Raw genomic sequence first — 56,212 nt, forward strand, 5'->3', positions numbered from 1 at the left:
GGGCCGAACGGCACCGCACTGCGATCGCTCACGCACAGGACGTATACGATCGCGCAAATCAGTAATTGGCCGATCTCGGAGCGCAACCTTGGTTACCGTGCGACCTGTGGTGCGCCAGGGAGTTCTGCTCGGAGCCGTCTTAGTCGTGCTCGCGGTCGCGGGCGGCTGCGGCGGCGATCCGAAGAACGTCGGCACCGGGGAGCAGACCAGCGCCGCGCCGACGCCCACCGAGACTCCGGCCAAGGCGTTCGATCCGCCGAGCAAGTTCGTCTCCGACGGCCAGACGCTCACCGACGCGCCCCGCGCGAAGAACAGCCTGGCCGCGCCCCCGGTGGGAGCCGTCCTGGTCGGCCGCCTGGTCGTCTACGCCGACGAGACCGAGCTGGCCGCCGCCGACGCGGTCACCGGCGACGACGGCTGGGTCATCACGATGCCCGGCGTCACCTACGCGAACTCGACCGAGACCGCCCCGCCGGTGGTGTTCGACGGCCAGGTCTACGCGGCCGCCTCGATCACCGTGCCCGGTACCTCCCGGGTGACCGACCACCGGGCGATCGCGCTGGTCGCCGTCGATCCGGAGGCCGGCAGCGAGTCCTGGACCGCGACGATCGACGCGCTGCCGGGCGACCCGGTGCAGCAGGTCCGGCTGGTCGGCGTCACCGCGAACTCCATCGTGCTCGACACCTCGACCACCACGTACGTGGTCGACGCCCAGACCCGGCGCACCCGCTGGACCGTCCAGTACTTCGATCCGACGGTCGTCGACGGCACGGTGGTGGCCGGGCAGCTCGCCGAGGACACCACCCAGACCAAGACCCACACCGTGGGCCTGCGCCTCACCGACGGCGTCCAGCTCTGGCGATCGGAGACCGCGCTGCAGCAGGGGCGTTCTTTCCCGCTCGGGCCGGGGCTGATGGGCGTGCAGGGCCGGAAGTTCACCAGCACCGACCCGTACTTCGACTTCCTCGATCCGATCACCGGCACGCGCCGCTACAGCGGGTCCCGCGACGACCTCGCCGAGCTGCAGAACTGCTGGTTCGACGCCCGCACGATCGTCGTGTGTGGAGCGTCCGGCACCCGGAACGTCGCGGTCGGGTACGACGCGCGGACGCTGCAGGAGATCTGGGAGCTCCCGGCCGGCGACCGGGACGCGCCGCGGATCACGACGGCCTGGCACGGCGCGGTCTACGGGGTGCTGAACGGTAAAGCGGTCACTCTGGACGGTCATACCGGAGCGATTCGTTCCCCGGCCGCCGGGGCGGCTCCGTCGGTGGTGAACGAATACGCCGGCCTTTCCGCCGACTCGGGATCATTGACGCTGTTTTCGGCCGTCGGCTGAACGCAGAACACCCCGGGCGCCTCTCTATCGGGCACCCGGGGTGTTTCCGGTGATCGTCAGCCGCGGACGTTCAGCGTCCAGACGCCCCGGCAGCGCCAGTCGTTGTCGCCGTACTTGTCCCAGCTCTTGTGCCAGCCCTTGTAGCCGCGCTTGGTGAAGTCGCAGTCGTACGAGTCCCACCAGCCCTTGCGCACGCCCTGGATACCGGCCTTCTTGCAGTCCTTGTAGCTCTTGTGGAAGCCCTTGACCCGGTCCTTCTTCCACTTGTTGTCGTGGTCGTGGCCCTTGTCGTGGTCCCAGTCCCGATCGCGGTCCCGGTCACGGTCACGGTCGTGGTCCTTGTTGTCCCAGTCCTTGTCGTGGTCCTTGGAGCCGCACTTGTCGCAGCCCTTGGGGTCGTGGTCGTGACCCTTCGGGTCGTGCCCGCTCTGCTGGCCCTTCTCGTAGTAGCCCTCGTTCTGGCCGGCCGCCCGCTCCTTCTTCTTGTCCGCTGCTGCCCAGTTCACCACGGTCGTTTCGACCTTCTTGTACGTGCCGGAGACGGCGGCGGACTGCTCGTGGTCCACCCCGTAACCGTTCTGGTAGCCGCCGGTCTCGTAGCCGTAGGCGGACCCGTAACCCGGGTCGTCACCGGCGGGCGTCGACGCGGATGCCGGCGCGGCGAGAGCGAGCGAGGCGCTGCCGGCAATAGCCAGCCCTGCGACCGAAAAAGCCGTCCGTCGTGCCTTGCTTCCCATTCCAAGCCTCCTCAGATGTTTCAGGCGGGATGGAGCAAAGCAGACGCATCGGCGTTAATTCTGTCCCGATCAGGCCCTGACGCCATTCACTATTTGTGTGAATAGGGAGGTTTGCCCGCCAGAGTGAATCGGCGGGATCCGTTCGGGAGAATCTCGTCGGCCGTTCGGGCGGTTTGCTCTAGATGCCCGTTACCTATCGCGCCCTCCCTCAATGGGGGCATGGCGCAAGAGGTGTTCATTCGGTCATTTGGGCATGAAAAAGGCGGACCGAATACATTCTTGGCCCGCCTCGATGGAGCTGGGTGATCAATCCATGGGTTCGACGACGTGAATCGTGCCGCCGGCCGACGTCGCGTTGTGGCAGAGCGCGCGACGCAGCACGTCGTTGGGCGCCAGATGCCCCCACGTCGGGACGATGATCGCGGACGCCTCGCGCAGGTACAGGTGCCGCAGACAGGCCGAGAAGCCCGGCCGCCGGGCGTCGTCGTCCGAGACGTCGTCGCGATGGACGCGCAGCAGTCGCAGGCCGCGCTCGCGGGCATAGCGCGCGATCGCGTCGACCAGCGGGGCGTTCGCGTCCCCGTCGGCGTCGGTGCCGTGGACGAGCGCGGCGATCGGGTTCGGCGCCGTCGGCGCGGCCCGCAGGTACCCGACGACGATCCGGGAGACGTCGCCGAACGGCAGCTCCGGTTCGCCCAGGGGCGGCAGCGGGTTCTCGATCGGAGCCGGCAGCAGGCGGATGGCCGGCCGGTCCACCGGGGCGCCGAGCACCGACGGCGGCCAGGCGATCGGGATCGTCGGCTCGGCCGGCAGCGTCACGGTGTCGACCGCGTTCATGTCCGGGTCCGCGCGGGCTCGTCGGCGACGAACAGTTGCCCGCCGGCGTCTTCGACCAGATAGGTCATCGAGTCGCGGATGTCCGGGTGCCAGGAGAGGTGCCCGACGTCCAGCAGCAGGACGCCGTCGGCGCGACGCTCGCGGACGTCGGCGAGTGCGGCCGCGAAACCGGTGCGTACCCCGCGTGGTCCGCGGGTCGCATTCGGACCGCTGGCGTCCGCGTAGACGTGTCGCAACTCCAATGCGCGGTCCTCGGCGTAGCGTCGTAGGGCCTCGTGATCGGCTGCCGCGTGCGGTCGTAGGTAGCCGACAACGGTCGTTGCCATCTGAAGTCTCTCCGGGTCTCGGGCTGCTGGGCACGCGTCATCGCAACGGACGGCATTGCGATGACACCTCGGCGATCCCGGTAGACGCCGCGGGTCACATGCTGACGACCTCTGTCTCGATAGTGCATCTGTGACCCTTGCAATGCAACTCCCACTTCGGCGTGGTGCGAGATCGAGGCTGGTGTGAGGCAGCGGGTGGTGCGAAACTCGCGCGGTGTCAGGAAGCCCCACGGTTCGTCGCCGTCGCATCGCCCGAGAGCTGCGCAACCTCCGCGAAAACGCGGGGATGACGCTCGAGCAGGCCGCCCGCCAGCTCGACATGTCACGCAGCAACCTGTCCCGGATCGAGACCGCCCAGATCGGAATCAAGCCCCGGGACGTCCGCGCCGCCCTGGCCCTGTACGGGGTCACCGGCGAGGACTCCGAGCCGCTCATCGAGATCGCCCGCGGTGCCCAGCAGCGCGGCTGGTGGCAGAACTACGCCGACGTGCTGCCGTCGTGGTTCGAGTTCTACGTCGGCCTGGAGGCCGAGGCGGTCCAGGTGAGTACCTACGAGGCGGAGACCGTGCCCGGTCTGCTGCAGACCGAGGCCTACGCCCGTGCGGTCTACCGGCTCACGGCCGGCGACGACGACGTCGACCGGAAAGTGGCGGCCCGCCTACGCCGTCAGGACCTGTTGAGGGGAGAGTCCCCGGCCCAATTTTCAGCAGTTCTTAATGAAGCAGTTCTGTTGCGGGCGTTTGGTGGCGTAACGGTTATGCGTGAGCAGCTTGAGTACATAGCCGAGCTAGCGGCGCTACCGAATGTGACCATCCAAGTGTTGCCGTTCTCTGTCGGTGGGCACCCCGCGATGACGACACCCTATGTCATCCTTAGTTTCCCGGATCCGGACGACAATTCTGTCGTCTACCTAGATAACCTCACTGTGGGTATCGCTCTGGAGGAGCCGGATCAAGTGGAGGGTTACGAGACCGTCCACGAGAAGCTGTGCGGCATTGCACTTGATCCAGCACAATCCGTGCTCCGGATCCGCGAAGCCGCTGGTGACATGTCGTAGTCGTGGCAGGAAAGCTGAGGCAGGTATGACAAACATCGATCTCACTTACGCTCCGTGGCACAAGAGCTCGGCGAGCTCGGGCAACGGCAACTGCGTCGAGGTAGCTCTGATGAACGCCGTCGTCGCTGTCCGTGACACCAAGGACCGTGGCGGCCCGGCGCTGGTGCTCCCGGCGTCCGAGTGGCGGTCCTTCCTGGACGGTGCCAAGGCCGGGGAATTCGACCTGGTCTGAAACACGATTCCCCCGCCGCGTCCGAAATTCGCGGCGGGGTGGTGGTGTGCACGAGGAGCTGGTCGACCAGTTGGGTAGCACTGGTCGGTCCGGCCGGTTCAGCCACGAGCCGGTCGGTCAGCTCGCCGGGCGAATCGTGAGGTTGCGCAGTACCGCGTCCTCGCCCCAGGAGCCGAATCGCACCGCGCCGCAGTCGCCGGTGATCGGCACGGCGTCGTCGGTGAGTTGCTGCCCGTCGAACCACACGGACGCTTTGGTGCCGTGGACCTCGACCCGGACCACCGGGTCCGTGGCCGTGCTGGTCAGGCTGGCCAGCGTCGACCCGCTCGCGTCCAGGACGCGAACTTCCTGTTCGGACGGCACGTACTCGACCGAGAGCGCGGCCGGGGCGTCCGGATCGTCGGTCGCCCGCAGGCCCAGCGTCAGACCCGCCGTCGCCGGCGCTCCGGTGGTGTTGTCGGCCGCTGCGATCGCGTCCGTCGTGCCGCTGGTGTCCAGGTGGACGCCGGCCTCCAGCCGGCCGTCGCAGAACTTCGCGTCGGGCAGGTAGGCGCCGCCGGTCGTCCCGTCGGCGGGCGGATGCACGGTGAGCCCCGACTGCGGGTCGCCGTCGAGAGTCGCGTCGCCATAGGCCGACGTCTCGGTGGGGTGCAGCGGTGGCAGGGTCTGGGCGTCGTCGGAGCGCGGGTTCGTCAGGTCGTTGGCCCGCATGCCGACCGCCAGCGTCAGAATCACCGCGATACCGGCGACGATCGCCCCGATCCGCGCCGGGGCGCCCGGCCTGGTGCCGCGGAGGCTCAGCGCGACGACGAGGCAGACGACGACGGTGGCCGCCGCTAAGACCGCCTGGTCGGATCTGCTCAGGGTTTCCACTGGTTCGCCTCCCGGGTGCGCTGTGTCCATGCCCACCGGGAGTGGGGTGTTAACCCCTCACCAGACGGTCGGGCGCAGGTGCCCCGGCCGGGCGACCCGCCGGAGGTCGGCCACTATCGCACTCACCCGCCTCTGGCCGAGCACGTCGACCCAGCCGCTGATCGCCTCGGTCGCCGCCTCGTCGGCGGCGCGCGTGCAGGTCCACCCCCGCTCGGTCAGGACGACGAGCTTCGCGCGCGCGTCGGCCGGGTGGTCCTGACGTTCCACCAGGCCCCGATCTACCATCTCGTCGACCAGCTGGCTGGCCGCCTGTTTGGTGACGCCGAGGTGCTCGGCGATCGCGCCGTTGGTCGCACCGGCCGGGGCGCAGCGGGCGAGCACGTACCCGTGGATCGGCCGGAGGTCGAGGTAGCCGCGCTGGACCATCCCCCGGTGGATCTGATCGACCAGCGTGCCTGCGGCGCTCAGCAGGAGCGCGGAGAGCGCGAGTTCGTCGGCCATGGGACGAGGATAATTGGTTGACGGATTGGTCAAGCTGCTTGACTATTTGGTCAAGTAAATTGACTAAATCAGGGAGAGGCCATGCCAGTTCTGTCGGAAGCGGTGGTTCACGAGATCCATGGCAGCCGGTTCAGCTCCTACGTCCGCCCGGGGTCGGGAAGTGTCGAGCTCTGCGCCTGGCGGCTCGACGTCCCGGCCGGTACGACAGGCGTGCCGCACCGGCCGAGCCGCGAGGAAGTGCTGGTCGTGCTGGGTGGGGCCGCCCGGGTGACGATCGACGGAGTGGCCCAGATCGCCGGCGTCGGCGACGTCGTACTGGTGCCGGCCGGAGCCGACTTCCAGATCGACGTCGACGGCGAGGAGCCGCTCCGGGCCTGGGTCACGACGTCCGTAGGCCTCACGGCCGAACTCCCGGACGGCACCACGATGACGCCGCCCTGGGCGAGTTAGCGCCGACGGACGATCAACTGACCTCGGGTGTTGCCCCAGGCGGTGCGCCAGGCGTAAGCCAGGCGCGCGCGGTCGGCCTGATCGACCTTGATGCAGCCGAGGGTCCGGTAATGACGAAACGGCGTCCCGGGGACGCCGCTGGAGTGGATGAACAGGTCGTTGCGGACCGTCTTGCGGTTCCGGCACACCTGGGTGGAGAGCGCCCAGACGTCACCGCGGACGACCGGGTTGCCGGCCTTGAAATTTCGTAGGAATCGGACCGTGTACCGCCCGACCGGCAGCACCCCCCGGCCCTTCGCGCACTCGTCCAGCGAACCTTGTCCGCTGCCGGCCCGTACCGAAACGAACCGCCGGACGTTGTCCAGGCGGGTCGAGTAGTAGAGCGTCAGTTTGCTGTTCTGGGGAGAGCGGACGTTGATGTCGTAGTAGAAGCGGGGAGCGGACCGCTGGTAGTGCCGGTCGTATACGCCGGTGACCTGGGCGCCGGCCTGAGCGGGCGACGCCGTGAGTCCGACCGTGGCGATCGCGCAGGCTGCGCCGATCGTTGCGGTCACGAGCGTACGAATCTTGGTCAACCTGGTCTCCTCTCGAGTCCGCGCACGCGTAGCGCGGAGGAGAAAAGGACACAACAGGCGAAAACAACCCTCAGGTGCGGGTTGGTGTTTCTCGACTTGTCGACCGAGGCCGGGCGCCAGTAGTTCGCACGCGTCCGGGTACGTTTCCGGTGACACGTCCTACGCGATTTGGGAGACGGACATGGCGCTTACCAGCACCGCGACCGCGCACTGGGAGGGGAGCCTCTTCGAGGGCAAGGGGTCGGTCAACCTCGACTCCTCCGGGCTCGGGTCGTTCGACATCAACTGGAAGGCCCGCTCCGAGGGCGCGGCCTCGACCACCACGCCCGAGGAGCTCCTCGGCGCGGCCCACGCGGCCTGCTTCTCGATGGCGTTCTCCAACGGCCTGGCCAAGGCCGGCACGCCGGCGACCGCGCTGAACACGACCGCCGACGTGACGTTCGTGCCCGGCACCGGCATCACCGGCATCAAGCTCACCGTCCGCGGTGACGTCCCCGGCATCGACGCGGACGCGTTCGCCGCCGCGGCCGAGGACGCCAAGGTCAACTGCCCGGTCAGCCAGGCGCTGGCCGGCGTCGACATCACGCTCGACGCCGCACTCGCCTGAGATTCACAGCACGGAGAGGATGGCCTCGATCGCGTCGTCGATCTCCGCAGCCGCCTCTTTGAAGTCTTGCTCGTTGCCGCCGATCGGGTCCTTCACGTCGAACTCGGTCGGCGGCGGCGGGCGCAGATATCCTCGTCGCAGACCGGCCGCCCGGGGCAGGTTACGCACCCGGTCGGTGAGGTGGTCACCCCGGACGATCGTGTTGCCGAGCCCCTCGACCAGCCAGGCCAGCTCCCGCCAGGTGAACACCCGGCCGAGCAGGTTCGGGTTGCCGGCGATGATGCGGTCGCGGTGCCGCCGGGTCGCGGTCAGCACCACGTCGGCGCGCTCGGCGGCCTCCGGGTCGAGCAGGCGGGCCCGGAACCCGGCCGTGTCGATCCCGCGTTTGGCCAGCTCAGCGGCGGCCAGCGGGTGGATCGGCAGCCCGGCCGGGGCCGAGGTGCCAGCGCTGCTCACCACGACGGTCTCGGCGACGCCCTGGTAGCGGGACTGCAGGCCGGCGACCATCAGCCGCTCGGCGATCGGTGACCGGCACAGGTTGCCGGTGCACACGTGCAGGATCCCACCCATGCATTCGATGGTTACCGACGAACGTGTCGGCGTCCACGGCATACATGTTTCGGAACCGCTAGCAAGCCCCAAAAATGGGTGAACTGGGCGTGAGTCGGGAGCGTTTACCGGGTAGCCCTTCCAGTGCCACCTGGTGAGGAGGGTAGCCATGGACCGGCCGCCTACGCGCTTCGACGTCAGCTCCATCGAGGGGAGCACCGTCATCCGTGTCGTCGGCGACCTCGATTCGGACTCCGCGCCCACGCTGCGCACGATGCTGTCCAAGGAATTCGACGGCGGGCGCTCGGTGATCGTCGATCTGGCCGACTGCCCTTTTCTGGACTCGGTCGGGATCGGGACGCTGGTCTACGGCTGGAAGGCGGCCGACACCGCGGGCGGGCAGTTCCACCTGCGCAACATCGGCCGGTACGCGCAACGCGTCCTCGACCTGGTCGGCCTGTCCGACCTGATCCCGGTCGCCTGACACAGAAAACCGGCGCTGCCCTCGGGCAGCGCCGGTCGTCCGGACCGGTCAGTTGGTGAAGAACGACGGCCGGTACTCCGGCGAGTGCCGGCTCGGGTGCTGTTCGAACGCAATGACGACGTCGGCCGCTGCCGCCTGCAGCTCGGCGATCTCGTCGGCGCTGAACACGTGTGGGACCTGCTCGATCACGCAGTGCGCCCCGAGCACCTGCCCGGACGGCGTGATCAGCGGGGCGCCGGCGTAGGCCCGGACCCCGTCGAGCTCCACCGCCGGGTTCGTGCACTGCATCGGGTCGCTGGTGGCGTCCGAGACGATGTACGGCTCGCCGGTCAGCACGGTCTGCGCGCAGAACGCCCACTCGGCCGGCGCGCCGCCGGATCGCATCCACCCCTCGACGCCGTGGGCGCCCGCGATCATCGCCGCGTTGTCGAGCATCAGCGTGGTCATCGCGGTCGGCATGTGCAGGTGCATCGCGGTGCGCATGGCGATCGCGTCCAGCTGCTGCCGCAGGTGCGGGTCGTCGAGGTCATAGTTGGCCAGTGCGGTCAGGCGGGTCCGGTCGGCCAGCCGGTGGTGCAGCAGGGTGCTCATGCCGGGCTCCCGATCAGCTCGCGGTCGGTGGCGATCGCGTCGAAGGCCGCGACCCGGATCTCCAGCGAACGGCCGCAGAGCGCGGTGATCGGATCGCTGGCCTTCATCGCCTCGATCACCCGGTCCAGCGCGTCCGGGTCGGTCTCGCGCCCGGTCAGTTCGGTGTCGCTGAGCAGCTGGTGCCAGATGCGGTCGGTGATCTCGGCGTAAACCTCGGCCAGCGCCATGTGCGCCTCGTCGAGGTCCGGCCGGGGCAGGCCGTACGGCCCGGACGTCGCGCCGGGCGGGGGGTGCGGGAGATCGATCATGGTCGTCCGTCCTCACGTTCCGCCACCGTGAAACTACAGGCGGTTACGACAATGATCGCCCATAAAGTCCGTTTCGGCAAAGGCCGTGCTTCGCGGAGCGCGGTCGACGACCGACTGGCCGTCGACCAGGCGCTCGAGCGAGCACCGGTCGACGGCCAGCGAAGAGACGTCAGAAGTTGATCATGTGGCCGGCCAGGCCGTGGATCGCTTCCTTCACGGCCTCCGACAGCGTCGGGTGGGCGTGCACGTTTCGGCCCACCTCGTGCACCGTCAGGTCCCACTGCTGCGCCAGCGTCAACTCGGGCAGCAGCTCCGTGACGTCCGGCCCGATCATGTGCGCGCCGAGGAGCTCGCCGTACTTCGCGTCCGAGAGGATCTTCACGAAGCCCCCCGGATCACCCAGCCCATGCGCCTTGGCGTTCGCCGTGAACGGGAACTTCGCAACCTGAACGTCGTACCCCTTCTCGCGCGCCTGGGCCTCGGTGTATCCGAACGACGCGATCTGGGGCTGGCAGTACGTCGCCCGCGGGATCATCACGTAATCGACCGACTGGGTCTCGGCCCCGGCGATCGTCTCGGCCGCGATGATGCCCATCGCCTCGGCCGCGTGCGCCAGCATCAGCTTCGCGGTGCCGTCGCCGATCGCGAAGATGTGCGGGACGCTCGTCCGGCAGAACTCGTCGATGTCGATCGCCCCGCGCTCGGTGAGAGCGACCCCGGTCTTGTCCAGACCGAAGCCCTCCGTCCGCGGCGCGAACCCGATCGCCTGCAGCACCTTGTCAGTCTCCAGGACCTGCTGGGCCCCGTCCTTGGAAACCGTCACCCGCACCGACGGGCCGGAGTCGTCGATCGATTCCACCCGCGTCGACGTGAGCACCTTGATGCCGAGCTTCTTGTACCGCTTCGCGAGCTCCGTCGACACCTCGACGTCCTCCAGCGGCACCAGCCGGTCGAGGAACTCGACGATCGTCACGTCGACGCCGTAGTTGCGCATCACGTACGCGAACTCAACACCGATCGCGCCGGCCCCGGCGATGACGATGCTCTTCGGCAGGTTGTCGGTGAGGATCTGCTCCTCGTACGTCACGACCCGGTCCGAGAGCGTCGTGCCCGGCAGCAGGCGGGTGGTGGCACCCGACGCGACGATCGCGTTGTCGAACGTGATCGTCTCGGAGCCGCCGTCGTTGAGCGCGACCTCGATCGTGTTCGGGTCGGTGAACGTTCCCCAGCCGTGGAACTGCTGGATCTTGTTCTTCTTCATCAAGAAGTGGACGCCCTTGACGCGGCCGTCGGCGACCTTCCGGCTGCGGTCGAACGCGGCCTTGTAGTCGAACGAGACCGTGCCGTCGACGGTGATGCCGAACTGCTTGGCCTCGTTCTGGAAGATGTAGGCGAGTTCGGCGTTCCGGAGCAGCGCCTTGGACGGGATGCAGCCCACGTTGAGGCACACCCCACCCCAGTACTGCTTCTCGATGATCGCCGTCTTCTTGCCGAGCTGCGCGGCTCGGATCGCGGCGACGTACCCACCCGGGCCGGCGCCCACTACCACGACATCGAAGTGTGTGCTCACGGTATCCACCCTATGCCGGAACGCGTCCTGACCATTAAGCGGTACGTTCTGTAGCCGCACCTGCCCGCGGGCGACCTCTTTATCGTCGGAGTCCCTGGTCAGGACCACCAACCAGAGCTGCTGCGTCCGTCCCTGCTGGATCGGTGTTGCGACCAGGCTCACCCTCCCGGCGGTCATCGACCGCAGAAAATCGGTGCCGTTGTGCAGGCCGACGGCGAACTGCCCCGCTCCTGCACGGCGTGCAACCGTTTTGCACCCTCGCTCTATTCGCCCGCTAACAGACGGCACCGATCAAGTCGGCATGACCGAGACTTCGTACGCCGAGCAGGCCGCCGACGGCACGCTCCGGCTCGTACCGCGCCCCGGCTCGATCGCCGCGCAGGCCCGCTCCGGCGCGGTCGGCGCCGTCCGGCCCGGCCGTGCCGACCGGGCGAGCTCTCGGTTCCCGACGATCGACAGCGTCATCGACGCCCGGGCGATCTTCCCGGTGTTCCAGCCGCTGGTCCGCGCCCACGACCGGGCGCTGATCGGGTACGAGGCGCTCAGCCGCGGCCCGGTCGGCACGCCCTGGGAGTCGCCGATCGCGCTGTTCGAAGCGGCCGGCGAGGTCGGCCGCCTGGCCGAGCTCGACTGGGCCTGCCGGGCCCGCATCGGCCGCGCGGCGATCGCCGCCGGTCTCGACCGCTCGACCGCCCTGTTCGTGAACGCCGAGCCGCCGGCCGCCGCGACGCCGTGCCCGGACGACCTGCTGCCCGCGGTCCGCGAGGCCGAGCGCCGGCTGCACCTCGTCGTCGAGATGACCGAGCGCTCGATCGCCGACGACCCGGCCGGCCTGCTCACCGCGGCGGCCGCGCTGCGGGCGGCCGGCTGCGGCATCGCGCTGGACGACGTCGGTGCGATCCCGGCGTCGCTGGCGCTGATGCCGCTGCTCGACCCGGACGTCATCAAGCTCGACATGCAGTTGGTCCGGCATCCGCACGACCTCACGACGGCCCGGGTCGTGAACAGCGTCATCGCCCAGGCCGAGCGCTCCGGCGCGGCGATCCTGGCCGAGGGCATCGAGACGCCCCAGCACCTGGCCACCGCCCGCACGATGGGCGCGTCGATCGTCCAGGGATTCCTCACCGGCCGGCCGGCCCCGCTGCCGGTCGAGGGCGCCCCGTCGCTACCGCCCGAGCGGCTCTACCGCCGGGTCGTCGAGGAGCCCACCGGGACGCCGTTCGAACTGCTGTCGCAGGCCCGCCCGGCCCAGCGCGCGACCAAGGAAGCCCTGCTCACGATCAGCAAATACCTCGAGACGAAGGGCCTCGACAGCGAGGAGCCGCCGGTCGTCCTCGGCTGCTTCCAGCACGACCGGCACCTCACGCCGGTGACGCGCGCCCGCTTCGCGAACCTGGCCATGTCGGCCGGGCTGGTCGCGGCGATCGGCGAGGGCGTCTCGCCCGAACCGGTGCCGGGCGTCCGCGGCGCCGGCCTCGACCCGGGCGACCCGCTCTGCGCCGAGTGGAACGTCGTCGTGGTCGGTCCGCACTTCGCCGGCGCGCTGGTGGCCCGGGACGTCGGCGACGACGGCCCGGAGGGGCAGCGTCGCTTCGACTACGTGCTCACCTACGAGCGTTCGCTGGTGCTGCGCGCGGCGCGCTCGCTCCTGCGCTGGCTCGCCCCCGTTCCCTACAACCAATGATTCCGACGGAACACCAGGTACAACGCGCTGGACACGGCCAGCATCAGCAGCACGGCCAGCGGATACCCGACTAGCCAGTGCAGTTCGGGCATGTGCTCGAAGTTCATGCCCCAGATCCCGGCCAGCAGCGTCGGACCGGCGATGATCGCCGCGTAGGCCGAGATCTTGCGCATGTCCTCGTTCTGCCAGGCCCCGGTGCGGGCCAGCTGGGCGTTCAGGATCGACGTGATCAGGTCGTCGAAGCCCCGGACCTGCGTGTTCACCTGCAGGACGTGGTCGGCGACGTCCCGGAAGTGCGGGGTGTTGCCGCCGGGCAGCACCGTGTCGCCGCGCATGATCGCCCTGGCCACCGGCTCCAGCGGCTCGACCGCCTCGCGGAACTCCAGCACCTCGCGCTTGAGCTCGTAGATCCGCTGGGTGACGTCCTGGCGCTCGGGCGCGAACACGGCCAGTTCGAGCTGGGTGACGTCGGTGCGCACCTCGCCGGCGATGGCCATGTACGAGTCGACGACCGCGTCCGCCAGTTCGTACACGACGGCGCCTGCGCCGTGCTCGAAGACCTTCCGGGAGGAGTCCAACCGGCGACGGGCCTCGCGGATCGGATCACCCTGATCGCCGTGGCTGACCGTCACCACCGCGTTGGCCAGCAGGAACAGCTCGATCTCGCCGGTCTCGATGGCCGAGGTCGCGTCGGTGTAGGTCAACGTCTTCAGTACGACGAACGTCTGGTCGCCGTAGCGCTCGACCTTGGCCCGCTGGTGCGCCTGCAGGGCGTCCTCGACGGCCAGCGGCGGCAGGTTCAGCTTGCTCGCTACCCGGCCCAGCACGTCGGCTTCCGGCGTCCACAGCGACAGCCAGCCGAAATCCGAACCGGTCAGGCCGTCGAGGGCGGCCAGCATCGCCTCCAGGTCACCCTCGATCGGCTTGACCGCGCCGTCGACATAGATCACGCAGTGCATACGACTGTGATACTCCGTTTCCGTGCATACCCGCTGAGCCCATCGGGTAGGGGAGAGGATTACGCCGTTTCTGGGTTAATGTCCGCGGGATGGCGCAGCGCGACATTTCCCCGGCCAAGCCTTCCAAACACCCCTTCCCCGCCGACCTCCCGCAGCAGTACCTCCGCGCGCTGATCGAGAACCTCGACAGTGCGGTGGTTCTCTGTGATCCGAAGGGTCGCATCCTGCTCTTCAATCGCGCGATGGCCGTCGCCTGCGCCAGCGGCACCACCGCGAGCTGGGAGCGGACCGAGGACGACCCGGAGTCCGGTGACCTGCGGGTCGGCGTCGACGTCAGCCGGATCTCGGGTTGCCTGCGCAACCCGGACGGCTCCCGCCTGGTGCAGGGCGAGCTGCCGCTGTCGAAGGCCCTGCGCGGCGAGCGGATCCGCGACCACGAGATCCACCTCGGCCCGGACGGCCGCCGACCGCGCACCTATCGGGTCCACGGCGAGGCGGTGTGCAACGAGACCGGCCGGACGGTCGGTGCGCTGCTGACCCTGCAGGACATCACCGAGCGACGCCTCGCCGCCCGGTTCGGCGACTGCGAGCTGGCCGTCTCCGAGGCGCTCACGGTCTCGGCTCCGGTCGACGAGGCCGGCACCGCCGTGCTGGCCGCGGTCGGGACCCGGCTGTCCTGGCCCTACGGGGAGCTCTGGCTGGCCGACGAGGTCGAGGAGATGCTGTACCCGGCGGCCCGCTGGGTCGCGCCCGGCCATCAGCCGTCCGATCCGATGCCCGATCGGCTGCCCCGCGGCGAGGGTCTGCCCGGCGAGGTCTGGGCGATGTCCGCCCCGCGCTGGTACGCCGACGTCGCCGCCCCCGGCGTCCACCCGAGCCTGGCCGCGACCGCGAGCCGGTTCGGGCTGCGCTCGGCCGTCGCGGTCCCGATCCGGACGCCCGAGCAGTTCATCGGCGTCCTGACGTTCTTCGGCGCGACGGTCGAGGAGCCGGAGAGCTCGCTGCTCGCGCTCCTCTCCGGCGTGGCCGCGCACGTCGGGCAGTTCCTCTCCAGACGCCGGGCCGACGACCTGGCCCTCGAGCTGACCCGCACCAGGGACGACTTCCTCGCGCTCGTCGGACACGAGCTCCGGACCCCGCTGACCTCGATCGTCTCGCACACCGAGCTGCTGCTGACCGACGGCGAGCTCAGCGGCGAGAACCGCCTGCTGCTCGAGTCGGTCGACCGCAACGCGAACGCGCTGCGCGCGATCGTCACCGACCTGCTCGACCTGGCCGGACTCGAGTCCGGCGACATCTCCCTCGACCTCGGTCCGGTCGATCTCTCCGAGATCGTCTCCGCGTCCACCGCGGCTCTCGCCCCGGTGGCCGAGGCCAACGACGTCAAGATCCAGGTGGACGCTCCGCGGGTGCTGTCGCTGCGCGGGGATCCGGTGCGGCTGCGCCAGCTCGCCGACGAGCTGATCGCCAACGCGGTGAAGTACTCGCCCGACGGCGGCGACGTCGGGGTCCGCCTCGAGCGCGAGGGTGACCTGGCCGCGCTGACCGTGACCGACGGCGGCCTGGGTATTCCGGAGGACGAGCGGCCACGGGTGTTCCAGCGCTTCTTCCGGTCGTCGGCGGGCACCGCCCGGGGAATCTCCGGAACCGGTCTGGGCTTGCCCCTGGCCCGGGCGATCGTCGAACGACACGGCGGGACGATCCAGGTCCAGCACGCGAATCCGGGCACGTCAATGACGGTGTCGCTGCCCCTGGACGGCCCCGGATCGAGCCCGGGCAAGTAGGCCCGCCCGCTATATCGCCAGCGGTGACGGAACCGTACGATTGGCGCCGGTCTCCCGTCGAGCAGCGTGCGCGGGGATCCGTACCCGTCTGCACGGTAGGAGGCCCCCATGATGATGCAGCTGTCCCCGCCGACGCCCTTCGAAGTCCTGATCGTGGACGACGACGCCGGCGACGTCCTGATCATCGAGGAAGCGCTCAGCACCCACGGTCTGGGCAGCACGCTGCACGTCGTCGCCGACGGCGTCGGAGCCATGGAGTTCCTCCGCCGCGAGGGTGAGCACAGGAACGCGCCCCGGCCGCACCTGGTGCTGCTCGATTTGAACATGCCCCGCAAGAGCGGCCGAGAGGTGCTCGAGGAACTGAAGCGGGACGACGACCTGGCGAGCATCCCGGTCGTCGTGCTCACGACGTCGTCGGCGGACGAGGACATCCTGCGGTCGTACGACCTGCACGCGAACGCGTACGTGACGAAGCCGGTCGACTTCGCGGAGTTCGAGGGCGTGGTCGTGCAGATCGAGCAGTTCTACGGTCAGACGGCCCAGCTGCCCGGCCGCCGCCGAGACCTCTGAGCCACCCTCCGTCGTCCGCGGCCACCCACCGCGGAGGACGGACCGCCAGGATCGAGGCGCCGCTCTCCCCGCCGGTTACCGCGCCCCTGTCGTTGGGATGATCCGGGGGGGTGTTGTGACCAGACCGGGTGGCGTCGACGGACCGCTGATAGGGACACGGCCGACCGCGTTCTTGGTAGGTCTCTTCGTAACGTGGCTGCCGGCTGTCGATGCCAGACCTGCGACCCATTCCTGTTCTCGGGGGCGCGGGAAGTGAGGCGGACATGAGCTCGAACAGACCGGACTACCAGGTGTTTTGCGGGTTGAACGTCGGCAAGGACGGCCACCACGCCACCGCGATTAGCCCGGCCGGCAAACGGCTGCACGACGCGCCGCTGCCTAACGATGAGGCCAGGTTGGTCGCCCGCGCGCAGGGCCACGACGTGGCCTACCTGCCCGGTCTGGCGATGCGCCGGATCGCTGACCTGCACCTCGGCTAGGCCAAGACCGACGCCCGCGACGCGCACGTCATCGCCGACGCGACCCGCACCCTGCCGCACACGCTGCGCCGTGTCGACGTCGGAGACGAAGCCCCCGCGGATTTGGAGGTGCTGGTCGGGCTCGACGACGACATGGCCGGCGAGGCGACCCGGGTCAGCAACCGCATCCGCGGGCTACTCACCCAGATCCATCCCGCCGCCGAACGCGTTCTCGATCCTCGCGTCGCGCACCTGGCTGTCCCTCGAGCTGTTGTCCCGATAATGGCGGACCGACCGCTTGCGGCAAGCCGGCCGCCGCCGCTGGTCGCCACCGCGGTCAAGAACGGCCCACGCATCGGTCAGCAACTCGTCACCGATCTGCTGACCGCTCTGAACCAGCAGACCGCCACCGTTCCAGGATCCGCCGCAGCCGAGACAGTGCTTCCGAAACTGGCCGAGTCCCTGCGCACCGCCCTCCGGCAGTGCGCCGACCTGGCGATTCAGGTCGAGGAACTGCCCCGATCCGCAGCGCGGCCCGGGGGTGCTGGCCGACCGTGGGGTTCTGCGGATTGGTCAACTTTCCTGACTACATGGTCAGGTAAGTTGACCAATCCGGAAAAGCACCAGGCGAACTCGCGAGCGCGCGCCAGCCGCAGAGGTGCCGTTGCCACGAGCCGGAATCGCGGGACGGCCGCCCGTTCGGGGGCCTCCGGAATCACTCATCTGGATGATGATTCCCCAGGCGTGGCGACGCGTCCGGGCCGGTGACATGCGACGGAGGGTGCTGTTGGTCTGCCAGACGCCGAACTGCTCACCGTCGCAGTGGCCCAGGCGCTTCTGCAGGTCCGCTCCGAACGCCGTGGGCTGCGGCTGGTCACTCCACTGCCTCAGGAATCAACCATCTAGTCCCGCCGTCGCCGGACGACGTCCTCCGGCGGCACGGTCGGTGGCTCGTTCGACAGGTCCGGCGCGATCACGATCGACTGGTCTCCCGAATCCGGCAACCCGAACAACGGATCCCGCTCCGTTCCCGCCAACACCAGATCCGACGTCCCCTTCACCAGCGTCCGACCCCGGAAGAACGCCGGCGCCACCACCGCATAACCGATCATCAGCACCGCCCCGAACACGAGCGTTCCGATGCCGATGATGAACACCCCGCCCACACCGCCGAGTGTCGTGCTGCCCGCGTCCGGCTTCGAGTAGTCGTAGGCCGACTTCAGGAACGCGGCCAGCAGCATCAGCCCGCCCAGGCCCGGCAACACGCCCTGCATCCAGAACGACCTCGCGCTCTTCAGGAGCTGCCTCCGGTAGAACCACACGCAGGCGAAACCGGTGATCCCGTAGTAGAACGCGATCATCAGGCCGACCGACGAGATCGAGTCACCCAGCACGTTCTCGCTCACTAGCGTGAGACCGACATAGAAGACGATCGACAGGATGCCCATCCAGATCGTCGCCACGGTCGGGGTCAGGTACTTCGGGTGGATCTTCGCGAAGCTCCGCGGAATGGCCCGGTACGCGCCCATCGACAGCGCGGTCCTCGCGGTCGGGATGATCGTCGTCTGGGTCGACGCCGACGCCGAGGTCAGCACCGAGATCAGCAGCAGCACCTCGAAGGCCTGGCCGACGAACGAGTGCCCGAACACCGCCGGCCCGAGCGCGTTGAAGATGTCGTCGCCGTTGTCGGGGTTGCCCAGGCCGATGCCCGACGTCCCCACCCCGGCGAACGCCACCGCGGCCAGCGCCACCAGCGCGTACGTGACCAGCAGCAGCACCGTCGACAAGATGGCGGCCCGGCCGGGGGTCTTCTCCGGGTCGGCGGTCTCCTCGTTGCAGGCGACGGCGGTGTCCCAGCCCCAGTAGATGAAGACCGCCAGCAGGGTGGCCTCCACCAGGTCGCTGACGCCCAGGCCACCGGGCCAGAACCAGCTCAGCGCGGGGTGGATCGAGCTGTCGGCCCCGTTGCCCGACCACACCTTGGCCAGCGCGATCACCGCGAACGCGATCAGCAGCACGAGCTCGATGCCCAGCAGCGCGTACTGCAGGCGGGCCGAGACCTCGACCCCGCGGTAACAGATGTAGGTCATGATCACGATCCACAGCACGCCGGCGACCGTGCTCCAGAACGTCGAGTCGGCCAACCCGTCGGCCCCGACCAGCTTGTAACTGTACGAACCGGCGATCTGGGCCAGGTTCGCCATCACGATGATGTCGGCGGCGATGATGCCCCAGCCGCCGAGCCACCCGACCCAGGGGCCGAACGCCCGGCTCGCCCACGTGAACGTCGTCCCGCAGTCCGGCTCGGCCTTGTTGAGCTCCTGGTAGGCCAGCGCGATCAGGTACATCGGCACGAACGCCAGCAGGATCACGGCGGGCGCCTTCACGCCGACCGCGACGACGATGAAGCCGAGGGTCGCGGCCAGGCTGTAGGCCGGCGCGGTCGACGACATCCCGATCACGACGCTGGCGACCAGCCCGAGCGCCCCGCCTTTGAGACCTTTGTCGCCGGCGCCCGCAGCCACGGCCTGCGTGTCCTGAGTCATCGCGCCCTCCCCAGCCACCCGGTCTTCCGGTTATCGCACCCGGAAGCGGCGCCCCGGCATCCACCGCACGGAGGACGTCCCGGAGACAATCTCCGTTTACCGGCTGTTTTCGGTGAGTGGAACAACCGAGTTTTCCCGAGCGGTCGCCGAGGCAAGCGCAGACAACGCTCACCTGGAGGCCGCCGTGACCGCGTTACCGCAGAGCCGGCTCGACCGCGTCGGCCGGACCGTCCTCGCCCTCTGTTTCGTCGTCGTCCTGCTCGAAGGCTTCGACCTGTTCGTCTACAGCACGGTCATCCCCGACCTGATCGACGACCCGGACTGGCACCTCACCGCCTCGCAGGCCGGCCGCATCGGCTCGTACGCCACGTTCGGCATGTTGCTCGGGTCGCTGGCGATCGGCACGGTCACCGACTGGATCGGCCGCCGCAAGACGGTCATGGCCTGCGCGACCTGGTTCTCGCTGCTGATGGCGTTCTGCGCCGTCGCCCCGAACCCGACGGTCTTCGGACTCGGCCGCTTCCTGGCCGGCCTCGCGCTCGGCGGGCTCATCCCGACCGCGATGCCGCTGGTCATGGAGTACATCGGGGAGAACCGCCGGGGCCGGGGCGCGACCTGGATGATGGCCGGCTACCACGTGGGGGGCCTCGTCGTGGCCGCGCTCGCGATCGCGGTGCTGCCCGCGTTCGGCTGGCGCGCGATGTTCTGGGCCGGAGCGATCCCGATCGTCGTGATGCTCCCGCTGCTCTGGCGGTACCTGCCCGAGTCGGTCGGCTTCCTGCTCTCGCACGGCCGGAGGGCCGAAGCCGAGGCGGTCGCCTCCCGTCACCACATTCCTCTGGACGACGTCCAGCCGGACGAAAATCCGCGCGCCGACCGCTCGGCCGGGCTGCGCACGATCTTCGGCCCCGGATACCTGGTCGCGACGCTGCTGTTCTTCGTCGCCTCGTTCTGCGGACTACTGCTCGTCTACGGGTTCGGGACGTGGCTGCCCGAGCTCATGCGCAAGTCCGGTTACGGGCTCGGTTCGGCGCTGACGTTCCTGGTCGTGACGAACGTCGGGGCGATCGCCGGGATGCTGCTCACCGGCCCGATCGCCGACCGCGCCGGCACGAAGCGGACCGCCGCGATCTGGTTCCTCACCGGCGCGGTGTTCGTCGGGATCCTCAGCATCCACCTGCCCGCGGTGCTGATGTACCTGGCGGCCGCGCTGGCCGGGTTCTTCCTGTTCACGGCCCAGACCGTGCTGTACGGGCACGTCGGGTACCACTACCCGTCGTCGGCGCACGCGACCGCGCTGGGTTGGATCGCCGGGATCGGGCGGATCGGGTCGGTGGTCGGGCCGACGCTCGGTGGGGTGTTGCTGGATGCGGACGCCGGGGTGTGGAGCTTCTACGTGTTCGCGTTGGCCGGGTTGGTCGGAGCGGCCGCGATGGCGCTGGCGCCGGGCGCCTCCCGCTCGCGCTGGCCACTCTTCGGTCGCGCTGGTTCGCCGGCCACCTCTTGACCTCTAGTCCGGTTGAGGTTGGAGGCTGCTTCCCATGCGCGCGATACAGCTCACCGCCTTCGGCGATCCCTCCGTTCTGGTGCCGGTCGACGTCCCCGATCCGGTTCCCGCCTCCGATCAGGTTCTGGTGGACGTCGAACGAGTGAGCATTTCGTTCGTCGAGACCCAGATCCGGGCCGGACGGCCGCCGCGAGCGTTTCCGCTGCCCGAGCCGCCGTTCATTCCGGGGAACGGGGTCGGCGGGGTGGTCAGCGCGGTCGGCCCGGGCGTCGACCCGGGACTGGTCGGGCGGCGCGTGTTCGCGACGACGGGCGGCCACGGCGGGTACGCGTCGAAGGCGGTCGCCGCGGTGAGCGACCTGGTCGAGATACCGGCCGGGATTTCGACGGCGGACGGCGTGGCGCTGGCCACCGACGGGCGGACCGCGCTGGGGCTGTTCCGGCTCGCCGCTCCGGGTGCGGGGGAGATCGTGCTGGTCGAGTCGGCGGCCGGCGGGGTCGGCACGCTGCTCGTTCAGCTCTCCCTCCGCGCCGGTGCCCGGGTCATCGGAGTGTCGAGCGGTGGCAAGCTGAATATCGTCAAAAAGAGGACGGAAGCGATCGACTACGGGCAGCCGGAGTGGGCGGACCGGGTCCGCGAGCTGACCGCGGGCGCGGCCGTCGACGTGGTGTTCGACGGGGTCGGCGGCGCGGTGGGCACGGCGGCGGCCGGGCTCGTGAGCACGGCGGGGCGGTTCGTGATCCACGGGGCGGCCAGCGGGTCGATGACGGATCCGGCGACGGTGAACGCGCGGATCCTGACGCTGCGGGACATCCGCGAGACGGTCGCGGAGCTGTCGCGGGACGCGCTGACCTCGGGCCTTTCGCCGCTGGTCGGGCAGGTGCTCCCGTTGGAGCGGGCGGCCGACGCGCACGCTCGGATCGAGGCGCGGACCGCGGTCGGTAAGACGCTGCTCGCCGTGTGAGCGAAGATGGGGGCGTGATCCCGAACGTTCTCGCCGCCCGCTATGCCTCTCCCGAGCTGACCAGGCTGTGGTCGCCGGAGCACAAGATCGTGCTCGAGCGCCGGCTGTGGATCGCGGTGCTGCGTGCGCAGCGTGAGCTCGGCGTTCCGGTTCCGGACGGCGTCGTCGAGGCCTACGAGGCGGTCGTGAACGACGTCGATCTGGAGTCGATCGCGGCGCGGGAGCGGGTGACCAGGCACGACGTGAAGGCGCGGATCGAGGAGTTCTCGGCGCTGGCCGGGCACGAGCACATCCACAAGGGGATGACGTCCCGGGACCTCACCGAGAACGTCGAGCAGCTGCAGGTCCGGGCGTCGCTCGAGCTGATCCGGGACCGGGTCGTGTCGTCGCTGGTGCGGCTGGCCGCGCGGGCGGTCGAGTTCGACGCGCTGGTGCTGACCGGGCGGTCGCACAACGTGCCGGCCCAGGCCACGCTGCTCGGCAAGCGGTTCGCGTCCGCGGCCGAGGAGCAGATGCTGGCCTATTCGCGCATCTCTTCGCTCTTGGAGGGGTATCCGCTGCGGGGGATCAAGGGACCTGTCGGCACCTCGGCCGACCAGCTGGATCTGCTCGGCGGGGATCCGATCCGGCTGGCCGCTCTGGAGCAGGCGGTGGCCCGGCACCTGGGGTTCTCGCAGGTGTTCACGAGCGTCGGCCAGGTGTATCCGCGGTCACTCGACTTCGACGCGGTGTCCGCGCTGGTCGTGGCCGCCGCGGGGCCGTCGAGCCTGGCCACGACGATCCGGCTGATGGCCGGGCAGGAGCTGGTCACCGAGGGGTTCAAGGCCGGTCAGGTCGGTTCGTCGGCGATGCCGCACAAGATGAACACGCGGTCCTGCGAGCGGGTGAACGGGCTGGCCGTGATCATCCGCGGGTACGCGTCGATGACCGGTGAGCTGGCCGGTAACCAGTGGAACGAGGGGGACGTGTTCTGCAGCGTCGTCCGTCGGGTCGCGCTGCCGGATGCGTTCTTCGCGGCGGACGGGCTGTTCCAGACGTTCTTGACGGTGCTGACCGAGTTCGGTGCGTACCCGGCGGTGGTGCAGCGCGAGCTCGACCGCTACCTGCCGTTCCTGGCGACGACGAAGGTGCTGGTAGCGGCCGTGCAGCGCGGGGTGGGCCGGGAGGTCGCGCACGAGGCGATCAAGGAGCACGCGGTGGCGGTGGCGCTGGAGATGCGCGAGAAGGGCGTCGAGCGCAACGATCTGCTGGAGCGGTTGGCGGCGGACGAGCGGTTGCGGCTGGACGCGCCGACGGTGCGGGCACTGGTGGCCGATCCGTCGGCGTTCACCGGGGCGGCGTCGACGCAGGTGGCGACCGTGGCTCAGCGGGTGTCGGAGATCGCCGCCCGGCACCCGGGGGCGGCGACGTACACGCCGGGAGAGATCTTGTAGCGATGTGTGGGCGTGCGGGCTAGGCCGCGGCGGCGGCTTCGAGGGCCCAGCGCATGCGCGGGACCGCGGTCTCCGGGTGGTCGCCGAACTCGGCGGCCAGCCGCTGGGCGCAGCCGGACTCGCCACCGAAGCGCTCGAGGCTGGTCTCGATCGCGGCCTCGACCTGCGCCGAGCTGCAGGCGTCGGACGGCTGCAGCGCGCTGACGAACAGCGCTTCGGCCTTCATCGTGAGCGTCATGGTTCCCCCTGCCGGTGGTGCCTCCCCCGAGGCGATGACGCAACCATCCGGGCCCGCAGGAGCACCCCCGGTCGCAGCTCGGGAGCGGCTCGGGTGCCCGTCACCCTGTGGTCGCGGAGGCCCTCCGGCGCTGGAAGACTGACCCCATGTCATGGGTCCGGAACGGCGCGGCCGCGTTCCTCGTCGTCGTCGGTCTCTCGGTGATCGTCTTCGTGCTGTTCGCGCCGCCGAAGGACCCGCCTCCGTACACGAGCCCGCCCGGGTTCGACGACGCGGCGACCGCGTCGCCCTCGGCTCAGCCGGCCGCGCTCTTCGTCGGCGACGACTACGCCGCCGGCACCAGGAACGACGGCCCCTCCGGCTCGGACGACGAGGCGACGTTCGCCCGCCTGACCGCCGACGCGCTCGGCTGGGCGGCCAACGTCGATGCGCAGAACGGCACCGGCTATCTCGTCAAGGCCGGCACCGGCACGGCGCCGTTCGCTGGGCGTCTGGCGTCGGACAAGAAGGCGTTCACCGCCGACTACGTGATCATCTCGGGCGGACGCCACGACCTCGACCAGTCGACCGGCGAATTACCCGACGGCTACGAGAACGCCGTCCGCGCCTACCTCCGTGACGTCCGGATCGCCTACCCGAAGGCCAAAGTCGTCGCGCTGGCGCCGTTCTGGCCGGGCACCGACCCGCCCGAGGCGCTCGTCGACGCGCGGCTCGTCGTCAAGGAGGCGGCCGCCGCGACCGGCGTCGTCTACGTGAACACCCAGGGCTGGGTGTCCGAATCCGGGATCGGACCGGACGGGTCGCACCCGACCGCCGCGGGGCAGAAGGCCATCGCGCAGCGTCTGGAGGAGGCGCTGCAGCGGTTCACCAGGTCCGTGGCCTCGCCCTCGCCGTCGGTGTCACCCAGTTCCTGACCGGTCGCCGAGCGGCGGAGGCGGGACGTCGGTCGCACGGCGCATCATCTCGAGACCGGTCAGGTACGGGACGCACTCCCAGTTCGTGTGGCAGATCGGGCACTCGGGTGAATCGCCGTCCGGCAGGTGCGCGGTGCGTAACTCGTAGCCGGCGAGCCAGAGCTCCGCGTCGGTCGGCGACTCCGGCCGGCTCACCCCGTGGAGGTGGGGCTCGGCGGCCGGGGCCCGGCCGGACGGGGACGGCCCGGTCTCGGGCGCGTGGTGCTGGCGCCGTGCGGACGTGACTGGGTGCCCTCGCGGGAGACGGCCGACATTCATCCTCCGATCGCCCTCATTCGGGACGGAGCGGGGGAGCCGTGCGACGTCGTCGGCGCCCGGCCCCCTACACCGAGGATGCCGGTTTACCGTGTTCGACTTCAAGAAATTGCGAGAAATACACTTCAGTAGCCCGGGATGGGGTTGGGATTTTCTCCGCCTTTAGCAACCATCTGACTCTCCAGCGCAATACCGGGCGGTGCTGGGTCGTTCAGTGTGGACCTGGGGGGAATCGTGAAGCTCACTTTCCGTGGTACGAACAGCTCGAGCGGCTCGTGTCCATCCGTCTACGAGACCGATCGCGGAACCCTGGTCGTCCAGGGTTGGCGCGTCACCGACCGGGAAGCCATAGCTGCGCTGGCCGCGCGGGGACTCCCGGCGCACGAGACCGCAGTCGAGATCCCCTTGGAGCTGTTGGGTTACTTCCCCGGCTCTTTGGGGTCTTTTCCGCCTGACCCGTGAGATCGCCGAGCCCTCTCGAGGCAGTGGGAGACCACTGAGGACGGAGGGGCAGGCAAAGGCGGTGGTCGGTGTCCGGACGGGCGGACCCCGACCGTTACCCTTCGGCGAGGAGGGATCACCGGTTCCGTGGCCAAGCCCCATGACGCTCTGCGCGTGTTCGGATTGCAACTGCGCCAAGTGCGCGAAGATGCCGGTCTCACCGGGCGAGCGGTTGCCGATCGCACCGGTTGGCCGCATTCCAAGGTGTCCAAACTCGAGCGCGGTCAGCAGACCGCCACGAGATCCGATGTGGACGCCTGGGTGGCCGCCACCGGCGCCGGCTCGGACGACGCCGAGCGGCTGCAGGTCGCGCTGCAGCAGGCTCGGATGGAGTACACCGAGTGGCGGCAGCGGCTCTCCACCGGCACTCGGGCCCGCCAGCTCCAGCGCCGTGAGGCCGAGGCCGAGGCGACGCTGATCCGCGTCTTCGAGCCCGGCGTCCTGCCTGGCCTCCTGCAGACCGCGGACTACGCCCGCGCGGTCTTCCAAGGTCTGGTGAGCACCTACCAGATCGCGGACGACGTCGAGGACGGCGTGCGGGCCCGGTTGAGTCGCCAGGAGTTGCTGCACCAGCCGGGGCGGCGATACCACTTCGTCCTGGCCGAGACCGCGCTCTACTGCCGGATGGCCGAGCCGGTGGTCATGCACGCCCAGTTGGACCGGTTACTGACGGTCGCCCGCCAGCCGAACGTCGATCTGGCCGTGGTGCCGTTCGGGGCGCGCTGGCCGGTCGGGCCGCTGAACGGGTTCTGGCTCTTCGACCGCGACTACGCGCTGGTCGAGACGCTCGGCGCGGAGCTCACGCTCCGTGAGCCGGCCGAGATCGTCGTGTACGAGCGGATCTTCGACGCGTTCTCGCGGCTGGCGGTGCGTGGGACGGCGGCGGCCGATCTGATTCTCGGGGCCACCAGGCGGTACGCCGGGTAGTCCACGGTGCGCCGGTGGCGGGTGGTCCGTATGGTGGCTGGTTCGGGGGGTACCAGAGCTTCCGAGTGACGCCAGTGTGACCACGGGGAACGGTGATGACCCAGTATCCGGCCGGCGGTGGCCAACCGCGCGACGGCGAGAACCCGAACGAGCCGTCGTGGACTCTGCCGCCCGAGCAGGCGCCGAACGGGCCGCCGGCTCCGGGGCAGTCTTCGGGGCCGCCGCAGCCGGGCTTACCGCAGTACGGAGAGTATGCGCCGGGCGGCGGGCCGGAATCGGGCCAGGGCCAGCCGCCGCAGTACGGGCAGTCTCCGCCGTTCGGACAGTCTCCGCCGTTCGGGCAGTCTCCGCCGTTCGGGCCGGATGGTGGGTACGGGCAGCAGCCGCCTTCGCCGGGGCCGTACGGGCCGCCGCCGCAGTACGGGCAGCCGGCTCAGTACGGGCAACCGCAGCACGGCCAGGCGCCTGAGTACGGCCAGGCGCCTGAGTACGGCCAGGCGCCTGAGTACGGGCAACCGGCTCAGTACGGGCAACCGCAGTACGAGCAGCCGCCCCACTATGAGCAGCCCCAGTACGGGCAGCCGCCGCAGTACGGCCAGACGCCTGAGTACGGGCAGCCGGCCGGGTACGACCAGCCGGCTCAGTATGAGCAGCCGCCGCAGTACGGGCAGGCGCCTGAGTACGGGCAGCCGCCGCAGTACGGGCAGGAGCAGGCGTACGGGCAGCAGCCGGCGCCTTACGCGGGTTACGACGCTTCCGGCTACCCGCAACAGCCTTACGCCGATCAGGCTGCCTACGCCCAGTACCCGAACCAGGAGTACGCCGCCGCCCCGCCCCCCGACGTCCCCAAGCGCAAGAAATCGCTGCTGGGCGTCGTCGTCATTGTGGTCGTTGCCCTTGTTCTGATCGGTGGGGGCGGCACCGCGGCCTGGTTCGCGCTGCGGGGCGACAAGGGGGACGCGGACGTCGCGAAGGCCAAGACGCCGGTCGCGGCGAAGTGCGCGAGCGGAACGCTCGCGGTCGTCGGCGACACCGGCGGGGACGCCGACAGCATCGGCGAGGCGGTGGTGGCGGTCGCGAACCTCGCCGCCGAGGAGTACCACACCGCGCATCCGGACTGCACGGTCGCGATCCGGGAGTTCGACAGCGGGGGAGAGGTCGAGAAAGCCGAGCTGCTGGCGAAGCAGATCAGCGCGGACAAGTCGATCCTCGGGGTGATCGGCCCGCTGTTCTCGAAGGAGGCCGACGCGGCCTCGCCGATCCTCGATGCGGCCGGCGTGCCGATGGTGAACCCGACCGTCTCGACGGTCTCGCTCGCCGAGAAGAACCTGAAGCGCTTCCATCGGACGGTCGGGACCGACGGCGACACCGGCCGGGCGATGGCGAAGTACATCAAGGGAGCTGGGTCCCCGAAGGTCTTCGTGGTCGACGACGGGTCGACGTACCCGAAGGCGACGGCGGCGGCGGCCAAGGAGGCGCTGGGCACCGCGGTGGTGGACTCGGCGACGATCAAGCAGGGGCAGACGGACTTCACGCTGCTCGCCGGGACGATCGTGGATTCCGGGGCGACCGTGATCGCGTTCGCCGGGTTCTCCGAGGAGGCGGCCGCGCTCCGGCTGGCGGTCAACGCGAAGGGCGGCGAGAAGATCGAGTTCGTCGCCGGGCCGGGGCTGCTGGACACCGTCTACGTCACCAACGCGGGCGAGGGCGGCAAGGACACGATCGTGATCTGCGCGTGCGTGCCCGGGACCGGTCTACCGGAGGACTTCCGGCAGAAGGTCGAGTCGAAGACGACGACGAGTCCGGCCGTGTTCACGGGTGAGGCCTACGACGCGACGAACGCGTTCCTGGCCGCGCTCGGGGCGGGAAAGAAGTCGCGGGCGGATGTGGACGCGTTCCTCGACACGTACCAGGGGAACGGCGTTACCGGACCGATCTCGTTCAAAGCGGACGGAGACCTGGCGGGTACGCCACCGGAGTGGTACTTCGTGGAGGGTACGGACGGGTTCTTGGGAAAGAGCCGCGTGCAGTAGGTGTGCGCGACTGTGCGTGTGCACAGCCCTCTTGTTGGGGGCACCAGGACTCAGGCAGGGAGCAGAGTCGTAAACATCCCGTAAACACGCGGGCTGACCCGAATAGTTGACCCCTCAATTGATGTCATGGTGCGAGCGAACGGCCGGTCTTTGAGGCCCGCCGGTGTAGTGGCGATCGGTCTAGCGGCGGTTGCTGCGTTGTGTTGCGTGTGGGCCTGGATGGCGTACTCGTACCTTTTGGGATCGAAGGTGACGGTTATCCCGGGGGATGGCTGCCTGTCGGCGCTGCAGTCGACGAGCGGGCAGGTGGAGTGCTCGGACGCGCTGTGGTTGACCGGAACTCAGGTGCATCAGGGGAAGTTGGTCGACTACCGGCAGTCCGGTGGGGAGTTCGAGTACGACGCGATTCCGGCCCGTCTTGTTGGGGAGACGGCTCGGACGCGGCCGCCGGTGGTGCAGTATCTGGCGGGGTTGGTGGGGCCGCCGTTGCTGGTGGGTGCTGGGGTGACGTTCTTGGTGGCGGGAGTTGCCCGCTCGAAGCGCCGGGTCCCGGAGTACCTGGCGTACTAGTAATTGGCTGGCGCTCGGGGTTTGCCCGGTTTAGCAGTCTTCGGGTCTTGCGGGCGGGAAATTCCTCTATAGGCTGCTGGTGCGCGTTCCATCGGGTGCGACAATTTTGTCGCTTTTCCGCTGCGGCTGATCTGCCGGGTGACGGTGTCGCGATCCCGTTCGGACGGAGCATCCAACGGAGGGATTCGAATCATGAGGTATGGGGTTCACGTCGGCCTGCTCGCCGCCGGCATCGCCGCCACCGTCTGCGGCCCGGCCGCCCAGGCGGCGGAAACACACTCGACGCCGCAGAGATTGATTTGCCTGCGGAGTGAGGGCGGCAGTAGTAGCGGCGTCAGCGTGTCGACGATCAACACCAACGGTGTGTCGATCCTGGTCTACAACGGGCCGGCGGCGACGCGAATGAGCGACGCCGAGTGCGCGGCCGTGTACCGGCGTTCCCAGCGTCAGGCCCAGGCGGCGCGGACGCATGCACAGGAACAGGCGGCCCGGGCACGGGCCCAGGGGGCAGCGGCCGCGGCCCGGGCTCAGGCTCAGGCGCGGGAAGCGGTAAGGCGAGCCACCGGCCAGTAATTGCGCGCGACCCATTCGGTCGAATTGGCGGCACCCGAGCCGGAATGCAGTTAGCCGACGGACCTTCCGGCGAATGCAGTTAGCCTGCGACGATCAACCATTCGACCGCGGTCGGTCGATTGCTGTGGCGCTGAAATCGGAGTGTTGCTCGTTTTCCCGGCCATCGCGGGTTTGTGAAAATTACTCCGGAAGAAATACTCTGGGAAGGCGCAGTCGGGGTTGCGGTGATTCGGACCGGTCCGTTAACGTTTGCCCCGTTCCAGCGATGAGGGACTCTCGCGCTGGAGCACCTGTCACAGGTGGACGTCAACCCCAATGTTTTCGGAATGCGGGGTTCGCTGTCCGTGGGCCGGTTCGGAGCCGCATATTCCGAACCAATTCGCACCCACGGGGGCGGGGGACGGCGCCTACTACTCCGAAAGGGAACTCTTCAATGAACGTGTGGATGCGCCGCACCACGGGTGTTGTCGTTATCGCTGCCGGCCTCGTGGCCGCGGGCGCCGGCGCTGCTCAGGCCAAGGGGAAGGACGACGGCGGCAAGGACCCCCGCGGTTCCGTCGTCTACCAGAGCCCCTTCATCTGGGGTGACGTCACCGGTGGCACCGCCACGACGACCGTGTCGAACAGCGGTGACTTCAAGGGAAGCCCGAACCAGACCACTGGTAAGGGTGACTACGGATACAACTCCTACGGCAGCGTGGGCGGCTCCTCGAGCGCGGACGCCTACGGGCACGTCGTCACGTACGACAACAGCGTCCGTTTCCCGGGCAAGTGACCATTCCCGCCAGTTAGGCGGGAACAAAAGTTTGGGTTGAATGCTGGGGCGGGGCCGGAATTGCGAGCGCCGTCGACCACTGAGATCTGTAGTTATTCGATCATCACATCATCATCCAAATTGGAAGGATCGTCGTGACTCCCTGGATTCGACGCAGTGTTGGTGTGGCAGTTTTATCTGCCGGCTTGATCGGGGTCGCCTCCACGGCGGCTCAGGCCGATGAAATGCCACGGGCCGGACAACTCGAAGCGCCGAGCCCGATCAGCATGTCCAGTCCGTCCCTATCGGGTGATGTTACCGGTGGTACGGCCAGCACGACCCAAACGTTCATCAGCACCGTGAATCAGAACGGCCTCGTCAACGTAGCGATTGCGCCGAACGTTCAGATCGGCGACTCGAGTGCGGACGCGAGCGGTCATCAAGTGCAGTACCAGTACGGACAGTCGGGTGTCGCACTTCCGCTCGGGATCCTTGGGCGGTAGCTGGCGATGCCTGAGCGGCGCCTGCTCCACGGCCAGTGGAGCAGGCGCCGTTTTGTCGTCCGTTGCCGTCGGGCGGTATCGATCGCGTGCGGGCGGAATGCTCAGTTCGCGACGCCAGGGTTGGGGCGCCGTGCCGGTGGCGCCTCACACCGGCGCGACCCGCCACTGTAAGTCGACTCGCCGCGTTCGCTCCGTATCAACGGCGGGCGTTCCGACGTACGGCGGCGGCGCCGGTAGGCTGAATCGTCGCATCCCAGGTCTTCCAGGAGTTTCCGTGCCCGCGCCGACACGCGTCGTCGTCGATGTCATGCTCAAGCCCGAGATCCTCGACCCGCAGGGACAGGCTATTGCCAACGCCCTGCCCAGCCTCGGGTTCTCCTCTATCGCCAGCGTCCGTCAGGGCAAGCGCTTCGAGGTCGAACTCAGCGGTGAGGCCACCGAGGAGGCTCTCGAGGAGGTTCGCCGCGCAGCGTCCACGCTGCTCGCCAACCCCGTGATCGAGGACTACGAGGTCCGCGTCGAGGTCATCCAGTGAGGATCGGCGTCGTCACGTTCCCCGGATCCCTCGACGACCGGGACGCGCTGCGCGCGGTCACGCTGGCTGGCGGTGAGGCCGTCCCGCTCTGGCACGCCGACCCGGACCTCAAGCAGACCGACGCGGTGATCCTGCCCGGCGGCTTCTCGTACGGCGACTACCTGCGCGCCGGGGCGATCGCCCGGTTCGCGCCGGCGATGGCCACCCTGATCGACGCCGCAAAAGACGGGTTCCCGGTCCTCGGGATCTGCAACGGCTTCCAGGTGCTGTGCGAGTCGCACCTGCTGCCCGGTGCTCTGCGCCGCAACGGCCACCTGCACTTCCGCTGCCGTGACCAGAAGCTGCGCGTCGAGTCGACCCGGACCCGGTGGACGCAGGACTACGAACAGAACCAAGAGATCGTCATCCCGGTGAAGAACGGCGAAGGCGCCTACGTCGCCGATGAGAAGACGCTCGACGAGCTCGAGGCCAACGGGCAAATAGTCGCCCGCTACGCCGGCGGCAACCCCAACGGCTCCGTCCGCGACATCGCCGGCATCTCCAACAAGCACGGCAACGTCGTCGGGCTCATGCCCCACCCCGAGCACGCCACCGAGGCCCTCACCGGCCCGTCCACCGACGGCCTGGGCTTCTTCACCTCCGTGCTCCGAGCGCTGGTGTCCGCGTGACCGACACCGTCAAAAATGCTCAGAACACGCCCGACGACCAGCAGCCCTACAACGAACTCGGCCTCAAACCGGACGAGTACGCCCGGATCCGCGAGATCCTCGGCCGCCGCCCCACCCAGACCGAGCTCGCGATGTACTCGATCATGTGGAGCGAGCACTGCTCCTACAAGTCGAGCAAGGTCCACCTCCGCCAGTTCGGCGAGAAGGCCCCGAAGACCGATGCGCTCCTGGTCGGGATGGGGGAGAACGCCGGCGTGGTCGACGTCGGTGGTGGGCTGGCGGTCACGTTCAAGGTCGAGAGCCACAACCACCCGAGCTTCGTCGAGCCGTACCAGGGCGCGGCGACCGGCGTCGGCGGCATCGTCCGGGACATCCTCACGATGGGCGCGCGCCCGATCGCGGTCATGGATCCGCTGCGCTTCGGCGCCCACGACCACCCCGACACGGCCCGGGTGCTGCCCGGCATCGTCGCCGGGGTCGGCGGCTACGGCAACTGCCTGGGGCTGCCGAACGTGGGCGGCGAGGTCGTCTTCGACCCGTCCTACCAGGGCAACCCGCTGGTCAACGCCCTCTGCGTCGGCGTCATGCCGCACGACCGCATCCAGCTCTCCGCAGCGCGCGGAACAGGCAACGTCGTGGTTCTTCTCGGCGCCAAGACCGGCCGCGACGGCATCGGCGGCGTCTCGGTGCTCGCCAGCGCCACGTTCGAGGACGGCTCGGAGTCCCGGCGCCCGTCCGTCCAGGTCGGCGATCCCTTCGCCGAGAAACTGCTCATCGAGTCCTGCCTGGAGATGTTCGACCGTCGGCTCGTCGTCGGCATTCAGGACCTCGGCGGCGCCGGGCTGACCTGCGCCACCACCGAGACCGCGGCGGCTGGGAAGTCCGGCATGCGGGTCTGGCTGGAGCGGGTTCCGCTGCGCGAGCCGTCGATGGAGCCGCACGAGGTCCTCGCGAGCGAGTCGCAGGAGCGGATGCTCGCGATCGTCGAGCCGTCGAAGCTCGACGAGGTGCTCGCGCTGGCCGAGAAGTGGGGCGTGCTCGCCACCGCGATCGGCGAGGTCGTCGAGGGTGACCGCCTGGTGATCACCTGGCACGACGAGGTCGTGGTCGACGTCCCGCCGCGGAGCCTGAGCGACGAGGGCCCGATCTACGACCGCCCGATCGCCCAGCCGGCCGACTACGAGCTGGTCAAGGCCGACCGCGCCGAGACGCTGCCGCGTCCGAAGACCGGCGACGAGCTCCGGGAGACGCTACTCAAGCTGGTCGCGAGCCCGAACCTGGCCGACAAGACCTGGGTCACCGAGCAGTACGACCGGTACGTCCAGGGCAACACGGTGCTGGCCCAGCCCGAGGACGCCGGGGTCATCCGCCTCGACGAGGAGACCGGCCGCGGGATCGCGCTGGCCACCGACGGTAACGGTCGGTACGCGAAGCTCGACCCGTACGCCGGGGCTCAGCTCGCGCTCGCCGAGGCCTACCGGAACGTCGCGACGACCGGTGCGGCTCCGTTGGCCGTCACCAACTGCCTCAACTTCGGCAGCCCGGAGGATCCGGGCGTCATGTGGCAGTTCCAGCAGGCCGTCACCGGCCTGGCCGACGGATGTCAGACGCTCGGGACGCCGGTCACCGGCGGTAACGTCAGCTTCTACAACCAGACCGGGACGACGGCGATCCACCCCACGCCGGTCATCGGCGTCCTCGGCGTTTTCGACGACGTCGAGCGGCGCACGCCGATCGGCTTCCAGGACGACGGGGAGTCGCTGATCCTGCTCGGGTCGACCGAGGAGGAGCTCTCCGGCTCGGAGTGGGCCTGGGCGCTGCACGGTCACCTGGGCGGGGTGCCGCCGCGGGTCGACCTGGCCCGCGAGAAGCTGCTCGGCGAGATCCTGATCGCGGGCTCCCGCGACGGGATGCTGTCGGCCGCGCACGACCTCTCCGACGGAGGGCTCGCGCAGGCGCTGACCGAGGCGACGCTCCGCTACGGCGTCGGGGCGCGGATCGTGCTGCCGGAAGGCGCGGACCCGTTCGTGTGGCTGTTCTCGGAGTCGGCCGGGCGCGTGCTCGTGTCGGTGCCGCGCACCGAGGAGTTGCGGTTCACCGACATGTGCACGATGCGGGGACTTCCGTGGGCGCGCATCGGCGTCGTGGATCAGGTGGGTGAGGCGCTGGAGGTCCAGGGCCAGTTCACGATTCCTCTGGCGGAGCTCCGGTCCGCGTGGACCGGCACCCTTCCCGCACTATTCGGACGTAGCTGAGCTGGTCGAAACGGCCCGCCCTTCGGGGCGGGCCGTTTCGACGTTCTAGCGCTGGCCGTTCGGGGGCCAGTACGGCTGTTGCCACTCCGGAGCCGGGTCGGGCTCGGGGGGCGGGTAGTTCTGCTGGGGCTGACCGGTCGGGGGTGGCTGGTTCGCCGGGGGCGACGGCCAGGTTGGGGTTTGCGGCGGGTATCCGGGTTGCGGCTGGTACCCGGCCGGGGGGTAGTTCGCCGGCGGCGCGGAGGCCGGGTAGTTCGGTGGCGGGGGTGCGTCCCAGGAGTTCGGGGCGGGGTTCTGGGGGTACGCGGGCGCGGGCCACTGCGCCGTAGGCGCGGGGCCGTAGGCCGGCGCGGGCGGTGCTGACGCCGGGTAGTTCGGCGTGGGCGCCGAATAGGGCTGGGCCGGCGGCGCGGACGCCGGGAACGGCGGTGCGGAGGCCGGATAATTCGGCGGAGCTGAGGCGGGGTAGTTCGGCGGGGCTGAGGCCGGGTACGGCGCAGGCGGAGCTGAGGCCGGGTACGGCGCGGGCGGGGCTGAGGCCGGGTAGTTCGACGGCGAGGTCGCGTAGCCGGGCGCGGGAGTCGGATAGCCCGCGGGCGGACCCGAAGCGGGATAGCCCGGCGCCGGCGGCGCCGAATAGGGCTGAGCCGGCGGCGCCGAGAAGCTCTGAGCCGGCGGCGCCGAGTAGCTCTGGGCCGGCGGGGCGGAGGCCGGGTAGCTCGCGCCCGAGACCGGGTACGGCGGCGCGGAAGCCTGATAGCCCTGCGCGGGCGGCGCCGAAGCCGGATACACCGGAGGCGTGTCCCACCCGGCCAACGGAGCGTCGGACGCGCCGTACGCAGACCGCCCCGGCGTCCCCCACTCCGACGACCCCGACACCGGCGTCTCCGCGGACACCGTCGGCCACTCCGCCGTGCTGTCGGTCGAGTTCCCGCCCGACCACCCACCGGCCGCTCCCGACACCTGGATCGGCTCGGTCGACCGGTTCACCTGCTGCCATGCATCGGCGCCCGGCCCGGGCGCGGGCGCTGGTGGGGGCGCGCCCCACACCGCGGTGGCGTCCGGCGAACCGTAGGGCGCCGCGACCGCGGTCTCGGCCAGCGAACCGTTCTCGGCCAGCGCCTGGGGAACCCGCATCGGCATCGTCGGCATGATCGACTCGGCCGCGACCAGGTCGGGCAGGTCCGGAGACGGCCCACCCGGGCCACCGTTGTCTTTGTCCCCCCGCTTGTACAACCAGAACCCGAGCGCCCCCAGCCCACCGAGCGCCACCACGATCCCGACGATCAGGATCACCGTGTCCCACGGGATCCCGCCGTCGTCGGTCTTCACCGCCGCCTGCGGAGCCGGGGTCGACGGCGCCGCGCTGCTCGGCGCGGCCGGCGACGGGCTCGGGCTGGCGCTCGCGACCGGCTCCAGCGCCAGCGACACGCCGGTGACCGTGCCGTTCTGCGGGTTCACCGTGGTGCGGCTGACCTGGTACCCGGCCATCGTCGCCTCGATCGTGACCTGCCCACCGGCGAGCGGACGATCGGGCGTCGGCGTGCAGTTGAACGCGCCGGACGAGTCGGTGGTGGTGAGGCAGGTGGCGCCGTTCACGTCCCGGGTCGTGACGCTGGCCCCGGAGATCGGCTGGCCCGACTGGCCGTCGGCGACCGTCCCGTTGATCTGGGTGACGGCCGGCGGCGCGCCGGTGAGCGTCAGCGTGAACTGGCTGCTGTCGTTGGCGCCGTTCGGGTCGTCGCCGCCCGCGTCGATGCTGATCTGGCCGGCCGCGTTCAGCGGAGCGTCGGTGGCCGGCAGCGAGCCGGCCTGCGGCGGGGCGATGACCAGCGTGAACACGGTCGTCTTGCCGACGTCGAGCTCGTTGACCGGGCAGGAGAGCACGGTCGGGCCACCGACCTGGTTGCAGCTCGGGCTGCTGCTGGCCAGCACGACCCCGCGGTCGCCGAACGGGATGACGACGTTGGCGTTGAACGCGTCGGCCTTGGACGGGCCGTCGTTGGTGATCGCGAACACGAGCGTCGCCGGCTGGCCGCCCGCCTGGGTCGCCAGATTGCCCTGACGCACCTCGAGCCGCAGGTCAGCCGGGTCGCCGGCGTGGGCTGGGAGGGCGGAGAGGAGAAGGAGGGCGAAGGCCGCTAACAGCGTCGCGCCCAGCCGCCTTGCGTACCGCACCACTGTCTCCCGCGCTTCGGTTCGCTTCGACCGACCACTATGCCTTGCCGAGGTATCCGATACCTAACGTCTCACCGGTTTGCCCGAGTCGCATACCTGACGTCCGACCGCTCGGACCGGCCACCCTCAGCCGTCCGGGCGTAGTGACGGTTACGGTTCGTGCGTGGCGAAGGTGGTCGACGATCCGGACGCGGTGGCTACGGCCGTCGCGTCGCTGGACGCAGGGCAGGCGATTCCGCCGGTGGCGCTCCGGAACGCGGTGCGCCATCTGCTCGGGGTGCTGGCGCGCACCGCCCCCGGGCGATCGGTGGAAGTGCGCGTGCCGCCGTACGGGGCCGTGCAGTGCGGCGACGGTCCGCGGCACACCCGCGGCACGCCGCCGAACGTCATCGAGACCGACCCGGAGACCTGGGTCGCGCTGGCCACCGGCCGCGTCGAATGGACCGAAGCGGTGGCCGCCGGAAAGGTCTCGGCCAGCGGCGCCCGCGCCGACCTCACCCCATGGCTGCCGCTGGCCTAGACCGCCGCGGCCGGCACGACGGGAACGGCCGAGGCGCTGGTCACTATTCGGGGAGCGGCGCCCCGGGGTGGGGACGCCAGATAGACGGCCACGGCGCCGGCGCCCTCGACCGTGAGCCGGTGCGTGTCGCCCGGGCGGGTCGTCACCGCCGCGCCCGGCAGCACCACCCGCTCGTCCAGGCCGTCGCGGGACGCCCGGGTCTCCCGCAACGCGCCCGAGACGACCGCGACCGCGCCGTAGCCGGCCTCGTGGGCGTGCAGGTCGCTGGCCGCGTCCGGGCCGAGGTTCACCAGCCAGGCGTCGTAGAGGAAGTTTCCGCGTAGTTCGACCGCGCCGCCGACCGGCAGGGCGGCGAGCACCGCATCGTCGATGACCACCGACGACGCTCGCTCGCGCAGGGCCGTCGGGGTCAGGGCCGAGGGGGCGAGCAGGTAGGGCTCCGGGTAATCGAGCATGACGAGTCCGTCTCGGAAGAAGTACCGCAGGAGCTCACGGCGTCCGCACCGGACTGCGCGCAAGCAGGACGAATCGTCAGCGACAACACTCGCCGCACTGACCGGTGATCACCGGGTGCAGAGTGCAGGCGTAGGTCGCGGTCACGACGAAGAGTGAACCACACCGTCCCCACCGGTGCGCACCCCGCGGGAGACCGGCATTCGGAAAATCAGGGCCTAGACTGGGCCCGTGCTCCGTGGTGACGGCAAGCTGACTCACGAACTCGACCCCTCCGACACCGGCCCCCAAGACGCTTGTGGGGTTTTCGGCGTCTGGGCTCCCGGTGAGGATGTCGCGAAGCTCACGTATTACGGGCTGTACGCGCTCCAGCACCGTGGGCAGGAAGCGGCCGGAATCGCGGTGAGCGCGGGCACCGGTGTCGTCGTCTACAAGGAACTGGGCCTCGTCTCCCAGGTCTTCGACGAGTCGACGCTGGCCAGCCTCCAGGGCCACCTCGCGATCGGCCACGCCCGCTACTCGACGACCGGCGGCTCGACCTGGGAGAACGCCCAGCCGACGCTGCGGTCGACGTCGGCCGGTACTTCGGTCGCGCTGGCCCACAACGGCAACCTGGTGAACACCGGCGAGCTGGCCCGCAAGGTCGCGGCCACCGGTATCGGCGCCCAGGGGCCGGTCAGCACCAACGACACCTCGCTGGTGACGTCGCTGCTCGCGTCCGACCCCGATCGGTCGCTCGAGCAGGCGGCGCTCGAGGTTCTCCCGACGCTGCGCGGCGCGTTCAGCTTCGTCTTCATGGACGAGCACACGCTGTACGCGGCCCGCGACCCGCAGGGCGTCCGGCCGCTGGTGCTCGGCCGGCTGGAGAGCGGCTGGGTGGTGGCCAGCGAGACGGCCGCGCTCGACATCGTCGGCGCGAGCATGGTCCGCGAGGTCGAGCCGGGCGAGCTGATCGCGATCGACGAGGGCGGCCTGCGCTCCGAGCGGTTCGCGATGCCCGAGCCCAAGGGCTGCATCTTCGAGTACGTCTACCTGGCCCGGCCCGACACGACGATCGCCGGCCGGGGCGTCCACGCGACCCGGGTGGAGATCGGGCGCCGGCTGGCCGCGCAGAACCCGGTCGACGCCGACCTGGTGATCCCGGTGCCGGAGTCGGGCACCCCCGCCGCGGTCGGGTACGCCCAGGCCAGTGGCATTCCGTACGGCCTCGGCCTGGTCAAGAACTCGTACGTCGGCCGGACGTTCATCCAGCCGTCGCAGACGATCCGCCAGCTGGGTATCCGGCTGAAGCTCAACCCGCTCCGTGACGTCATCCGGGGCAAGCGGCTCGTGGTCGTCGACGACTCGATCGTCCGCGGCAACACCCAGCGGGCGCTCGTCCGGATGTTGCGTGAGGCCGGCGCGGTCGAGGTGCACGTCCGCATCTCGTCGCCGCCGGTGAAGTGGCCGTGCTTCTACGGCATCGACTTCGCGAGCAAGGCCGAGCTGATCGCCAACGGTCTCGACACCGAGGGCATCCGGGCCGCGATCGGGGCCGACTCGCTCAGCTACGTGTCGCTCGACGAGCTGGTGGCCGCCACCGAGCAGCCGCGGAAGCGGCTCTGCATGGCGTGCTTCGACGGGAAGTACCCGATCCCGTTGCCCGCGGACGACATGATCGGTAAGCACGTGCTCGAGGGCATCGAGCGTGGCGTCGGTCACGAGCCGCTGCCCCTGGTGGCTTCGCCAGGCGGTGCCGGCGCTCTCAGCCGGCCCTAACTTTCCGACGGGGCCGAAAAACATGGAGGCAGAGTGAAGGACGTGGTGGAGGACTCCTCCTACCGCGCCGCTGGGGTCGATATCGAGGCCGGCGACCGGGCCGTCGAGCTGATGCGCTCGAAGGTCAAGAAGACGTTCCGGCCCGAGGTGGTCGGAAACATCGGCGGGTTCGCCGGGCTGTTCGCGTTCGACACCGACAAGTACAAGAAGCCGGTGCTCGCGTCGTCGACCGACGGGGTGGGTACGAAGCTCGCGATCGCCCAGCAGATGGACATCCACGACACGGTCGGGGTCGACCTGGTCGCGATGGTCGTCGACGACCTGGTCGTGTGCGGGGCCGAGCCGCTGTTCCTGCAGGACTACGTGGCGATCGGCAAGGTCGTGCCGGAGAAGGTCGCGGACATCGTCGGCGGTATCGCCGACGGGTGCCGCTGGGCCGGGTGCGCGCTGCTCGGCGGCGAGACCGCGGAGCACCCCGGGCTGCTCGAGCCGGGCGAGTACGACATCGCGGCGACCGGCATCGGCGTGGTCGACGCCGACTCGATCCTGGGTGTGGAGCGCATCAAGGCCGGTGACCAGATCATCGCGCTGGCCTCGTCCGGGCTGCACTCGAACGGGTACTCGCTGGTGCGTCACGCGCTGCTCGCGGGCGGCAAGATGCGCCTCGACCAGCAGATTCCCGAGCTCGGCAAGCAGCGGACGCTCGGCGAGGAGTTGCTGACGCCGACGACGATCTACGCGAAGGCCTGCCTCGAGGTGATCGGCGAGTGCGAGGTGCACGCGCTGGCCCACATCACCGGCGGCGGGCTGCCGGGCAACATCGTCCGGGTCATCGGCGAGGACGTCGACGCGATGGTCGACCGGGCCACCTGGCGTCCGCAGCCGATCTTCGACCTGATCGGCACCGTCGGGCGGGTCACCCGCGCGGAGATGGAGCGGACGTTCAACATGGGCGTCGGCATGATCGTGGTGGTGCCCCCGTCGGACGCCGACCGCGCGGTCGCGTCGTTCAGCGCCAAGGGCGTCGACGCCTGGGTGGCCGGCGAGATCGTCCCCGGTTCAGGCATGGTCCGGCTAGTCGACGACCACCCTAATTAGGGCGGCCCGCCCAGAACGACGCTGACAGGCGAGCGCGCCTCCTTATGACGCTTCGCTGATGTCACGGCCCCTACGGACACAGCCGCGTTGGCGCGCTTGTCCGCGGCGGGTCACCACTGAGCTTGTCGACGCGCTCGACTGCCAGCGCCGCCCTGGGCGGGCTCCAGGTCACTACAAAAGCGCCTACGGCGCGAGAGCGTCGGCTATGGCTTTACAAATGGGTAGGCCGGTCTCGTGTTCTATCCAGGCCCACTGGCCGTTCGGGTTGAGGTCGAGGAAGTACCAGTCGCCGGCCGGGGTCACCGCGAAATCGACCGCGGCGAACCGTAGGCCGAGCGTGCTCAGCATCCGGCACAGTGCCTCCCGCACCGCGGGAGGCACTGTCGTCACCGCGTACGTGATCGCGTCGTAGTCGCTGCGCCAGTCGATCCGGGACGCGTCCGAGCCCGCGGTGAGAGCGGCGGCGAAGAACTGGTCGTCGACGACGGTCAGGCGCACCTCGTAGGCCTTCTCCAGGTGCTCCTGGAACAGGTGCGCGGTGAGCCGGATCGAATCGTCGGCGAGCTCGGACGCCGACACCGGGGACGTGTAGACGAACGCCCGTCGCCCGTCCTGCTCCACCGGCGACGAGAACGGCTTGTAGACGACCGGGCCGACCGAGCGGGCGAAGCGCTCAGCGGCGTCCGGATCGTTCGTGATCAGCGTGCGGGGAACCGCGAGGCCGGCCGTCCGCGCGGTGGCCAGCTGGACGGGCTTGTATTCGGCGTAGCCGATCCGGCTGGGGTGGTTGAGCCAGTTGGGCACGGTGGCCAGCAACCCACCGAGGCCGACGCGGGCCTCGAGCTCGGCCCACTGCCGGTCGGCCGGGCTCATCGGCGGGAAGACGAACGACGACGGACGCCGGTAGTAGGCGCCGCTGACGTCCTCGAGGCGGACCGACCGGGACGCGGACCGGAGCTCGGTCCGCCAGGACTCCTCGAGCCTCGCGGTGACCGTGAGATCCAGCGGGAACTCGGCCGTGTCGACGCGGAAGACGCCGACGCCACGCGAGCGGAGCGCGGTGACGACCAGGTCGGCGGTCGGATCGAGTCGCTCGGTGAGGATGAGAACCGTTCCCGGCACGGTCAGGACGACTTATCGTGAATCTCGTCCTCGCGCGGGATCTGGCCGGTGGTGCGCAGCGTGAGGCCCATCGAGTGCTCGGTGAGCGGCGTCCAGCCGGCCCCGTCGCGCGCCAGCGCCACCTGGGCGTCGTCGTCGTACGAGATCGCCTCCAGCGGCAGTTCGACGCCGTTCCGGGGCAGCGTGGCGAACCGCAGCCCGAACGGACGTACGGCGCCCTCCACCGGGCGCGCAGCGCCTTCCACCGGGCGTTCATCGGGATCGTGACCGGTCTTGACGCCGTCGCTACCCAGCACCTCGCCGGACCGCAACGCCGCCAGGGCCGCCCGACCCAGCGGCAGCTGGTCGCTGATCGGGAAAACCGCAGCGTAGGCCGCCTGCTGGTTCACTGTCTCCTCCAGGTTCCGCGCACCGTCCGGGCTGCCGATCAGCATCCCAGAAGTGGGTGGGCAGGCTCCCGGAGATCCCGCACTCAGTGACTGCGGGGTGACTCGCCCCACCCCGTCAGCCCTTGCTGCGTGAGCTTCCCCCCGCAACCCCTCGACACTCACCGCTCCATTGCCTGGGCACGAAACACCGCGCCGGAAGTGCCGGCGCGGCAGCGGTACCAGACAGGACGACGTGACCGGACGCTGTGCGGCTAACGCCGCGGCGCCCAGTCGTCTTCGTCGTAATGACCCGAGTACTCGTCTTCGTACTCGTCGTCGTCCGTGGAGGCGGAACTAGGGGAACTCGAAAGCTCCCTTTGGAGAGCGTCGAGGTCGGTGTTGGGAGAGCTGTACTTCAGCTCACGCGCGACCTTCGTCTGCTTAGCCTTAGCACGGCCGCGCCCCATTGGCTCGACCCCCTCGCACAGGTGTATCGGGGCGTCATGCGAGAGGCCCCGGATGATGGCATGTCTCGTAGTGACACCGTACCGTCCCTACCCAACGTTCGGCACCTCGCGGGTTGGGCCGATCGTCTCTCGGGGGACGGTTGAGGACGATAGCCGCACTTGGTGGTGCGGCGACGTTCTCGCGCATCGTTCTGCACGGCGATTTTACGTGACGCGTGTCACACCTCGGACCTGCCACGCAGCGGCTTCGGCGGCTAATTACGTCACTCGGTGCAAAAACGGCCTTTACTTCGCCGCCGTTTCACTGACCGGAAAGACGATCTGACCTCCGCCGATTCGTCAGGTACACGCGGCAAAGGGACGGTCGCCTAATGAAGGCGGTTGGCCGGGCTAGTCGGGACAGACCGCCACGACCGACGACATGGCGGTATCCGTATTGGCCGAACGGTTGAGATGCGGTGAAACCGTCGTCGAAAGGGGGCCTACCTGCGGATACAGTCGCCCTACCGTCCTTTCGGACTACCGTCAGTAAACGGCTGGTATGCGCACGGTTCCCTTATTAGGCCGGATCGGTACGCAGGATCATCCTTTCGGCCCATGTCGGGCAAGGCGGACACCCGGGAGTATGAAGGGCAATGCGACGCCCTCCCCGTCGCATACCCCTCTGAAGGAGATTTCCATGGCTACCCGTACCCCCGAATCGGAGCCCCTGCTCACGCCGGCCGAGGTCGCGACCATGTTCCGGGTCGACCCGAAGACCGTCACCCGGTGGGCGAAGGCCGGCAAGCTCAGCGCGATCCGGACGCTCGGCGGCCACCGCCGGTACCGGGAGTCGGAGGTCCGGGCTCTCCTGGCCGGTATCCCCCAGCAGCGGACCGGCGACTGAGCTCAGCTCAGCCAAAAACTTCGGTGCGCGAGGCCAGTCGCCCCCACGACATTCCGGTCTCGACACTCAGCGCGACCTACGACGTTTCGTCGTAGGTCGCGCTTTCGTCTGTCGCGAAGACGCGAGGCTATAGTCCCAGCACACGGCCGCGCCCGAGCGGCGGAAGGACAGCGGAGGTCGCGCAGTGGGCAGCCTCGGGCCTGACGGGCCACCCGGGCCGACCGGCCCAGGGCCGGCCGGGCCGACAGGGTCGACCGGGCCCGGCCAGCTGGCCCCCGACGGCGACTACTTCGCGCTGCTCGGCCTCGATCGCCGCGCCGACGAAGCCACGATCCGCCAGCGCATCACCGCCGAACGTCGCAAGTGGCGTCGCCGCACGGCGGCGCCCGACATCGACGCTCGGCAGGAGGCCGAGCGCTGGATGGCCGCCCTCGACCTGGCCGAACGCACGCTGCTGGGCGGCGAGAGCCCCCGCCGGCCCCCGCTCCCGCCCGACGAGGACGCCAACACCGGCGCACCGCACGCGTCCGCCGCCACCGAGCCCCCGGAGACGCCACCGGACGGCGCCCGGCCCGGCCCACCTCCGCAAGCCCCGGCCGCGCGCGAATGGCTGGTCCGGGCGGTCGAGCAGCTCAAGAGCGGCCAGTCCGATCTGGCGATCTTCACCGCCCGCCGCGCGGTGGACGAGGACCCGCAGAACGCCTACGCCTGGTCGGTGCTGGCCGACGCGGCCGCCCGCTCCGACGACACCGAGACCGCCCAGTCGGCGATCGAGCGGGCGCTGGCCCTCGAACCCGAGTCCGCCCACCTGCACGCCGAGCGGGGCTGGATCCTCGACCGCGGCGGACGTCCCGAGCGGGCCGTCGCCGCCTACCGCACCGCCGCCGAGCTCGACACCGAACGGATCGACTACCGGGTCCGCATCGTCACCGCGCTGCTGCGGGCCGGCCGCGTCGACGAGGCCGTCCGCGAGGGGGAAGACGCCTACCGCGCCCGCCCCGACGACGGCGACGTCCGCACTGCGCTGGGCACCGCGCTGGCCGAGCGGGCGGTCGCGGCCCAGCACGAGCTCGAGGACGGCCGGCTGGTCATCGCCAGCGACGCCCAGGCCAGTTACGTCTACGCGCTGGCCAGCCGCGGCATCTCGATCCGGCCGGCCGACCCGGCCGTGCTGAACGACCTCGAGCAGCAGCGGGAGTACGCCCGCCGGGCCCGGCGCCGGAAGTTCTCCCCGAACGCGTTCCGGCGCAACTGGCGCTGGCCGGTCGGGCTCGGCCTGCTGTTGGTCTCGGGCTGCTGCTGTGCGCCGAACATCTGGCGGGCCAGCCAGGGCGGAGACCTCGTCCAGAAGTCGTTCGCTGTCGGGCTCCTGATCGTCGTGCTGACGTTTCTTGGAGCACTCCTGTACACCTGCTTCGAACCGGTCTACCGGCGCAACGCCGCGCTCATCGCCCGGACGGTGCCTCGGCGCGTCGGCCGCGGCCCCGGCGACCGGGCCGACGGCCAACCCGGCAAGGGCGGCTCGTTCCGGCCCGAGGCGGGCGACGACGAGCCCGACGACGCCCAGGCCGGTGGGCGCACCAGAGGCCGCCGCATTCCGTGGCGCAGAGGCGGGGGTACGGCATGAGCGCGATCGGCATCGATCTGGGCACGACGTTCTCGGCAGCGGCCGCGGTGGCCGAGAACGGCGAGCCGTACATCCTGCGCAACCGCGAGGGCCACTCCACGACCCCGTCGGTCGTCTGCTTCCGCGACAACAAGCCGGTGGTCGGGCTGGCCGCGCGCCGGTCGGTGACCGCGGCGCCGGCCGACTGCGTGGAGTTCGTCAAGCGGCACATGGGCGACCCCACCTGGCGATTCCCGACCACGACCGGTGAGGAGTACAGCGCCGAGCAGATCAGCGCGCTGATCCTCAAGCGCGTCGCCGAGGACGCCTCGACCGCGCTCGGCGCGCCCGCGTCCGAGGCCGTCATCACGGTGCCGGCCTACTTCGACGACGCCCGCCGCAAGGCCACCGCCGACGCCGGGGAGATCGCCGGGCTCGACGTCCTCCGGGTGCTCAACGAGCCGACGGCGGCCGCGCTGGCGTTCGGCTACAACGCCGACCGCGAGGAGACGCTGCTCGTCTACGACCTCGGCGGCGGGACGTTCGACTGCACGGTCATGCGGATGGGCTACGGCCGGTTCGACGTCCTGGCCACCGCCGGTGACCGCAACCTGGGCGGGTTCGACTTCGACAACGCGCTGATGATCCACGTCGCCGAGCTGCTGCAGAAGGCCACCGGCCTGTGGCTGCTGGCCCCCGGCCTCGACGACGGCGAGACCGAGGCGATCCTGCGCGAGCACTGCGAACAGGCCAAGCGCCAGCTCTCCACGCTCCCCGAGGCGAAGATCTCGATGGACGTCGACGGCGGCGAGCACGTCGTCACCGTGACCCGGCCCACGTTCGAGGCGCTCACCCGCCCGCTGCTCCGGCGCACCGAGGAGATCGTCCAGGAGGTCATGGAGGAGGCGGCGGTCGGTTTCGGCCGGCTGGGAAGCGTCCTCATGGTGGGCGGGTCGACCCGGATGCCGATGGTGACCGCCATGGTGGAGAAGGTGACCGGCGTGCGCGCCGACCGTTCGGTCCATCCGGACGAGGCGGTCGCGCTCGGCGCGGCCGTTCTGGCCGACGTGCTGGCGAACGCGCGCCGGAAGCCGGAGGGCCGTCCACGGCGGACCGTGAGCGTGAACGACGTCACATCGCAGGGCGTCGGGGTGGTCGCCCGGGCGCGCAACAGCGGCGAGCAGGTCAACTCGATCGTCATCCCGCGCAACACCCCGATCCCGTGCCAGGGCCGGCGGCGGTTCCGGACCCTGGCCGAGAACCAGCGCGAGGTGTTACTGGTGGTCACCGAGGGGGACGACCAGGACCTCCGGTTCGCCACCGTCGTCGGCTCGGCCCGGCTGGCTATCCCGCAGAAGTCCGGCGCGGTCGAGTTCGACATCGTGATTTCGTACGACGCCGACGGCATCATCCACGTCTCGCTGACCGAGCCCGACGACGGCCAGCAGATCGCCGAGTTCGACATCGACCGTCAGGCCAATCTGGACGCCGCCGACATTCATCGCATGCGCGCTGCCCTCCGCAGCCTCGAGGTCGGGTGACCGGGGTTTACCCTTTGCGGTTGGATGGGGCGGGCGCAGGATTGGTGTGCCAATCCAGCGGCTACCCTATTTACTGGTAGTTCGCACAAAGACACTGAAGGTGAGGGCAAGCTCGGTGTCATCTGCTTCGAAGCTCGTCCAGGTGCGACAGCAGCTCTCCGCGCTGTCCGAACGGTCCACAAAGCTGGCTACGCAGCTCCTCGCGACGAAGCAGAGCTTCACCCAGACCATCTCCGCAGTCCAGGGGACGATCGGCGGCTCGGCGCGGAAGACCGACCTGAACATGGTCGCCGCTCTCCAGGCCGCGGAGAAGAAGCTGGAGGAAGCGGCGGCGGCACTCCAGCACGCGTCTTCCGAGGGCAAGAAGTTCGCCAGCACCCTGTAGCCCCAGGACTCGGCCGCGGTAGGTGAGGAGACGACGCGTCGGATGATGCCTCCACGCACGAACGAGTCCGGCGGTGGACCGGGCGGTCCGGGCACCCGCCGGGCCGGTGGACGCTGGTCCCGGGCCCGCCGCGAGAACGACCGACCTCCGCAGGACCGGCTGCGCGACGACTCGCCGCTGAGCGGCGGCGACTCCGAGGGCGACCCGCTGCCCGACGAGGAACGCCAGATCCGCACGACGTTCCTGCGGCTGCGCGGCACGGTCGACGCGATCCTGGCCGCGTCCGACGCCGGCCGCAGCGCCGCCACCGGCGCCTACGACATCGCCGAACGGGACGCGGCCCGCCGCACGCACCGGGCGATCGAGCGGGCCGGCGCCGAGGCCGACGCGGCCTACGAGCACGCCCGCGACATCCTGGGCAACCGCGCCCAGCGGATCGCGCCGTTCGCCGCGTCCGCCGACTGGGACGATCCGGGCTGGCGCTCGGCCGACTTTCTCGGCGGCCGCGGCGAAGGCGACGAGCCGGTCCGGCACCTGCGGCTCGGAACGCTCTCGGTGCCCGGCGCCGGTCAGCGCACCGGCCACGCGAAACCCGATCACCTGCCCGCGCTCATCCCGCTGCTCGACGTCGCCTCGCTCGGGCTGATCGCCGAGGGCGACGACCGCGAATGGCCGATCGGCACCATCCACGCGCTGCTGCTGCGAGCGCTGGCCACCCAGCCGCCCGGGCGGCTGGAGATCGTCACCTACGACCCGCGGATCCGGGGCGTCACGAGCCCGTTCTCGGCGCTGCGCAAGGCCGGCAACGACCTGCTGGCCGACCCGCTGGCCACGCCGGCCGAGCTGACCAAGCGGCTGATCCAGCTGCGGGCCGCGGTGATGCGCGTCGCCGAGCTGGCCGGTGCGCACGGCGAGACGAGCCTGGGCGGCCTCACCAGGACCACCGGCGTGCAGCCCGAGCCGTACCGGCTGCTCGTCGTCTGCGACTACCCGTACGGCATCGACGGCGACGCCCAGACCGAGCTGATCCGGCTGGCCGAGGGCGGTCCGCGCCGAGGCGTCTCGCTGCTCGTCCACCACGACCCGCGGGTGCCGCCGGACGCCAACGTCGACCCGGGCGACCTGCTCAAGCACCTGAACACGGCCCGGGGCCGGAACTCGGCGGTGACGGTCAACGCGTTGCCCGCGGTGACGGTCCGGCCCGATGACGCGCCGAGCCGCCAGCTGATCGAGAGCGTGTCGGCGCGGGTCGCCGAAGGGGCCCGGCGGGGTGCGGCTCCGGTCGTCGACTTCTCCGCGCTGCTGCCGCCCGCCGGCGAGCTGTGGTCGGAGAGCGCGATCAGGGGCATGACCGCGAAGATCGGCCGGTCGGGGTTGGACGTCGTCGAGCTCGAGCTGCGCGGCTCCGACCCGTCGCTGCCGAACGTGCTGATCGGCGGGGCGTCCGGGCAGGGCAAGTCGAACCTGCTGCTGGTGCTGCTCCATTCGATCGCTGCGAGTTACTCGCCCGACGAAGTCGCGATGTTCCTGCTCGACTTCAAGGACGGGCTGGAGTTCGACCGGCTCGGCCCGCGTCCGGGGCGTCCCTGGCACCTGCCGCACGCCCGGGTGCTGGGCCTGGAGGGCGACCGCGCGTTCGGGCTGGCCGTGCTGCGCTACCTCGACGGGGAGTTCCGCCGCCGGGCCGAGCAGTTCCGGCTGGCCGGCGCGAACGACCTGGCCGGCTACCGGACGCTGCGTCCGAACGAGACCGTGCCCCGGCTCCTGCTGGTGATCGACGAGTTCCAGGTGCTGGTCGCCGAGGACGACGACATCGCCCGGGCGTCGATCGTGATCCTGGAGACGCTGGCCCGCCGTGGCCGCGCGGTGGGCGTCCACCTGGTGCTGGCCTCGCAGACGTTGAGCGGCATCGAGACGCTGGTGACCAAGGAGCGGTCGATCTTCGGCCAGTTCCCCTGGCGGGTGTCGCTGAAGACCGAGGCGTCGGAGTCCGAGGCGGTGCTCGGGCGGCAGAACACCGAGGCCGCCCAGCTGCGGTTCCGGGGCGAGATCGTGCTCAACCGCGAGTACGGCGACCCGGCCCACAACCGCCGGGGTGTGGTCGCCTACGCCGACGAGCATCTGCTCGACGAGCTCCGTCGCGAGCTCTACGAGCGGGCCGGCCGTCCGATGGCGCCCCGGGTCTTCTACGCGGCCCGGCCGTCCGACCCGAACCTGCTCACCGCGGCGCTGCAGCGGGTCCTCATCGACGCCCCGCCCGGCGACGACACGAAGTTCGCGCTGCTCGGTCTGCCCGTCGACGTCGACCCGGCGCCGGTCGCGTTCGGACTCACCGCCGACCCCGGCCGCACGCTGGCGATCGTCGGCGACGGCCGGGACGACGCGTTCGGCACGCTCGGGGCCGTCGTCTGGTCGCTGGCCGCCCAGCACGTCCGCGGCGGGGCCGAATTCGTGCTGCTGGACGCCGTCGGCGGTGACGCCGGTTCGCCGGAGACCGCGCTGCTCGCGGAAGCGGCCGGGGCGTACGACCACAAGGTCCACCACCACACCGGCAGCGCGGTCGGGCGGGGCCTGTCCGAGCTGGCGGAGATCGTCGACGAGCGGATCGCGACCGGCGGGAAGCACGCCGACCTCACCGCGGAGCGGCGCCCGGTCTACGTGCTCGGCATCGGCCTGCACCGGGCCGCCCGGCTCGACCACTACGACGACACCGGCACGGCGCCGACCGACGCGCTGCGGACGCTGGTGCGCGAAGGCCCGCTGGTCGACGTCCACCTGATCGGCTGGTGGAACAGCCTGCGGGTGTTCAGCGAGCACCTCGGGTACGAGTTCACGTCGCTGGTCGGGGGTTACGTGTTCCTGCGGGCGCCGGAGGCCGACGTCCAGGGCGTCCTCGGGCCCTACCTGCGGTACGAGCCGCAGGCGCACCGGGGTCTGTTCTGCGACCTCTCGCACGGTGGCCGGCCGGTGCCGGTGGTGCCGTTCGGGCTGCCGAACGGAGGTGGGCAGTGAGCCAGCCTCCCGAGCTGGATACGGAGTGGATCCACTACCTCGAGGCGGTCAAGGGGCTCGCCGGCCTGCCGAACCTGGTCGACGAGCGCCGCCGCAGCGCGAAGGCCGACGAGGAGGCGGCGATCGCCCGAGCGACGACCGCGCGCGAACTCGCCCTGAAGCGGTGCGACGACTGGCAGACCTACGGCAAGCGGACGCTGGCCAACTCCGAGGCCCGGCTGGTGGCCGCGCACATCCTGGTACCGGACGCGTCCGCGGCGCCGACGATCTCCTACGACGCGCCCGAGCCGCTGATCGAGGGGCTGGAGCTGCTCGACAAGAAGCTCGCGGCCGAGGTGGCCGGGCTGAACGAAGCCCGGCGGGCCGGGCGGGCGAGGGCGATGGAACGGGCCGCTGAAGCTGCCCGCAAAGCCGCCCTCCGCCGGGAACTGCTGCGCATCGGCGGCCTCATCCTGCTGATAGTGCTGGGCGCGCTGCTGCTCCGCGTCATCTTCTGAGGGTTTCCACAGGCGGGCGTGGCGGGTCCGCGAGACCACTGTGGCTCGTGGGACGATGAACCGATGCCGCGCCCCTCGTTGTTCCACGCGGACCTGCACATCCACTCGAAGTACAGCCGCGCCTGCAGCCGGGATTGCGACCTCGAGCACCTCACCTGGTACGCCAAGCGCAAGGGGCTGACCCTCGTCGGCACCGGCGACTTCACCCACCCGGCCTGGAACGCGCACCTGCACGACACGCTGGTCGAGGCCGAGCCCGGCCTGTACCGGCTGAACGACGATCTCGCCCGATCAGTCGACCGGACCCTCCCCGGCATCGTCGCGGCCAGCACGGTCCGGTTCATGCTCAGCGTCGAGATCTCGACGATCTACAAGCGAGACGACAAGACACGCAAGGTCCACCACCTCGTCTACCTGCCCGACCTCGAGGCCGTCGACCGCTTCAACACCACGCTCGCCCGCATCGGCAACATCGCGTCCGACGGTCGCCCGATCCTCGGCCTCGACTCGCGCGACCTGCTCGAGATCACGCTCGAGTCCAGCCCCGACGGGTACCTCGTCCCCGCGCACATCTGGACCCCGTGGTTCGCCGCGCTCGGCTCGAAGTCGGGCTTCGACGCGATCGCCGACTGCTACGCCGACCTCGCCGACAACATCTTCGCGGTCGAGACCGGGCTGTCGTCCGACCCGTCGATGAACTGGCGGGTCTCGTCGCTCGACAAGTACACGCTGGTCAGCAACTCCGACGCGCACTCGCCGCCCGCGCTGGCCCGCGAGGCGCACAGCTACGAGACCGCGCTCGACTACTTCGCTGTCCGCGATGCTCTGAAGACCGGCGACGGCTACGCGGGCTCGATCGAGTTCTTCCCCGAGGAGGGCAAGTACCACGCCGACGGGCACCGGGCCTGCAACCTCAGCTGGCAGCCGGCCGAGACGATCGCGGCCGGTGGCACCTGCGAGGTCTGCGGCAAGCCGGTCACGGTCGGCGTGCTGTCCCGGGTCGAGGCGCTGGCCGATCGCCCCGAGGGCGAGCGTCCACCCGGGAAGGCCGCCTTCCGCAACCTGGTGCCGCTGCCCGAGATCGTCGGCGAGATCCACTCGGTCGGGCCCCGCAGCAAGACCGTCACCCGCGAGGTCGACGGGTTGGTCGCCGCGCTGGGCCCCGAGTTGGACATCCTGACCGAGGTGCCGGTCGACCAGGTCGCCGCGGTCGGCGGTGAGGTGCTCGGTGAGGCGATCGGCCGGCTCCGGCGCGGCGAGGTCATCCGGCAGCCGGGCTACGACGGCGAGTACGGCGTGATCCGGCTCTTCGAGCCGGCCGAGCTGAAGGCGTCTTCCGGAGCGTCCGCGCTCTTCGATCTGCCCGAGCAGGATGATTACGCGGTGCGGCGAACCACCGCCGGTAGGTCCCTCGCGGGAAACGCGGACGGCCGGGGAACCGCCGGTTCGGGCCGCGCCGCCGCCGTCGCTGCCGGTCCGGCGTTCCCCGCGATGAGCGCGTCGTCGGTCGCCGCCCAGGCCGGAACCGCCGCCCGGGGCTCGGCCGAGGGGCCGGGTTCGGCGGGGCCGGGTTCGGCGGCGCGAGGCTCGGGTGCGGCGCGGGGCGGGGCGGCTGGGCGCGGGCGGGGCAACTCGGCGGTGGGGCGCGCGGCGGATCCGGCCGCTCTGCTCGAGACGGCGGGCATCCCGGCCCCGCGCGGGGTCGACACCGCCCCCGACGGGAACACCGCCCGGGGCGAGACCCCCGCCCGGGGCGGAACCCCCGCGCGGGGCGCGCAGGACCCGGCGGGGCTCGCCACGCACGGCGGGGCCTCGTACGGCGGCCCACCGCCGTCCGGCCCGGACGAGCCAGCGGCGGCCGGCCCGGCAGGCGTAGAAATCGAACTTCCACTACAGATCCCCGACCGAGGGGTGCTGGAGGGACTGGATCCGGAGCAGCGGGCGGCGGCGGGCGCGGCCGACGGGCCGCTGCTGGTCGTGGCCGGGCCGGGGACGGGGAAGACGCGGACGCTGACGCACCGGGTCGCGTACCTGGTGGCCGAGCGCGGGGTGGCGGCGGAGTCGTGTCTGGCGATCACGTTCACGCGGCGGGCCGCGGGGGAGCTGACTTCGCGTTTGGCCTCGCTGCTGCCCTCCGGCGAACCGTTCGTGGCGACGTTTCATGCGCTCGCCTTGGCGATCTGCCGGGAGCAGTTCGCGGCGCTGGGTTTCGCGGAGCCACCGTCGGTCGCGGACGACGCGGACCGGGACGCGGTGCTGGCCGAGCTCGACCTGCCGGCGGGGTCCGCGGTGCCGGACGCGTTGGCCGAGGGGTACCGGAAGCGCTTGCGGGCCCGGGGGCTGCTGGAGCTGGACGAGCTGGTCCGGTCGGCGACGCCGTTCGCGGCCGGGTACCGGTCCCGCTGGCCGTACGTGCTGGTGGACGAGTACCAGGACGTGGACGCGGAGCAGTACGCGCTGTTGCGTGAGCTGGTGCCGTCGGACGGGAACCTGTTCGCGATCGGGGATCCGGACCAGTCGATCTACTCGTTCCGGGGCGCGGACGTGGGGTTCTTCCTGCGGTTCTCGGCGGACTTCCCGTCGGCGACCGTGGTGACGCTGACCCGGAACTACCGGTCGGCGCCGCCGATCGTGGCGGCCGCGGTGCAGGTCGTGCGGCCGGGGACGCTGGTGCCGGGGCGGGGTCTGTCGGCCGAGCGGCGGGATCTGGGCGCGGCCCGGCTCGTCGTGCACTCGGTGGCGTCGGAGGCCGAGGAGGCCGGGTGGGTCGCGGCGACCGTGGACGCGCTGGTCGGCGGGGCGTCGTTCCATTCGCTCGACTCGGGCCGGGCCGACGGGGTCGTCGAGGAGCACTACGACTTCAGCGACGTGGCCGTGCTGTACCGGACGGACGCGCAGTCGCGGGCGTTGCAGTCGGCGTTCACGTCGGCGGGCTTGCCGTTCCAGAAGCGGGGGATCGACCGGCTGTCGTCCCGGCCCGGGGTGTCGTCGGTGCTGCGCGAGATGGCGCTGCTGCCCGGGTCGGTGGCGCAGCGGCTGCGGGCGGCCGGGGCCGTGCTGGCCGCCCGGTCGGCCGCGCCCGACCTGTTCTCGGCCGAGGACGTCGGGCTGCGCGAGTCGGACGTGTGGGCGGCGGTCGAGTTGCTGCGGCCGAGCGCGTCGGAGTTCGGGGAGGACCTCGACGGGTTCCTGTCGTTCGTGTCGCTGGGCGCGGAGGTGGATGCGCTGGACGCCCGCGCCGACGCGGTGTCGATGTTGACGCTGCACGCGGCCAAGGGGCTGGAGTATCCGGTGGTCTTCCTGGTCGGGGCCGTGGACGGCGTGCTGCCGATGCGGTTCGGGGGTGCGTCGGATCCGGAGCAGGAGGCCGAGGAGCGGCGGCTGTTCTTCGTGGGCGTGACCCGGGCCCAGAGGCGTTTGTTCGTCTCGGCGCCGAGGGAGCTGGGGCGGCGGGGGCAGACGAAGCTGACGCCGTTCCTGGAGCCGGTAGACGAGGGGTTGCTCGACCGGACCGGAGCCTGGGAGGCCCCGAGGCGCCCAGCCGCCCGCCAAATGCGCCTGATCTGACCTGCCGTTATACGCCGAGTAATCGGTGTTACTCCGCGTTGGCTCGGTGCGCTGCGTACAGCCTGTGAGCCTTGCGCCCGGTGACCTCATGGCACATCGGGAGCTCCGCGATCTGCTCGGGCAGCTTCAGGGAAACGGGGCGTTCAGAGCGCTGCTCGACTGCTTGATGGAGAAATTTGCGGAGATCGGGCTTCCGGAAGTGGACTACTCCGGTTCTCTCGCTCAGCGGGAAGCGGAGTTCCTGATGACCGTGGAAGCCTCGGACTTCGAATCGGCGGTGATCGTCGCGATGGGCGACCTTCGAACGGCGCTGCATGCGGCCGAGTGCGCGACCCCGGACTGGCCTGACGTGCACACGCTGACCGAGTCGATCCGGCGAATCCAGCCGGATCTGGCCGACGCCTAGGCCCTGTCCTGCGAATCTCGCTCGCAGCGAGGCACCGCTCAGCCGTCGTCAGGCAAGGCGGAAGGATGTCCGGATACCGCTGTTGTATCCGGACATCCCGACAACGCGGCCTGGCGGCGGCTGAGCGGAGCCGCAGCCGAGCACGGATTCGCAGGACAGGGCCTAAGCGCCCGAGGTCTCGATCGGGCGGAGTTTCGGGCTGAGCGCTGGTGGCGGGGGCGGGTGGGTGGCCTATCCTCGACGCGATGAGCGTGACGACTGAAGCCGGGGCCCCGACGTGGGTCGTCATCGACGCCGAAACCACGGGGCTGTCTCCCAAGGAACACCGGATCGTCGAGCTCGCGGTCGTGGTGCTCGACGAGCGGGGCAACTCGATGGGCGAGGCGGCCACGCTGCTGAACCCGGGCACCGACATCGGTCCGGCCGACGGGCACGGCATCCGCAACGAGGACGTCCTCGACGCGCCCCGGTTCGAGGAGCTGGCCGGCTGGCTGGTCGAGTGGCTGCGCGGCAAGGTGCTCGTCGGGCACAACCTGCTGTTCACCTCGGCCTTCCTGGACGAGGAGTTCCGACGCGCCGGGTTCGAGATGCCGCACGTCCCGGCGATCTGCACGATGACCAACGCGCCCCGCTACCTGCCCTCGCTGCCCGGCCGCACGCTCGAGCAGTGCTGCGCCGCGGCCGGCATCCCGCTCGACGGCCCGCGCTCGGCGCTGACCCACGCCCGCGCGGCCGGCGCGCTGTTCGGGACGTTCCTGGCCCAGCGTCCGACGCTGCCGTCGCCCTGGGTGCAGTACATCGAGCGGTCCCGCCGGATGACCTGGCCGCGCGTCCCGATGGTCGACTTCCAGATGGCTCCGCGTGCCGACGAGGACGAGTGGGAGGCCGGCGACCCGGAGCAGACCGCGATCGTCAGTCCGGAGATGGCGAAGATGGCGGCCGCGTACGCCGGGATGTCGTCCGGAGCCGCGCCCGCCCCGGTGGCCGAGGCGCCGGCCGTCGACAGCGAGTTCGTCGCCGAGGTGGTCGAGGACGCGCCGCGGTCGCCGGAGGAGTCCGGGCCGGTCAGCGCGTACCTCGGGGCGCTGGACAACGCGGTGTCCGACCGCGTGCTCTCGTTCACCGAGGCGATCCACCTCAAGGACCTCGCGGGCGCGCTGGCGATCTTCGAGGCCGAGCAGAACGACGCGCACCGGCAGTACGTCCGGACGCTGGCCGCGACGGCCTGGGCCGACCGGCAGGTCACCGACGAGGAGCGGGCCGACCTCGTGGCGGTGGGCAAGCTGCTCGACCTGTCGGAGAACGAGGTCGACGGGCTGATCGAGGAGACGAACCCGGACGCCGACGAGGGCTCGGCTCCGGCGGTGGCGGCGAGTACCGAGTACGAGGCCGGGTGGTACCCGGATCCGTACGGTCAGCCGGGGTTGCGGTGGTACGACGGCAAGGCGTGGACGCACCACACGCACGCGTCTTAGGCTGCGTTTCGCAGGTTGAGGCCCACGGTGGGCTGCTGGCCTTTGAAAATGGGTCTAAGTCTGGATGCGGCTGAGCAGGCGGGACGCGCGGGCCAGGCGTTGGGTGGGGCGGCGGCGCAGTTCGTCGTAGTTCTCCAGGCCGTTCGTGGCCAGGCAGTCGGCGTCGATCAGGGCCTGGCAGGCGCCCTGGCCGAGGGAGGGTGCCATCGCATGGGCCGCGTCCCCGAGCAGCGCGACGTTCCGGTGGACGTAGGTGCGCAGCGCCGGCGCCAGGTCGTGGACGTCGTGGCGGAGGACGTCGGTGGCGAGGCCGAGCACGGTCGGGATCGGCTCGGGGTAGTGCGCCAGGCGTTCCCGCAGGTCGTCGAGTGTCGGACGGGTGTGTTGCGGAGCGCGGAGGGCGACGTAGAAGTTGGTGCGGCCGCGTTCGACCGGCGTGACGCCGACGAGGATCCCGCGGCCCCAGACCTCGCCGTAGGGTCCGAACTCGCCGTCGACGACGCCACGGATCGCGACGAAGCCGAGGTAGCGGGTTCGTGTCTGGGGGGCGACGGCGGTTCGGATCGTGCTGCGGTAGCCGTCGGCGGCGACGATCAGGTCGTGGGGCAGGTCGGTGGGCCGGTCGACGGTAATGCCGGTGTGGATTGTCTTTGCTGGTAGCGCGTTGGCCAGCGTCCGGATCAGGGTGGTGCGGGGGACCATCAGGACCGGGGCGCCACCGGATCGCTCGATGCGTTCGAGGGGTAGCGGCGCGATGCGGCGGCCTTTCGGGGTACGGACGTGGGCGGTTCGGTAGGGGACCCCGACGGCCTGGATCTGATCGCCGACGCCGAGGCGGCCGAGGGCGCGTTGGGCGTCCGGCCAGAGGCCGATCGCGGTGCCGAGGTCGACGATCTGCGGCCAGCGTTCGAGCACGGTGACGTCCCAGCCGCGGTTGCGGAGGGCGATCGCGGCGGCCAAGCCGCCGATTCCGGCGCCTACTACAGCTGCAGTACGCATGCCTCAAGACGGTACTACGGACGTAGTAAGGTCGGCGGAATGTTGGGGAGAAAAGCCCAGGTACTGGCCGCGGCCGTGCGTGTTCTGGGAGGTCAGGGCACGCGGGCGTTGACGCATCGGGCTGTGGACAGCGAGGGCGGCCTGCCG

56 protein-coding genes and 2 pseudogenes (2 of these 58 running past the window's edge) are annotated in these 56,212 nt (G+C 70.3%); 37 read left to right on the forward strand and 21 right to left on the reverse strand.

Annotation, left to right across the window (positions count from 1 at the left end):
* Together FL583_RS24155 and FL583_RS24160 are read left to right on the forward strand one after the other, a co-directional pair.
* Window positions 1-65 carry the 3' portion of a winged helix-turn-helix transcriptional regulator gene (locus tag FL583_RS24155; RefSeq protein ID WP_142707097.1) on the forward strand. The gene continues 319 nt to the left of window position 1, outside the view, so 65 of the gene's 384 nt are visible here — the last part of the coding sequence; its start codon lies beyond the left edge, outside the window; it ends in the stop codon at window positions 63-65.
* 41 nt (window positions 66-106) lie between these two features.
* Window positions 107-1,339 (forward strand): PQQ-binding-like beta-propeller repeat protein, encoded by a 1,233-nt coding sequence (locus FL583_RS24160; protein WP_142707098.1) that lies wholly within the window; start codon window positions 107-109, stop codon window positions 1,337-1,339.
* A 56-nt stretch (window positions 1,340-1,395) separates the two neighbouring features.
* On the opposite strand, the gene FL583_RS40315 is transcribed toward FL583_RS24160, so the two are convergent.
* The 3 genes from FL583_RS40315 to FL583_RS24175 form a co-directional block, all read right to left on the reverse strand.
* Complete coding sequence (locus FL583_RS40315) at window positions 1,396-2,076, reverse strand: hypothetical protein (protein WP_170323843.1); 681 nt, start codon at window positions 2,074-2,076, stop codon at window positions 1,396-1,398.
* A gap of 306 nt (window positions 2,077-2,382) precedes the next feature.
* Window positions 2,383-2,913: a recombinase family protein gene (locus tag FL583_RS24170; RefSeq protein ID WP_142707099.1), complete on the reverse strand. Its 531-nt coding sequence runs from the start codon at window positions 2,911-2,913 to the stop codon at window positions 2,383-2,385.
* Window positions 2,910-3,239, reverse strand: coding sequence for a recombinase family protein (locus tag FL583_RS24175; protein ID WP_142707100.1), 330 nt, complete (start codon window positions 3,237-3,239; stop codon window positions 2,910-2,912). The genes FL583_RS24170 and FL583_RS24175 overlap by 4 nt, the downstream gene beginning before the upstream one ends.
* A 214-nt stretch (window positions 3,240-3,453) precedes the next feature.
* On the opposite strand from FL583_RS24175, the gene FL583_RS24180 reads away from it, so the two are divergent.
* Together FL583_RS24180 and FL583_RS24185 are read left to right on the forward strand one after the other, a co-directional pair.
* Window positions 3,454-4,296, forward strand: a complete 843-nt coding sequence (locus FL583_RS24180; protein ID WP_142707101.1) for a helix-turn-helix domain-containing protein — start codon at window positions 3,454-3,456, stop codon at window positions 4,294-4,296.
* A 25-nt stretch (window positions 4,297-4,321) separates the two neighbouring features.
* A complete protein-coding gene (locus tag FL583_RS24185) occupies window positions 4,322-4,528 on the forward strand; it encodes a DUF397 domain-containing protein (RefSeq protein ID WP_142707102.1) in 207 nt (68 codons plus the stop codon).
* Between the two features lie 117 nt (window positions 4,529-4,645).
* On the opposite strand, the gene FL583_RS24190 is transcribed toward FL583_RS24185, so the two are convergent.
* Together FL583_RS24190 and FL583_RS24195 are read right to left on the reverse strand one after the other, a co-directional pair.
* Window positions 4,646-5,401, reverse strand: coding sequence for a hypothetical protein (locus FL583_RS24190; protein WP_142707103.1), 756 nt, complete (start codon window positions 5,399-5,401; stop codon window positions 4,646-4,648).
* A 57-nt stretch (window positions 5,402-5,458) separates the two neighbouring features.
* Window positions 5,459-5,902, reverse strand: a complete 444-nt coding sequence (locus FL583_RS24195) for a MarR family winged helix-turn-helix transcriptional regulator (RefSeq protein WP_142707104.1) — start codon at window positions 5,900-5,902, stop codon at window positions 5,459-5,461.
* 81 nt (window positions 5,903-5,983) lie between these two features.
* On the opposite strand from FL583_RS24195, the gene FL583_RS24200 reads away from it, so the two are divergent.
* Entirely contained in the window at window positions 5,984-6,352 is a 369-nt protein-coding gene (locus tag FL583_RS24200; protein WP_142707105.1) for a cupin domain-containing protein, read from the forward strand.
* Here FL583_RS24200 and FL583_RS24205 read toward each other — a convergent pair.
* Window positions 6,349-6,927, reverse strand: coding sequence for a hypothetical protein (locus FL583_RS24205; protein ID WP_142707106.1), 579 nt, complete (start codon window positions 6,925-6,927; stop codon window positions 6,349-6,351). The two genes, FL583_RS24200 and FL583_RS24205, sit on opposite strands and share 4 nt — an antisense overlap.
* Before the next feature lie 181 nt (window positions 6,928-7,108).
* On the opposite strand from FL583_RS24205, the gene FL583_RS24210 reads away from it, so the two are divergent.
* Window positions 7,109-7,534: an OsmC family peroxiredoxin gene (locus FL583_RS24210; protein ID WP_142707107.1), complete on the forward strand. Its 426-nt coding sequence runs from the start codon at window positions 7,109-7,111 to the stop codon at window positions 7,532-7,534.
* 3 nt (window positions 7,535-7,537) lie between these two features.
* Here the strand turns inward: FL583_RS24210 and FL583_RS24215 are convergent, their stop codons facing one another.
* A complete protein-coding gene (locus tag FL583_RS24215; RefSeq protein ID WP_170323844.1) occupies window positions 7,538-8,104 on the reverse strand; it encodes an arsenate reductase/protein-tyrosine-phosphatase family protein in 567 nt (188 codons plus the stop codon).
* A gap of 148 nt (window positions 8,105-8,252) precedes the next feature.
* Between FL583_RS24215 and FL583_RS24220 the strand changes: the two genes are divergently transcribed.
* Entirely contained in the window at window positions 8,253-8,567 is a 315-nt protein-coding gene (locus FL583_RS24220; RefSeq protein WP_142707109.1) for an STAS domain-containing protein, read from the forward strand.
* Window positions 8,568-8,615: 48 nt separating this feature from the next.
* On the opposite strand, the gene FL583_RS24225 is transcribed toward FL583_RS24220, so the two are convergent.
* The 4 genes and pseudogenes from FL583_RS24225 to FL583_RS43055 all read right to left on the reverse strand — a co-directional run.
* A complete protein-coding gene (locus FL583_RS24225) occupies window positions 8,616-9,158 on the reverse strand; it encodes a GAF domain-containing protein (protein ID WP_142707110.1) in 543 nt (180 codons plus the stop codon).
* Complete coding sequence (locus FL583_RS24230; protein ID WP_142707111.1) at window positions 9,155-9,466, reverse strand: hypothetical protein; 312 nt, start codon at window positions 9,464-9,466, stop codon at window positions 9,155-9,157. Before FL583_RS24230 ends, FL583_RS24225 begins: the two co-directional genes overlap by 4 nt.
* A 169-nt stretch (window positions 9,467-9,635) precedes the next feature.
* Window positions 9,636-11,036 (reverse strand): dihydrolipoyl dehydrogenase, encoded by a 1,401-nt coding sequence (gene lpdA, locus FL583_RS24235; RefSeq protein ID WP_142707112.1) that lies wholly within the window; start codon window positions 11,034-11,036, stop codon window positions 9,636-9,638.
* Window positions 11,037-11,126: 90 nt separating this feature from the next.
* Window positions 11,127-11,324: pseudogene (locus FL583_RS43055) on the reverse strand (hotdog domain-containing protein); the annotation flags it as partial.
* A gap of 13 nt (window positions 11,325-11,337) precedes the next feature.
* Between FL583_RS43055 and FL583_RS24240 the strand changes: the two are divergent.
* Window positions 11,338-12,720, forward strand: coding sequence for a sensor domain-containing phosphodiesterase (locus FL583_RS24240; RefSeq protein ID WP_142707113.1), 1,383 nt, complete (start codon window positions 11,338-11,340; stop codon window positions 12,718-12,720).
* Here FL583_RS24240 and FL583_RS24245 read toward each other — a convergent pair.
* On the reverse strand, window positions 12,708-13,679 hold the full coding sequence (locus FL583_RS24245) for a magnesium and cobalt transport protein CorA (RefSeq protein ID WP_142707114.1): 972 nt from the start codon (window positions 13,677-13,679) through the stop codon (window positions 12,708-12,710). The two genes, FL583_RS24240 and FL583_RS24245, sit on opposite strands and share 13 nt — an antisense overlap.
* A gap of 89 nt (window positions 13,680-13,768) precedes the next feature.
* Between FL583_RS24245 and FL583_RS24250 the strand changes: the two genes are divergently transcribed.
* The 3 genes and pseudogenes from FL583_RS24250 to FL583_RS41865 all read left to right on the forward strand — a co-directional run.
* On the forward strand, window positions 13,769-15,463 hold the full coding sequence (locus FL583_RS24250) for a sensor histidine kinase (protein WP_142707115.1): 1,695 nt from the start codon (window positions 13,769-13,771) through the stop codon (window positions 15,461-15,463).
* A gap of 111 nt (window positions 15,464-15,574) precedes the next feature.
* Complete coding sequence (locus FL583_RS24255) at window positions 15,575-16,033, forward strand: response regulator (RefSeq protein WP_142707230.1); 459 nt, start codon at window positions 15,575-15,577, stop codon at window positions 16,031-16,033.
* A gap of 263 nt (window positions 16,034-16,296) precedes the next feature.
* A pseudogene (locus FL583_RS41865) lies at window positions 16,297-17,001 on the forward strand (IS110 family transposase); the annotation flags it as partial.
* 392 nt (window positions 17,002-17,393) lie between these two features.
* Here FL583_RS41865 and FL583_RS24265 read toward each other — a convergent pair.
* Window positions 17,394-19,037 carry an APC family permease gene (locus FL583_RS24265; protein ID WP_142707116.1) on the reverse strand — a complete coding sequence of 548 codons (1,644 nt, stop codon included), beginning with the start codon at window positions 19,035-19,037 and terminating at the stop codon, window positions 17,394-17,396.
* Between the two features lie 184 nt (window positions 19,038-19,221).
* On the opposite strand from FL583_RS24265, the gene FL583_RS24270 reads away from it, so the two are divergent.
* From FL583_RS24270 to purB, 3 genes are read left to right on the forward strand one after another with little or no spacing between them, the layout of a single operon-like run.
* Window positions 19,222-20,544: an MFS transporter gene (locus tag FL583_RS24270; protein ID WP_142707117.1), complete on the forward strand. Its 1,323-nt coding sequence runs from the start codon at window positions 19,222-19,224 to the stop codon at window positions 20,542-20,544.
* Window positions 20,545-20,578: 34 nt separating this feature from the next.
* Entirely contained in the window at window positions 20,579-21,508 is a 930-nt protein-coding gene (locus tag FL583_RS24275) for a zinc-binding dehydrogenase (RefSeq protein WP_142707118.1), read from the forward strand.
* Window positions 21,509-21,522: 14 nt separating this feature from the next.
* Window positions 21,523-22,941: an adenylosuccinate lyase gene (gene purB, locus FL583_RS24280; protein WP_205752413.1), complete on the forward strand. Its 1,419-nt coding sequence runs from the start codon at window positions 21,523-21,525 to the stop codon at window positions 22,939-22,941.
* A gap of 19 nt (window positions 22,942-22,960) precedes the next feature.
* Here the strand turns inward: purB and FL583_RS24285 are convergent, their stop codons facing one another.
* Window positions 22,961-23,179: a hypothetical protein gene (locus FL583_RS24285; RefSeq protein ID WP_142707120.1), complete on the reverse strand. Its 219-nt coding sequence runs from the start codon at window positions 23,177-23,179 to the stop codon at window positions 22,961-22,963.
* A 146-nt stretch (window positions 23,180-23,325) separates the two neighbouring features.
* Here FL583_RS24285 and FL583_RS24290 point away from each other — a divergent pair, with 146 nt between their 5' ends.
* Window positions 23,326-24,093, forward strand: a complete 768-nt coding sequence (locus FL583_RS24290; RefSeq protein ID WP_142707121.1) for an SGNH/GDSL hydrolase family protein — start codon at window positions 23,326-23,328, stop codon at window positions 24,091-24,093.
* On the opposite strand, the gene FL583_RS24295 is transcribed toward FL583_RS24290, so the two are convergent.
* The gene (locus FL583_RS24295) at window positions 24,079-24,288 is read right to left on the reverse strand and encodes a hypothetical protein (protein WP_142707122.1); all 210 of its coding nucleotides are present in this window, start codon (window positions 24,286-24,288) and stop codon (window positions 24,079-24,081) included. The two genes, FL583_RS24290 and FL583_RS24295, sit on opposite strands and share 15 nt — an antisense overlap.
* Window positions 24,289-25,023: 735 nt before the next feature.
* Between FL583_RS24295 and FL583_RS24305 the strand changes: the two genes are divergently transcribed.
* From FL583_RS24305 to purL, 9 genes are all read left to right on the forward strand, one after another.
* Window positions 25,024-25,836 (forward strand): helix-turn-helix domain-containing protein, encoded by an 813-nt coding sequence (locus tag FL583_RS24305; RefSeq protein WP_170323845.1) that lies wholly within the window; start codon window positions 25,024-25,026, stop codon window positions 25,834-25,836.
* A 95-nt stretch (window positions 25,837-25,931) separates the two neighbouring features.
* A complete protein-coding gene (locus tag FL583_RS24310) occupies window positions 25,932-27,869 on the forward strand; it encodes a branched-chain amino acid ABC transporter substrate-binding protein (protein WP_142707125.1) in 1,938 nt (645 codons plus the stop codon).
* Between the two features lie 249 nt (window positions 27,870-28,118).
* Entirely contained in the window at window positions 28,119-28,439 is a 321-nt protein-coding gene (locus FL583_RS24315) for a hypothetical protein (RefSeq protein WP_142707126.1), read from the forward strand.
* A gap of 192 nt (window positions 28,440-28,631) precedes the next feature.
* The gene (locus FL583_RS24320) at window positions 28,632-29,012 is read left to right on the forward strand and encodes a hypothetical protein (RefSeq protein WP_142707127.1); all 381 of its coding nucleotides are present in this window, start codon (window positions 28,632-28,634) and stop codon (window positions 29,010-29,012) included.
* Between the two features lie 445 nt (window positions 29,013-29,457).
* Entirely contained in the window at window positions 29,458-29,787 is a 330-nt protein-coding gene (locus FL583_RS24325; protein WP_170323846.1) for a hypothetical protein, read from the forward strand.
* A gap of 134 nt (window positions 29,788-29,921) precedes the next feature.
* Window positions 29,922-30,269, forward strand: a complete 348-nt coding sequence (locus FL583_RS24330; RefSeq protein WP_142707129.1) for a hypothetical protein — start codon at window positions 29,922-29,924, stop codon at window positions 30,267-30,269.
* Window positions 30,270-30,543: 274 nt separating this feature from the next.
* Complete coding sequence (purS, locus tag FL583_RS41870) at window positions 30,544-30,804, forward strand: phosphoribosylformylglycinamidine synthase subunit PurS (protein ID WP_240746787.1); 261 nt, start codon at window positions 30,544-30,546, stop codon at window positions 30,802-30,804.
* Window positions 30,801-31,472 (forward strand): phosphoribosylformylglycinamidine synthase subunit PurQ, encoded by a 672-nt coding sequence (gene purQ, locus FL583_RS24340; RefSeq protein WP_142707131.1) that lies wholly within the window; start codon window positions 30,801-30,803, stop codon window positions 31,470-31,472. Before purS ends, purQ begins: the two co-directional genes overlap by 4 nt.
* On the forward strand, window positions 31,469-33,727 hold the full coding sequence (purL, locus tag FL583_RS24345) for a phosphoribosylformylglycinamidine synthase subunit PurL (RefSeq protein WP_142707132.1): 2,259 nt from the start codon (window positions 31,469-31,471) through the stop codon (window positions 33,725-33,727). Before purQ ends, purL begins: the two co-directional genes overlap by 4 nt.
* A 45-nt stretch (window positions 33,728-33,772) precedes the next feature.
* Here the strand turns inward: purL and FL583_RS24350 are convergent, their stop codons facing one another.
* Complete coding sequence (locus FL583_RS24350) at window positions 33,773-35,905, reverse strand: carboxypeptidase regulatory-like domain-containing protein (RefSeq protein WP_170323847.1); 2,133 nt, start codon at window positions 35,903-35,905, stop codon at window positions 33,773-33,775.
* Window positions 35,906-36,098: 193 nt separating this feature from the next.
* Here FL583_RS24350 and FL583_RS24355 point away from each other — a divergent pair, with 193 nt between their 5' ends.
* The gene (locus FL583_RS24355) at window positions 36,099-36,425 is read left to right on the forward strand and encodes a sterol carrier family protein (protein ID WP_142707231.1); all 327 of its coding nucleotides are present in this window, start codon (window positions 36,099-36,101) and stop codon (window positions 36,423-36,425) included.
* Here the strand turns inward: FL583_RS24355 and FL583_RS24360 are convergent.
* Entirely contained in the window at window positions 36,422-36,880 is a 459-nt protein-coding gene (locus FL583_RS24360; protein WP_142707134.1) for a cupin domain-containing protein, read from the reverse strand. The genes FL583_RS24355 and FL583_RS24360 overlap by 4 nt on opposite strands.
* A gap of 229 nt (window positions 36,881-37,109) precedes the next feature.
* Here FL583_RS24360 and purF point away from each other — a divergent pair, with 229 nt between their 5' ends.
* A complete protein-coding gene (purF, locus tag FL583_RS24365) occupies window positions 37,110-38,636 on the forward strand; it encodes an amidophosphoribosyltransferase (RefSeq protein WP_142707135.1) in 1,527 nt (508 codons plus the stop codon).
* 33 nt (window positions 38,637-38,669) lie between these two features.
* Window positions 38,670-39,734 carry a phosphoribosylformylglycinamidine cyclo-ligase gene (gene purM, locus FL583_RS24370; RefSeq protein WP_142707136.1) on the forward strand — a complete coding sequence of 355 codons (1,065 nt, stop codon included), beginning with the start codon at window positions 38,670-38,672 and terminating at the stop codon, window positions 39,732-39,734.
* Between the two features lie 183 nt (window positions 39,735-39,917).
* Here purM and tgmB read toward each other — a convergent pair whose 3' ends face one another.
* The 3 genes from tgmB to FL583_RS24385 form a co-directional block, all read right to left on the reverse strand.
* Entirely contained in the window at window positions 39,918-40,856 is a 939-nt protein-coding gene (gene tgmB / locus FL583_RS24375; RefSeq protein ID WP_142707137.1) for an ATP-grasp ribosomal peptide maturase, read from the reverse strand.
* Between the two features lie 2 nt (window positions 40,857-40,858).
* Complete coding sequence (gene tgmA, locus FL583_RS24380; protein WP_142707138.1) at window positions 40,859-41,290, reverse strand: putative ATP-grasp-modified RiPP; 432 nt, start codon at window positions 41,288-41,290, stop codon at window positions 40,859-40,861.
* Window positions 41,291-41,496: 206 nt separating this feature from the next.
* Window positions 41,497-41,691, reverse strand: coding sequence for a DUF3073 domain-containing protein (locus tag FL583_RS24385; protein WP_142707139.1), 195 nt, complete (start codon window positions 41,689-41,691; stop codon window positions 41,497-41,499).
* Window positions 41,692-42,370: 679 nt separating this feature from the next.
* On the opposite strand from FL583_RS24385, the gene bldC reads away from it, so the two are divergent.
* The 9 genes from bldC to FL583_RS24430 all read left to right on the forward strand — a co-directional run bounded on the left by bldC (window position 42,371) and on the right by FL583_RS24430 (window position 55,066).
* On the forward strand, window positions 42,371-42,577 hold the full coding sequence (bldC, locus tag FL583_RS24390; RefSeq protein WP_035858691.1) for a developmental transcriptional regulator BldC: 207 nt from the start codon (window positions 42,371-42,373) through the stop codon (window positions 42,575-42,577).
* Window positions 42,578-42,761: 184 nt separating this feature from the next.
* Window positions 42,762-44,204: a tetratricopeptide repeat protein gene (locus FL583_RS24395; protein ID WP_142707140.1), complete on the forward strand. Its 1,443-nt coding sequence runs from the start codon at window positions 42,762-42,764 to the stop codon at window positions 44,202-44,204.
* On the forward strand, window positions 44,201-45,724 hold the full coding sequence (locus FL583_RS24400; RefSeq protein ID WP_142707141.1) for an Hsp70 family protein: 1,524 nt from the start codon (window positions 44,201-44,203) through the stop codon (window positions 45,722-45,724). The genes FL583_RS24395 and FL583_RS24400 overlap by 4 nt, the downstream gene beginning before the upstream one ends.
* Window positions 45,725-45,839: 115 nt before the next feature.
* A complete protein-coding gene (locus FL583_RS24405) occupies window positions 45,840-46,109 on the forward strand; it encodes a hypothetical protein (RefSeq protein WP_142707142.1) in 270 nt (89 codons plus the stop codon).
* Window positions 46,110-46,151: 42 nt separating this feature from the next.
* Window positions 46,152-49,121 carry an FtsK/SpoIIIE domain-containing protein gene (locus FL583_RS24410; RefSeq protein ID WP_142707143.1) on the forward strand — a complete coding sequence of 990 codons (2,970 nt, stop codon included), beginning with the start codon at window positions 46,152-46,154 and terminating at the stop codon, window positions 49,119-49,121.
* Entirely contained in the window at window positions 49,118-49,618 is a 501-nt protein-coding gene (locus FL583_RS24415) for a hypothetical protein (RefSeq protein WP_142707144.1), read from the forward strand. Before FL583_RS24410 ends, FL583_RS24415 begins: the two co-directional genes overlap by 4 nt.
* Window positions 49,619-49,681: 63 nt before the next feature.
* Window positions 49,682-53,185, forward strand: a complete 3,504-nt coding sequence (locus FL583_RS24420) for a UvrD-helicase domain-containing protein (RefSeq protein WP_142707145.1) — start codon at window positions 49,682-49,684, stop codon at window positions 53,183-53,185.
* 64 nt (window positions 53,186-53,249) lie between these two features.
* Window positions 53,250-53,591 (forward strand): hypothetical protein, encoded by a 342-nt coding sequence (locus FL583_RS24425; RefSeq protein WP_142707146.1) that lies wholly within the window; start codon window positions 53,250-53,252, stop codon window positions 53,589-53,591.
* A 245-nt stretch (window positions 53,592-53,836) separates the two neighbouring features.
* On the forward strand, window positions 53,837-55,066 hold the full coding sequence (locus tag FL583_RS24430) for an exonuclease domain-containing protein (protein WP_142707147.1): 1,230 nt from the start codon (window positions 53,837-53,839) through the stop codon (window positions 55,064-55,066).
* Between the two features lie 54 nt (window positions 55,067-55,120).
* Here FL583_RS24430 and FL583_RS24435 read toward each other — a convergent pair whose 3' ends face one another.
* Window positions 55,121-56,065, reverse strand: a complete 945-nt coding sequence (locus FL583_RS24435; RefSeq protein ID WP_142707148.1) for an FAD-dependent monooxygenase — start codon at window positions 56,063-56,065, stop codon at window positions 55,121-55,123.
* Window positions 56,066-56,104: 39 nt separating this feature from the next.
* On the opposite strand from FL583_RS24435, the gene FL583_RS24440 reads away from it, so the two are divergent.
* Window positions 56,105-56,212 carry the 5' end (the start) of a TetR/AcrR family transcriptional regulator gene (locus tag FL583_RS24440; RefSeq protein WP_142707149.1) on the forward strand. It continues 453 nt past the right edge of the window, so only the first 108 of its 561 coding nucleotides appear in the window; the start codon lies at window positions 56,105-56,107; the stop codon falls past the right edge of the window.

The sequence above is a fragment of the Cryptosporangium phraense genome (assembly GCF_006912135.1).
Taxonomy (GTDB): Bacteria; Actinomycetota; Actinomycetes; order Mycobacteriales; family Cryptosporangiaceae; genus Cryptosporangium; species Cryptosporangium phraense.

Bases quoted from the DNA above. Each gene is read 5' to 3' on its own strand.
- FL583_RS40315 (WP_170323843.1), bottom strand. From the start codon at position 2,076: ATGGGAAGCAAGGCACGACGGACGGCTTTTTCGGTCGCAGGGCTGGCT.
- FL583_RS24170 (WP_142707099.1), bottom strand. From the start codon at position 2,913: ATGAACGCGGTCGACACCGTGACGCTGCCGGCCGAGCCGACGATCCCG.
- FL583_RS24175 (WP_142707100.1), bottom strand. From the start codon at position 3,239: ATGGCAACGACCGTTGTCGGCTACCTACGACCGCACGCGGCAGCCGAT.
- FL583_RS24185 (WP_142707102.1), top strand. From the start codon at position 4,322: ATGACAAACATCGATCTCACTTACGCTCCGTGGCACAAGAGCTCGGCG.
- FL583_RS24195 (WP_142707104.1), bottom strand. From the start codon at position 5,902: ATGGCCGACGAACTCGCGCTCTCCGCGCTCCTGCTGAGCGCCGCAGGC.
- FL583_RS24200 (WP_142707105.1), top strand. From the start codon at position 5,984: ATGCCAGTTCTGTCGGAAGCGGTGGTTCACGAGATCCATGGCAGCCGG.
- FL583_RS24210 (WP_142707107.1), top strand. From the start codon at position 7,109: ATGGCGCTTACCAGCACCGCGACCGCGCACTGGGAGGGGAGCCTCTTC.
- FL583_RS24215 (WP_170323844.1), bottom strand. From the start codon at position 8,104: ATGGGTGGGATCCTGCACGTGTGCACCGGCAACCTGTGCCGGTCACCG.
- FL583_RS24220 (WP_142707109.1), top strand. From the start codon at position 8,253: ATGGACCGGCCGCCTACGCGCTTCGACGTCAGCTCCATCGAGGGGAGC.
- FL583_RS24225 (WP_142707110.1), bottom strand. From the start codon at position 9,158: ATGAGCACCCTGCTGCACCACCGGCTGGCCGACCGGACCCGCCTGACC.
- FL583_RS24230 (WP_142707111.1), bottom strand. From the start codon at position 9,466: ATGATCGATCTCCCGCACCCCCCGCCCGGCGCGACGTCCGGGCCGTAC.
- FL583_RS24240 (WP_142707113.1), top strand. From the start codon at position 11,338: ATGACCGAGACTTCGTACGCCGAGCAGGCCGCCGACGGCACGCTCCGG.
- FL583_RS24245 (WP_142707114.1), bottom strand. From the start codon at position 13,679: ATGCACTGCGTGATCTATGTCGACGGCGCGGTCAAGCCGATCGAGGGT.
- FL583_RS24250 (WP_142707115.1), top strand. From the start codon at position 13,769: ATGGCGCAGCGCGACATTTCCCCGGCCAAGCCTTCCAAACACCCCTTC.
- FL583_RS24255 (WP_142707230.1), top strand. From the start codon at position 15,575: ATGATGCAGCTGTCCCCGCCGACGCCCTTCGAAGTCCTGATCGTGGAC.
- FL583_RS24265 (WP_142707116.1), bottom strand. From the start codon at position 19,037: ATGACTCAGGACACGCAGGCCGTGGCTGCGGGCGCCGGCGACAAAGGT.
- FL583_RS24275 (WP_142707118.1), top strand. From the start codon at position 20,579: ATGCGCGCGATACAGCTCACCGCCTTCGGCGATCCCTCCGTTCTGGTG.
- FL583_RS24285 (WP_142707120.1), bottom strand. From the start codon at position 23,179: ATGACGCTCACGATGAAGGCCGAAGCGCTGTTCGTCAGCGCGCTGCAG.
- FL583_RS24290 (WP_142707121.1), top strand. From the start codon at position 23,326: ATGTCATGGGTCCGGAACGGCGCGGCCGCGTTCCTCGTCGTCGTCGGT.
- FL583_RS24310 (WP_142707125.1), top strand. From the start codon at position 25,932: ATGACCCAGTATCCGGCCGGCGGTGGCCAACCGCGCGACGGCGAGAAC.
- FL583_RS24320 (WP_142707127.1), top strand. From the start codon at position 28,632: ATGAGGTATGGGGTTCACGTCGGCCTGCTCGCCGCCGGCATCGCCGCC.
- FL583_RS24325 (WP_170323846.1), top strand. From the start codon at position 29,458: ATGCGCCGCACCACGGGTGTTGTCGTTATCGCTGCCGGCCTCGTGGCC.
- FL583_RS24360 (WP_142707134.1), bottom strand. From the start codon at position 36,880: ATGCTCGATTACCCGGAGCCCTACCTGCTCGCCCCCTCGGCCCTGACC.
- tgmA (WP_142707138.1), bottom strand. From the start codon at position 41,290: ATGCTGATCGGCAGCCCGGACGGTGCGCGGAACCTGGAGGAGACAGTG.
- FL583_RS24385 (WP_142707139.1), bottom strand. From the start codon at position 41,691: ATGGGGCGCGGCCGTGCTAAGGCTAAGCAGACGAAGGTCGCGCGTGAG.
- bldC (WP_035858691.1), top strand. From the start codon at position 42,371: ATGGCTACCCGTACCCCCGAATCGGAGCCCCTGCTCACGCCGGCCGAG.
- FL583_RS24400 (WP_142707141.1), top strand. From the start codon at position 44,201: ATGAGCGCGATCGGCATCGATCTGGGCACGACGTTCTCGGCAGCGGCC.
- FL583_RS24410 (WP_142707143.1), top strand. From the start codon at position 46,152: ATGATGCCTCCACGCACGAACGAGTCCGGCGGTGGACCGGGCGGTCCG.
- FL583_RS24420 (WP_142707145.1), top strand. From the start codon at position 49,682: ATGCCGCGCCCCTCGTTGTTCCACGCGGACCTGCACATCCACTCGAAG.
- FL583_RS24430 (WP_142707147.1), top strand. From the start codon at position 53,837: ATGAGCGTGACGACTGAAGCCGGGGCCCCGACGTGGGTCGTCATCGAC.
- FL583_RS24435 (WP_142707148.1), bottom strand. From the start codon at position 56,065: ATGCGTACTGCAGCTGTAGTAGGCGCCGGAATCGGCGGCTTGGCCGCC.